A 57,671-nucleotide genomic window follows, 5' to 3' on the forward strand; every position below is an offset into this window, starting at 1 on the left:
GCAGAATCTAATAAAGCGGGTCCATTGAACGTTAAACAACCCATTTTAATAGTTATTGCTACTGTTTTAGCTACGCTCATAGCGGCTTTAATGCTTGGACTTGTAAGCTTTAACCCAAAAGTGCCCGACTTTTGGTTAGCCTTTATTGCTATTAATCTTTTATTTACCTGTGTTGCCGAGGAAGCTTTATTTCGAGGTTTACTGCAAACTAAGCTTAGCCAAATTATTACACCAACCCGTTTAGCGCTACTTGCTCCTTTAATTACGGCTGGTATTTTTGCTTTGGCACATTTTGCAGGGGGCATTAACTATGTGCTGGTCTCGTTTATAGCAGGCTTAGGATACGGCTATATTTTTTATAAAACGCAGCGTTTAGAATGGGCTATTTTATGCCATTGGTTAGTGAACGTTTGCCACTTCTTTTTGTTTACTTACCCTATGCTCAGTGATGTTTAAGTTACTTACAAAAACAAACAATTTATTAACCTACAAGCCTTGCGCGTATTAAATTAAATAAGTATCTTTATTCCCTAACAAAATTAATAAATTGATGGATCAATTAGATATGCTACGAATCATAATAACCTTAAGCTTACTCATTATTTTAGCGGGCTGTTCTGGAGCTCGCTTTCACACCAATATAACTAAAGATATTTTAGCAGATCAAGTCAGTACTCGTGTTGCTAGAGGAGATCTTCAACAGTTTTATAGTGATCAAGAAGCGCACGAGAGCGGCGCTAAACTTTTAGGTAGAGTTGAAGGGCAGTTCTGTATTAACAAAAATCATGATACTAAGCCTAATATTAGCTATAACCGTGCTAAGTCTCACGCCATTGACGCGCTTAAAAATGATACTATGAATAGAGGCGGGAATGCTTTTACTATTAACTCTTGTAGCGAAACGTCTGTATCGTATTGCGACTTATCTGTTTTATGTAGCGGACAAGCCTACGACTATTAATAAGTTATATATTAAGCGCAAAGCTAAGTAGCACACGCTTTCCTGACTCAATTTTAGATACGCTGTGCTCGTATTTATCGGGTCTAAACAAATACACGCGATTAAATAAATTTATAATGCATTTTGAGCATTTAAATACCCCACCCGCTTTAGGTTTTTCTAATACAAAGTTGAGCTTGTAATAGCGCCCTTGCTGCACAGGGTCAATATGGTTCATTACGCTGTGATTAGTTGGGTAAGTAACAAGGTTTATCGAAAATGTATTACTGCTAAAAATAGCTTTGTTTTTAACGGTTGCAATCATACTGCCTCCTATGAGTTTATATGCCGCATTGTAGCATTTAGTAAATTATGAATGCTTAGGCTAAACAATATCAAAATACGATGTCATATAGCTAAACAGCCTGAAACAAAAAAGCCGAGCTTAGTAAAGCTCGGCTTTTAAAAGTACATTGTTTAGCAATTATGCACTTGGGTATTCGCGGTACGCACGCTCTATATTTTTAGCCTGCTTTTTAGAAATACCTAAATGAGCAAGGGCTACACGTAAACGAGCACGTGATAAGTCAGACCCCAATATTTCCATTGCATCAAGCACTGACGTACTTGATGTTTTGCCTGTAATTGCGACAAAAATTGGCTCTAAAAAGTCTTTAATTTTAAGCTCGTGGAATGTTGCAACTTCTTTTGCAATTGCAAAAATAGCTGGCTTTTCAAAGCTACGTAAGCCTTCAAGCTGCCATACAAAAAATTGTAGCGCTTGGCGAATCACGTTTTCGTCTGCTTTGCCGGCTGTTAATAGCGCAGGATCGTAAGTTGGAATCCCCCCTACAAAGTGCCCTGCAAGCTCAACCATATCCGACAGCGTATTAATACGTGTTTTAACTTCTGGTAATATTTTAGCGAGCATTTCGCCGTTAAACTTCCAATCAACAAAGCGCTGAATTAACTGCTCGTCGGTTAGGTTTTCGCGGATCCACATGCCGTTTAACCAGCTTAATTTATCTACGTCGAATACTGGGCCACCAAGCGATACACGCTTCATGTCGAAGTTTTCAATCATTTCATTAAGTGTGAACTTTTCACGCTCATCTGGCATTGACCAACCCATACGGCCTAAGTAGTTAAGCACGGCTTCTGGCAGGTAACCCATTTCTTTATAGTAATTAATAGATGTTGGGTTTTTACGCTTAGACAGCTTTGATTTATCTGGGTTACGTAGTAATGGTAAGTGACCAAGTACTGGCGCTTCCCAACCAAAATCTTCATACAGTTTTAATAATTTAGGTGCTGAGTTAATCCACTCTTCGCCACGGAAAATATGGCTAATTTCCATATGGTGGTCGTCAACTACGTTCGCTAAAAAGTACGTAGGGAAGCCATCAGCTTTTAAAAGCACTTGCATGTCTACGTTTTCCCACGGGATCTCAATTTCATCACGTAGGTAGTCGTTAAACTTAAATGTGCCTTCGCTTGGGATTTTCATACGTATAACGTAGGGTTTGCCTGCCGCTAAGTTTGCTTTAATTTCTTCATCTGTATGGTTTAAACCACGACCGTCATATTTAGGGCGTAGACCTTCTGCCATTTGCTCTTCACGCATTTGATCAAGCTCTTCGCTTGTTGCAAAGCAGTAAAACGCTTTGCCATCGTCAACTAACTGATGCGCGTATTTTTTATATAAATCGCTACGCTCAGATTGACGGTAAGGACCAAATTCGCCACCCACATCAGGACCATGATCCCACTCAAGCCCTAACCAACGTAGGCTATCCATAATCGCAAGTTCAGACTCTGGCGTGCTACGTACTTGGTCTGTATCTTCTATACGAAGTACAAATTCACCGCCTTGTTGTTTAGCAAAACAGTAGTTAAATAAGGCGATATAAGCGGTGCCAAGATGCGGGTCACCAGTTGGCGACGGGGCAACACGGGTGCGAATTGTCATGGTATATTCTCTTTAAATAAGTGAGATAATAAAAGTGGTTTATGCAGCTACTTTGTTTAAGTAAGCAATAATATCGTTTGATTCATACAGCCATTGTACTTGGCCGTTTTGCTCTATACGCAGGCAAGGCACTTTAACTTTGCCGCCTTGCTCTAGTAGCTCTTGACGATATTGCTCATTGTCTTTTGCATCACGCGTATCTATGTTTAAGCCTTCGCGCTTAATAGCGCGACGTACTTTTACACAAAACGGGCATGCTTTAAATTGATACAGTTTAAATTGTGAGGTTTGCAGATCAAGCTGTGCTTGCTCGTCGCTTGCGCGCTTTTTACTGCGAGGAGTAAATACAAAATTAAAGAATAAGATTATACAACCTAAAAACCAACGAACTAATTTCATGTTCTGTGCTCTGCTTACAACAATTTAAGGAGCCAGATTTTAGCACAAATTTACAATCAAAAAAGTGTAATACTGCGAGAATTACACCCAAGTAATTTAATTTACTAAAAGTGCTTCTATAGCAATACCATATCATCCCTATGAAGTACTTCTGCGCCACTATCGTAATCGAGTAATTGGCCTATTTGACTAGAATGCGCACCCTTTATTTTATTTACCTCGGTACTACTAAAGCGCGTTAAGCCCCGTGCAATCACTTGATTTTTATTATCTATTAAATCAATTAAATCACCGCGTTCAAAACGTCCAAATGCATTAGTAACGCCTTTAGCAAGTAAGCTTGCGCCTTTATTTTGCAGCGCGGCAATAGCACCTGTATCTATAACAATTTGGCCGGTACTTTTAGGCCCAGCTAGTAACCATTTTTTACGGCCATCTTTTGGGGCGGTGAGTTTTAAAAAACGCGTGCCTGGTAACTCGTCACTCATGCATTTTAAAATAACGTTTTTACCTGCGCCTTTAGCAATAATAACTTCAACGCCTGCACGCCTTGCGATGTCGGCTGCTTGTAATTTGGTTGCCATGCCGCCAGTACCTAAGTTTGTACCACTGCCACCAGCAAGTTGGCGCAGCTCATCGTTTATATGTGTTACTTCGCCAATGAGGGTGGCATTGGCATTAGTGCGCGGATCGCTGGTAAATAACCCTTCTTGATCGGTAAGTAGCAGTAACTTATTAGCATTAGCCAAAATAGCGACAAGTGCCGATAAATTATCGTTGTCGCCTACTTTTATTTCGCTGGTAGCGACTGCGTCATTTTCGTTAATGATGGGTACAACGTCGTAATTTAATAATGCATTGAGTGTATCGCGGGCATTAAGGTAGCGCTCTCTGTCGTCTACATCAGCGCGAGTAAGCAGCATTTGCCCCACATTTACCACATATAAAGCAAACAAACTCTGCCAAATATGAATAAGTTGACCTTGTCCAATTGCAGCAAGCATTTGTTTATCAATTAAGCTTCTGCCACAGGGTTTTAATAGTTGTTCGCGCCCAGCAGCAACCGCGCCGCTCGATACTAAAATAACCTGGTGGCCTTGTTTTTTAAGCTCGCAGCATTGGCGTACTAATTCAACCATATGTGCTTTGTCTAGCTTATCGGTGCCGCCAGTTAGTACGCTTGTACCAAGCTTTACAACTATTACCTGTTCCCTTTGCATGTGCTTTTTACTACTGATTAATTAAAGATGAATTAATTTATACCAGCTCGGTATTTTTGAACAAGTTAAAAATATTCATGCTAGGATCTGATTTTATTAAATTATGTAAATTACTCTCTATGCCTGCCAGTTTATGTTTAATTATTGCCACCTTTTTATGGGGCAGCTCTTTTATTGCGCTCAAATACGCCATTGCCATTTACGACCCTGCATTGGTGATATTTTTACGCATGCTCACCACGTTAGTTTTGTCGCTTTGTTTATGGCGCTACGTTATTCGGTTTGAGTATTTAAAAGGTGACTGGAAGTATTTAGTGGGTATGTCGCTTGCTGAGCCTTGCTTATACTTTTTATTTGAAGGCCATGCAATGGAATACACATCGGCCTCGCAGGCCGGTGTTATTGTCTCTTGCTTGCCTATTATTATTGCGCTGCTTGCCTTTGTATTACTTAAAGAGCATATAAGCAAAGCCATTGTTGTCGGCTTTACGCTGTGTATTGGCGGCAGTATTTTACTTACGCTTCTTTCACCAAGTACCGACCAAGCACCTAATCCGTTACTAGGTAACTTTTTAGAGCTTATGGCTATGGTGTGCGCTGCATTTTATACCGTAAGTATTAAACATTTAGCTAATCGCTACTCGCCCCTGACTTTAATTGCGTTGCAAGGTATTAGCGGCAGCTTGTTTTTTGCGCCGTTTTTATTTTTTATCGACCTACCAAGCGAAAATCAACACGACTTAACTGCGCTCATGAGCATTTTGTATTTAGGTTCGTGTGTAACCCTTGGCGGCTACGGCATGTACAACTATGCAATTAGCAAAGTATCGGTATTAACCGCTGCTGCGTACTCTAATTTAATTCCTATTTTTACACTTATTTTGTCAGCTATTATTTTGGGCGAAGTGCTCAACGTTTGGCAATGGCTGAGCATATTTGTGGTATTTATTGGCGTAATGATAAGCCAGCGCCATCAAGAGCTCGTGGTTGATATACCGCTTAGCGAATCGGGCGAAGGCATTTGCGCAGATACAAGCAACCTTAAATCAGTACCAGAGGCAAGCGAATCAAAAGGGTAACAGGTAAGCAAATACAGCCCAGGTGTTTGTAAAAATGAGTTTTGGGATTGATGAATAACCTCAATCCCCGTTACCTTATAATTTTGAATCACCCCACTTTGCAGTTGCAAAGTAAACGCCTCTCCCACTTGTGCGTTTTGTAAAAATGCAAAGTGGGTGTCGTTATGCCCTGCTATTAGCGCGCCTTTTTCGTTTCCAAATTCTTTGCCGCCAAGCTCCCCTGCGGGTAAAAATTGGCTAGGCGCAAACGCTAAATTACGACCACTCGCTCCAGCTAATACACTTAATGTTTTATTATGACTTGGCCAATCAAGCTTTGCAGTCACGTAGCTGTCGGCGTAATACCACGGTTTTACTTTAGTGTCTGGTGATTTAAGTGCCTCTCGCCATGCTTGCTCAATTAATACTTGAGCAAGCCACGCTTTTGCCTGCATATAAGCGCCGTGACCAAATAATCCAAGCCCAGCTATTAGTAAGCCCACGCTTAGCCACTTTTTCATTTACGTGCCCTGCTTAACTTAAATGATCGGTTTATTTTAAGGGCGCCAAATCCCAATAATAAAATACAGCCTAGTAATATATGTAACCTGCTTTGCCCATCGGTTTGCGGTAAACGCATCGCCATACCTTGTGGTACTGCATTAGTAGCTTGCGCCGTTTGCTCTGCCACTTCTTTTATTTGAGTTTGTTCAATCGCTATAAAAGCAGTAAACGGGCTAAGTAATTGATGAGTAAGCGCAAGCTCCTGTACTTCATCTTTAACCACACTTTGCTCGTTGTATAAAAGTAATGACTTGATTTTTTGGCGCGCCCATAGTTTTGCAATACCTTGAGCGTTTGAGCTATTTTGTGTGCTTAATTTAATACTTAAAGGACCTTGTGCTGTTTGCCCAGCAAGTACCACATTTTTAGCATTATTAAGTTTTATAGCGACCATAATAGGCTCGCCAAAGTATAAATCAGGTAGTGGTGATGGCCAAAAATCTAAGCTGTTACCGCTTTCATCGCTTAGCGCCAAATTAGTAATAGCCGGATGTGCAAGCTTATCAAACAACTGCTGCATTTTAGGTTGCACCTCGCTTGTGCTGCCTATAAACGTAAATGAGCCTTTACCTATATCTGCTGCTCGGCGCATAAAAAAGCTGTTAGGTGCGCTGCCAATACCCACTGTAAATAAGCGGCTATCGCCTAATTTACTTTGAATGTTTTTAAACAATACGTCTTCGTTGCTTACGCTGCCATCAGTTAAAAATACAACTTGGCGTACAAAACCATCAAACTCGCTGCCATCAAGTACGGCATTAAGCGCACCTTGTATTTCTGTGCCGCCGTCGGCCTCTAGGCTATAAATAAATCGCTCTGCACGGCGTAAATTAAAGTCACTGGCTATAAGTGGTTTATCGCTCATTGGAGTTACTAAGTTGTCAAAACCAATAATGTTAAAGCTGTCGTCGCTATCAAGTAATGACAGCGCATAAAACAAGGCTTTTTTAGCTTGCTCCATAGATTGCCCGTGCATAGAGCCTGACGTATCAACTACAAATACCATTTCGCGAGGTAAGCGCTGAGTTTGTGTAAAGTGATCCCCCGGTGGCATTAGCATAGCAAGCCCGTATCGATCACCATTTTCAAACTGCTCAGTAAAAAAAGCGGCTTGAGCCTGCTCTTTTTGCAGCGGTTTAAACTCAAGTACAAAATCGCGATTAACTGCATTTGTCTCATTTAAGGCTATTTTATATTGTCCAAACGCAGTGTTTTGTACATCAACATTATGAAATTTAGAATTGATATCCACCAGCTCTAAGCCTACGTCTATATCTATGTTTAAGCTAAATTGGCTGCTTGGTACGTTATCATTTTGAGTACTATTTTGAGTGATGTTTTGAGTGCTGTAAACAGGGCTCAACCACCCAGTTGGTAAAGGATTAGTATGTGCTTGGTTTTGAGTATTAACCTCAACCTCACCACTAATCGCGTGATAACGCGGTGTAATGGTAGTCGGAAATCTAATAGCGAATGTACCGCTGCTATAATCAATTATTTCTTGATACTCAAGCTCAATAATTACCTGCTCACCAGGGCCAATATTCGCCACATTAGTAATAAACATATTGGCGCGTTGCTGGCGTACAAGGGCCGCTTGCTTACCTGCTTTTTTAGCCTCCTCGTATTTTTTTTCGGCTTCCACTTTTTTATCAATTTGGCCTTTAATGACTCGCTCACCTATACGCATCGTCATGGCATGTACGGCGCTTTCATCAGGCAATGGAAAAACGTAGCGCGCGTTGACTGCAAACGGGTTTTCGTTTTGGTAGGTTTGCGTTACTACAACATGATTAATTAGGCCAGTTAAGGTCATATTGGCGTCGCTTTTTAATATTATTGCTGGGCCTGCTGGCGCACCATTGCTATCAAAAAGTTCTAACTTGGGTGATTGCGCATGGCTTTTGAAGCTCGCTAACAGCACAATCGCTATGAATATAAAAATGCTTACTTTAGTAAGCATTTTGGTCGGTTTACTCAACATAAAATCACTCCATCGAACGCTTTGTTTTACTTAGATTCAGTTAGATTTAGTTACTCGCCGTTTGGCCATTTACTGGGTTCATTGAGCGAGTGATAAGCGTTACGCGTCTATCAAAAAAGTTGTCTTCTACCGTGTTGCTATTAGCCAATGTTTGCTGCTCGCCAAATGCCTGCGTGCTTAAACGTTTATGGCTCACGCCGTGTTTTATTAAATAGCTTTGCACTGCATTTACACGCGCTTTAGAAAGTAAAAGGTTAGCTTGCTCATCGCCGCGCTGATCGGCAAAGCCACTTAAATCAAGTGCGAGTTGTGGTTGGTTGTTTAACAAGGTAACGAGTTGGTCTAACTGCAGCGCAAAATGCGGGGCAATAACACTTGAACCTGTTTTAAATTGCACCGTCATCGCCAATAAGTTATTAATTTGAACTTGAGTTAACTGCTCATTTTGATTGGCAAGCACTTCTAGCTGTTGCTCTAACATATTATTGTGGTTAAGCACGTGTTGGTAATCGCTGGTTTTTTCTTTCATAACCGTAATTGCACGCTCTTGCTCTGCAATTTTGTTATCAGCTACTTTTGAATCACCTATTAAACCACCGGCAAATGCCCCAATAAACGCACCAATTGGCCCGCCCACTACGCCGCCAATAATAGCGCCTGCACCTAGCCCAATAGCCGTTTCTTTATGGGCTTCTTTTGATGGCGTGTTAGATGTTGAGGCAATTGCTGGAGTACAAAAACTAGCAACGAGTGTTAACGCAATTAATGTCTTCTTCATGATTTGATCCTTAAACTTACTTTTTAATTTGTGATGTTTTGTTTTGATGGGTGTATTAAAACAAGCTCAAGTGGCAGCAAAGGGGATCAAAAATGGCAAACTGCTGAGCAATTGTGGCAAAAAAATGGCAATTGCCTTTTTAACCTTACTTAGCTTAAAAACTTCGATATAGTGCACAACAGAGCCGATAGGATAATGATTAAAATGAAAAAAATAGCCATCGTTGAAGATGAACCCGCAATCCGTGAAAACTACATAGAAATGCTGAGCGCACAGGGCTACCAAGTAAGTGGCTTTGCAGATCGCGCCAGCGCTGAAGCTGCATTTAAAAATGCTCTACCCGATTTAGCCATTGTTGATATTGGCTTAGGCCATGAAATAGATGGTGGTTTTTTACTGTGCCAAACATTGCGATCGCTTTCTAAAACACTGCCTATTATTTTTTTAACCGCCCGCGATAGCGAAATAGATACCGTATGCGGCCTGCGCATGGGCGCCGACGACTACCTAACAAAAGACATAAGCTTGGCTCACTTGGCTGCACGTATTGGTGCGCTGTTTCGCCGAATGGAAGCACTTGAACAACCCGCTGATGCAAACGCCCTCATAACACGCGGGCAGTTAACGCTCGACACGCAACGTATGCAGGTATTTTGGCAGCAACAATTAGTTGATTTAACCGTAACCGAATTTTGGATGCTGCATTCACTCGCCCAGCGACCAGGCCATGTTAAAAGCCGTAACGATTTAATGAGCGATGCAAAAATTTATGTAGACGACAGCACTATTACTTCACACGTAAAACGTATTCGTAAAAAGTTTATAGCACTCGATAGCACCTTTGATTGTATAGATACCGTGTACGGTATGGGCTATCGGTGGGAACAACACTAATGCTACGATTTGGTCTGCGCAGTAAATTTATATTGCTTTCATGTTTTTTGTTTTTGCTGCCGTGGCTTGGCTACGAGTACGTATGGGAAATGGAAAAGTTTTTACGCCAAGGCCAAGAAAAAACCCTCGTAGGCACTACTCGCGCACTTGCCACTGCACTACATGAACGCCCTGCATTATTTGACGAGCAAACCAACTTTTTAGACCAAGTAGTAAAAGGCCGCGATTTATACGCTTATAATCTTAAAAACCCTATTCAGCTAGATGGTAAACTCACCGATTGGGAAAGCTACCAACCGCTGTTTTGGCATTACGATAAGCGCTACTTACAAAAAATAGACAACAAACATCAAGCCAGTGACTTATCGTTTGATCATATGGTGGGAAAATTTGATAACTACTTATATGCAGTATTTAAAGTCACCGACAATACTCTTATTTATCGCGCTAAAAATAGCTTAAGTATTACCAATAACGACTATTTACAAATTGGTTTAAAAACGCCTGACGGGCAGTTTAATTCTTACATTATTGCGCCGCGCCAAGACGGCTGGGTTAATGCGTTTGATGCAAATACCAAAGCCCCTTTTACAAAAATTCAGGGCTATTTTGAAAGTACCAAATCAGGTTATAACGTAGAGCTGCGCTTTCCAATTAGCATGCTGGGCAACAAACTTGGCTTTGCTATTGTTGACATAGATAGTAAAAGGGCACTGCTCGAGCCTAAAATAATGTCGACCTCAAACTTAAATAACCCAAACGATTTGGGCTCGGTATTAGTCCCTTCCCCAGAAATTAGCCGTATTTTAAAAGGTATGGGCCACAGTGGTAGCCGTATTTGGGTGGTTGATAACCATCATCGCGTACTTGCGCAATCGGGTACTATTCAAAATGCAGATGGCGTATGGGCTGATGGGCTTGCTAACCAAGTACCTGAAACTTGGTGGCAGCGCTTTGAGCAAAATTACTTACACCCAATTTACTATAAAATATTAACGCGCCCCGAAAATGAGTTTTTAGATACCCTGCACGATGTAGCCTCTATGCAGGGCACACATTTAGCGAAAGCATTAAAAGGACAACCAGCATCGTCTTGGCGCTTAACTCCCGACAGTAAAGCCGTTATTTTATCGGCCGCTTACCCTATTTGGATTCAAGACCAAGTAATTGGCGCGGTAATAGCAGAGGAAACCACAAACGGCGTACGTACGCTGCGTAACAAATCGCTCGAAAAACTCTTTAACGTTATTTTAGCTGTGATGCTAATTGGTACTGTCACCCTATTCTTTTTTGCCTCGCGTATATCAAGCCGTATTAGGCGGCTGCGCGATACAGCTGAGCAAGCAATTGATGCACAAGGGCGTGTTACCGGCAGTATTAATTACAGCGACGCTAACGATGAAATTGGCGATCTGTCTCGTAGTTTTTCAAACATTGTGAGCCGACTTGGTGGTTATACCGATTACTTAGAGAATATGTCGTCACGGTTGTCGCATGAGCTGCGCACGCCGGTTGCCGTAGTGCGCTCGTCACTCGAGAACTTACAAAGCTTGCCACAAAACGAGCTGAGTCAAAAATACCTCGATCGCGCCAGTGAAGGTGTTGAACGCTTAGGTAAAATAATAACCACCATGAGCGAAGCTACTCGCCTTGAGCAAAGTATTCAAAGCAACGAGCCTGAGCCTTTTGATTTACAAAAAGTAATAAATGGCTGCATGCAAGGCTATCAGCTTACTTACCCACACCAGTTATTTACGCTTGATGTATGCCAAAGCAAATTACCTATGCAAGGTGCACCGGAGTTTATAGCCCAGCTGCTTGATAAGCTTATCAATAACGCGATGGAGTTTAGTGAAGCCAATACGGCGATTAATGTGAGCCTTATGCAAACTGAAAATAAAGCAATATTAACTGTGAGAAACACAGGCCCTGCTTTACCCGAAGGATTAACTGAGCATATTTTTGATTCAATGGTGTCGGTACGTAGCCAGCAAATGCAGCAACAGCCACATTTGGGGTTAGGGCTTTATATTGTAAGGCTGGTGTGCGATTACCATAAAGGCAGCGTAACTGCGCAAAACAACGAACAAGCCGATGGTGTCGTATTTACCGTAACACTGCCGTTAGTAAATGGTTAAGGCTGTATTTATACCGTTATATTTGTACCGTTATATTTATAGCCACAGCATTATATGCAAATAGTAATTACGCAATAAATTAAATTCAGTCGTATATTTTTTGTTAAAAATAGTTGCTTTAATTCACCTTAACTCCATATAAATTAACAAATAAACCCCTCTCATCCTTCAAAACCTGCCGGTTACAATTTAGTACAACTTCAAATGTAACTATTCACTTTTAATTCAGTCGAATGACCATACCCTACATCATATTAAAGTATTAAATTGAAGGAATACTCATGAAACCATCACTAGAGCGTGAAGAACTAGACTTTATTTTTGACTTATACAGGCCCTCTAAAAAACCTGAGTCTGAAAATGTAAAACCAAAAAGTACAAACTACAAAGAGCTAAGAAAGCACGACGCGACTAAAAACCAAGGCGTATCGCACTACTTAGTCTAATTTTATTACGCTTGGGACTTCTCATGTTCTAAAAATGCTTTAATGCAGTTTATTTCTGCTAGTTTTACTTCTTCGCCTATTTCAGGGCCTTTTTTGCCATTTTTAAGCGCATCTTGCACTACTTGCTTCTTATCCATTTTTTGCAGCTCAGTATGAATTGCTCGCAGTTTAGCTGCTTGCGGGTATGGCTTATCAACCAATGTTTCACCACGGCCTTGCGCATCACATTGGCACGCTTGAGTAAACGCTATAAAACGATTCGGATGCACCAAAGCATTTAAGTTAGTCACTATTAGCTTGTGAACGGTTTGCGGCCTTAACTGATCAATTGTGTGGCAAAGGGTGTGATTATCACTGGTGAGTACACCAACATCGCGAAAGCGATTAGGCACTTTTAAGCGCTCACAAAACGCCTCAATAATTGCAACACCTTCGCGTTCGTGCCCACGTAAATTTCCATACTTTTTAAAACTAAGCGCCTTACCAAAGTCATGAGTCAGCGCTGCAAAACGAGTTTCCAAATCAAAATTTAAATCTGCGGCGCGTCTAAGTACCAACATAGTATGCACAAATACATCCCCTTCAGGATGATGGTTTGCTGGCTGCGGTACATTAACCATGCGCTCAAGCTCTGGGAAAATACCCAAGCCTTGCAATGCTTCAAAATAAAGCTCAGGGTGCTTTTCACCCAGTGCTTTTTCTGTTTCAAGCCACACGCGCTCAGGTACTAAATGATTTAGCTCACCTTTATTTTTAAGCTCGCGCATCAATGCATACGTACTTGGGTGAATACGCCAATCGCTGCCATAGCGCGCTAAAAAACGGGCAATACGCAGTACCCGTACAGGGTCTTCTACAAATGCAGCGGTGGTATGGCGCAGTATTTTATTTTGTAAGTCTGTTTGGCCATTAAACGGGTCAATAATATTACCGTGTTCGTCAAGCGCCATTGAATTTATAGTTAAATCGCGTCTTGCTAAATCTTCTTCGAGCGTAACGGTTGGGCTGGCATCAACCACAAAGCCAGTATAGCCTTTGCCACTTTTGCGCTCTGTGCGCCCTAGTGCATATTCTTCTTTTGTTTTTGGGTGTAAATAAACCGGAAAGTCGCTACCTATTGGTACAAAACCGAGCGACTGCATTGTATCAGGCGTTTCACCAATCACTACATAGTCGTTATCTTTTGATTTTATATTTAGCAGTTTGTCGCGCACTGCACCGCCAACGAGGTAAACTTGTTTTAAGTTACTTTTCACTTTATTCCCAATAACACTTGCCCAATTGTTTGACGCTAATCATATCATTAATTAAAAAATTCTGCGGTATTTGCCAAGCCTAAACAAGCTCATTACAATGGCGCATTATTTTTAGCTATAGCCTCATAATTAATGAAAAGCCATTCATCAAAAAAAGAACTCATGTTACTACCCATTTTATTAGTGGTTATTTTAATGTGCGTAGCAGGTCACTTTTTACTACAAGCAAACTTTCAAGACAGTAATGTGGTTGAATACATGTTGGCAGCACTGCCGTTTGCTATGTTTGGATTGGTTATTGTGGCGTTTAAAATGGCGGCTAAGAGTGAAAAAGAAGAACAAGAGGAATAACTGATTTTTCGTGGCGTAATTAGCGAAGGTATAGTTACCAATAGGTCATGCCTTATCCTTCGGTGTAAAAACGAGATTCCAATCCAACCTAACACTTCATTATTTATGAGCCATGGGGATATATTGCAATGTCAAAAGAGTACTTAAAAGAGCATCGGCTAGGCGAAGTCATCGCACTAATTCAGGTCTTAGCATTCCATCGAAATACAAGTCGTAGTGAAGAAGGCTTAATTGAAGAACTAAAACTAATTCCAAGGTCTGCGAATTCTTGGGTGGAGCTATCAAAATCCCACCCTGAGCTATTTCGTGTTAGAGATGAGGAAGATAAAATAAATAGGGTCTCTTTAGTATCTCGTTACGTAGCATCTTACGAAACCAAAAATGGTAAGAAAATACGTGAGCGATTAGAGCCGAGTTTAGTGCAAAAATTAATAGAAGTTGCTATTGAAATTCATGATAGGCAGGTTTCAAACTTTGAGCGATGGAAGGTTATAGTCCCACTACTAGTAGCATGTATTAGTGCAACGGCTGTCATAACTGCAACTCTAATGAAGATAGCTAATTAACAGATAACAACACACGCTGATGAGCACTAAAACTTATTTTCCACCGCAGATTTTAGTAGCGTTGTTCCGTTATTTTTCAATGCAGCAAGGAAGCTGATTCATCATAGGGCGTATGTAATTTCAAGCACCTAAATAATATTCACTTAAATGCCAATGTTTTGAAAGTAAAAAAGATACACAGCCTAAAAAAACACACAAAGAAAGTAAAGCCACTCCCTCTCAACCTAGCCACTCAAACACCAGTAACAGCCTTTAAACGGCAGTTAAAATAGCACCAAACCTCCTTTTAATATTTCACCTGAAATTGAAGTAACCGATTGAACCAAAACAGGAACTCAGCTATGGTTTGTTTATCAATAACAAATAAATTTGAAACTTATTGATATGCTTTTTCTGCTACGGTCACTTTTTCTAAGTAATGTCTCGATTCAGCTCTAGAGTGCTTAGTTGTGAGTATTTTATAAAACTGGCTCGACGTTAGTTGGTTAATTTTTGAAAATGCGATTGTTCTATTTGAATTAAATATTTTTAGTACATTGCCTGCGCCACCGTTATATGAAGAAATCATGGCGTAATGTTGGTTTTGTTTGGTTTGTATTTTATTTAAATAGCTATTTTTTAGTACACTTAAATACGCACTGCCAATATCTATATTTCTTTTAGGATCAAACAATACTTCTTTACTGGGCTCCCCTGGTATTTTCTTTATTTTTTGATAGACGTCTCTTCCTGCGCGCGATGGAATTATTTGCATTAAACCATACGCATTTGAAGAACTTACTGCGTAAGGGTTAAAGTGACTCTCTGTTTCAATTATACCGTAGATAAGCGACGCAGATATTTGGTATTTCTTTGCCGCAGCCAAAACATACTCACTGTATTTTTGCTTTCGTAAGTGAGCGTTTTGTTCTACCAGAGGAAAAGATACCGATGTAATTGAATGACCATCACTACGTTTTTTTTGTACCTTAGTGTCTACTAAGTAACGAGCAAAACGATTTGCCCGCCATTCATATTTTATGGGGAGCCCGTCTTCATCAAGCACTTGTTGATACAAAAAAGGTTCATCCCCTAAAATAGGCGATTCACTGGTAAAAATGTCTGTTTTATGTGGATCACTTGAGGTTAATAATGTCATTACAATTGCTTGAGTTAGAAGCGAATTGGTATTTTTAGTGGCTATGGTTTCGACCTGTACCATATTACGGTCAAAATCAATAACAGCACGTGCTTGGTAATCATTGCTGTATTTTACATACTTTCTGCGTGTTGGTTGCTGAGTATTTTTTTTACCCCATTTACGACTAACTACACTTTCTAACGTTGCTAATAGCTGACTAACGCTAACCACTTGCTGCTTAATTGAGCGCTGCGTTTTTTTTACTTGTTTTTCAATTGCTTTAACATCGGTGGGATTGTTTTTTACTTGTTTTGCAAGTTTATTGAGATCCCTTACTGGCGCTAAGTGCGATATTGACTCGCAACCGGTCAATAATAGAATAAACACTAAGAAGCCATACTTTTTCACAACTTATCCCTATCTGTTTTTTAAGTAACACTATAAAATATTTAGCTAAAACTAATTTATGGCAGCCTACTTAGGGCCAACTTTATATTCAATTAGCTATTGTTCAAACTAATAGCAAAGCATTTATGTTACTCATTCGTTGAAAATCAATTAAATAATGGGTGATGTAATTGATTAATATTAGATTGTTCCGATAGACTTTTAGTAAATAACAGTTTTTTATGTAAAGGGATCATAGAAAAAGGCTCTGAATCTAAAATAGAGATTGTTGGGACATACAAAATATCGGTCAATAGTTTTTTCCCAATATTAAAACGTTTTATTGAATCCCCTGCTTTATCACCACTTTTAAAATAAACTTCATGGTTATGTATACTCCAGCCATAGCGGGTACCAAACTGTTTTCTATCGAGCAGTTTTACAGGCATATGAGGTTCATTTATATCAACCTTATATAACTCCTTTTTATTATCTACATATACGAGTATTTTATCACTATCCATATAGCCAAAACGTCCATTATTATCTGTTACTTTTTTTGTCATAAGCGTATTAGTATCTAATAAATAGAGTTCACGTTTTCCAGCTACATTTAACCTTATTACAAGATCTTTGTTATTAGGATGCCAAGTAGGGCGACCAAACTTATCTAATGTAATATTTAAGCGATTGATTTTTTTTGTTACTGAATTATAAACATAAATTTCATTTTCACTCTTACTAATTGCACTCGCAAATACTAATTTCTTACCATTATTAGACCAAAGGGGATATTTAGCATTCTTTTTTAAATTAGTAAGCTGCCTGCGATTACTGCCATAAATATCAGATAGCCACACTTCGTAATAACCACTTTCATTTGATAGATAGGCTAGCTCTTGGGATACCTCTGAATAAGTAGGGTATTTATTGCTAAACTCAGATTCAATAACGGGATAAATACTAGTACCAACCGATGTAGAAAGATCGTAACCCGCTATATAGTAAGTTTCTCGGCGCTTTTGGTAAAATAGACTGCCGTCTGCAGAAAAGCTAGGAAAGCCAAACCCAGATATATTTAAAGGTGTTTGCTTCAAGGTTTTTAAATTAAGTATAAACCCTGAATGCTTATCTGCTTTTTGACTTCCAAAGACAAGCAAATCGTTACTTTTATGCCAGGTCATCCCCTCAATATCATTATGCTTAAATGTAACTTGCTGAGCAGCTTTGGTTTTTAAGTTTACTATAAATATATTTTCGCTAGTATTACTGGCACGCCTTGCTACGGCAACGTATTCACCATTAGGAGAAAAAGCAATATCACGTTCTCTGTATGCGCAATTGTCTTGACAACTAAACCGCTCAGGCTTTGCTTGATTGTTATTTAAATTTAAAAAGTAAATGCCGTCTTCTATATCTCCTGTCACTTTAGAATTAAAAGCGAGCGTCCTTCCATCTGATGACATTGCAATATATTTAACTCCAGTTGTAACTGGACAAGTAGCTAGTTTAGTTTCCTTCTTACTAATTAGTTCAAACTTTATAACAAAGCACTTAGAGGCAGTTGTAGATAAAAAATAAATATATTGTTGATCAAGGCTCCAAACAGCTCGACTATAGGATGCATTAGTAATAGTAAGCTGTATAGGTGGCACTTGAGGTGCAGCTAACTCTTTTAAATATAAGTGACGCCCTGCATTATTAGCCCATATATAAATCACTTTTTTACCATCCGGTGAAGGTGAAACAAATAATTCACTACCAGGATCTTTAGTTATTTGCGTAACAGTGGCATTAGCTGCCTTTTTAGGAGCTAAGTAAAAAGAAAGTAAGCCTATGATTATAGTTATTAAAAATAGTGTGGTTAACCAAGGTATAGCATTAGATTTGTCGTTTTTACTTGAAAGGGAAGGAGCTTGTTCTACGTTAACGGCTTGTGGTTTAACTAATAACTTATAACCTCTCTTGCGTATTGTTTCTATTACACAAATTTCATTATTGGGATATTTAAAACATTGCCTTATTTGCCAGATGGTATTAGTAAGTGCTTTTTCCCCTACGAGTTCATTATTCCCCCAAACATGCTCAATTAATTCAGCGCGAGAAACAACACGAGGGTAATGTAAAACCAAATAGCAAAGTACCTCTGTTACTTTTGGTTGAATTGATTGCTTATTTTTAGTGTTGATTAAAATAGCATCTTCTTGAGGCAGCACAGTATAGGGACCCAGAAAAAAAGGCTGTTCAACATTCATAATGAAATACTTACCTTACTATTTTATTTAAAATACAAACAATTACATCTAAAAACAATATTTCACTGTTTACGAGTTATTATTTTATTCTACATGAGTTAAGTAATTAAAACACAAATGTTGGATAGGTGAATGCTGGTTTTTAATTTAGTCACGATGAATTATTGACTATTCCAATAAAAATAAAAAAAGAGCAAGTAATCCTCCCCTTATATTAAGCTTAATTTAATGCTAAACGTTTGCCTGATAAAGTGCCTCGACTAAATAGACCATTTTCTATAAATAAAATTTCTCCGTACTCACCATTTTTAATACTGCTATCGATTGCGATCACCTTACCTTGGTAGCGCGACTCTATTCGTTTTTGAGAGGTGTGTCCCACCACTATATTTTTAATTTCAAAATGTTGTAGCAACAAATCGATTTCTATATCTGTTGCACCATCATCTTTAAAATATCCGCGATACCAAATAGGCCCGTTCTTTTTGTGTAATTCTTTAGCAAAGCCCTCTCTAGGGTTACCTAGCTCAACTTTAACTAAATTTTGTTTAAAAACTGTGTTTATCGATTGCAATGACACTGCACTTTTAGCAAAGTCGGGGTGAAACCCCCCATGAGCAAATAAATAATCATCTATTTTTACTAACACCGCTTTGCTCCGTAACCAACGACCAAGAATAGTGTGCTTATTAAATAGACTAACAAATTCTACATCAAGTAACTTTGCCGTGCGGACATATTTAGCATGCAGGTAACGTAAGTCGTTATTCAGTACCATAACCTCATGATTACCTAATAATAAATGCAAAGAGCCACCAGCTTGCTTAGCTTGTTGCTCAAGTTCAAAAATAAACCATAGAATTTCAGTTACTTTATCACCTCGATCAAATATATCTCCGGTAATCACAAAATGGCCATCCCCATAGCTCCACTTGCCCTCATTATTTATAATTTTGTTATTGGTTAATAATTGCTTCATTAAATCAAACTGTCCGTGCAAATCACTTAGAGCCGCTATTTTAGAAACTCCAGTAAATTCAATTATATCTTCAGTAAACTCAAGGGTGTTTACCTCTGCGGTTAAACCACACTGAGAAAAATAAATTGGTATGCTTTTAAATTCTGTTGCTTGGTGTTTCGCCTTATCGTTACAAATCCAAGCTATATCTAATACAGAGTTACTTTCAGCAATATAAGGCCCGTCTTTTAGTACAAAAAACTCATTAATTGTTGTTTGTTGATTTTTTGTGTACAAGTCATATTCAAAAAATGCATATAACCCAGAACATACTAATAAAGGCAGTAGTAAAAAAAATATATGTTTCATATTTAACCTTATGAAACCACATCCTTGTGGCAAAAACTTAAATAAAGCTATCGTCGATTAAAATGAATATTCAGCTTTTATAAAACCAAATCGACCAACACCACCACCGTAACCACTGTAGTAGTTACCAGTGCTTTTGTGGAACAAACCGTTATTATCAAATATATTATTGATACCGCCTGATATTTTCAAACGAGAGTTTTTATCCATTTTCATTGAATACGAGGCTGAAATATCGTGTCTTAGGTAGGTTCCGTAATTTTGGAAGTACAATGGCTCTGGGTTTTCAATACACCCGCTATCACCCGTATTACAAAGGACCTTATTATCAGCTACAGCATCCAGATAATCGCTAACATCTTCATCAGTCTCTAGCTCATCTTTGAATCCCCCCAAGTATTTAACTTTCCAGCGTACACTTAACTCATCAAGCTTCCATCGAAGTGAAACCGAACCTTTATCTTGAGATGTATAATAACCTGCATAATTTAAGGTCTCTAAACCATCGTTACCTTCATAAGTCGTTGATTGCTCAATAACGTGATTAAAATCACCTTTTAGTGTTAAAGAACCGTAATCATTTAGATCAATTTTTTGTGAAAATGTTATATCAACCCCACGCGCACTTTCTTCGTTTAAGTTATATACACGTTGGATAATTTTAGTTATCTGGCCTTCACTGTTTCGTGTAATATCGTTACAAAATGCATTGTCGGTGCCATAACTTAGGCTTGAGTTATAGCATTGCTCTAATATTTCTTCGTTAGGGATTTCTCCAAGCGCATCTTCAATTGAAATGTCGTAGTAATCTATCGCGAGGTTGAAGCCTATTAAAAAGTCAGGCGCCATTGTGATTCCAAACGTGTAAGAATCTGATGTCTCAACATTTACATTTGAATTACCTGCATTTGGAGAGTAACTATTGTTCTCATCTGCCAACTCAAATGCTTCATCCTCAGAGATTAAAGTAGCAAGAGTTGGATCTAATCGACAATTTGCATGGCCAACTTCTGTTGAGGTAGCTGTTACACCTTCGCATATGTCATCAAAGCTATCAAAGTCACCTCGAGGAGGTGAATAAAGATCACTGATACTTGGCGCACGCTGTGAACGTGAATAGTTAGCTCTAATGCCATAACCTTCAACGGGTATCCACATAAAACCAAGCTTATAACTGGCTACGTTGTCTAAACTATCGACGCTGTATTGTGCTAACCGTAATGACGTTTCGACTGAAAGTGACTTAGCAAAAGTTACTTCTTTGAGTAGCGGTATACTAAATTCACTAAATATTTCAAACACATCCATTGATTCATTAAACTCAGGAATTGTATTCCAAGTGATCCCCCCCACTTTTAGCTCTTCGCTGGTTTGTAAATCAACAGTGTCTTTGCGGTACTCACCTCCAAATACAGCTGATACATTACCCGCTGGTAGCTTAAATAAATCCCCTGTCATGTAACCTAAAAGATTATATTGCTCAATATAGGTATTAATTGTTGGACTACTGCGTATCCAATCGGCCATTTCTGGTGTAATTGAACCTTCGCCAAATATATTTAATGCAACACAACCATCTGCACGTGCTTGCTCATCTTTACATTGAATAGTACCATCTTCGAGTTGCTCTGCTTGCAAAGCTTGGTTTACTTTGACTATATTTAGTTCGTTATTACGATGCTGTTCTTGATGAAATTTACCAAAGCCTACCGACATATCCCATTCCCACTCATCATTAAAAGCGGTTCCCTGTAAACCAGCCCAAGTACGAAGGGTTGTACGATTATTTTCGGTTGTAATATTACCTACTTCACCAAAACGTCTATCCCAATAAATACGATCTTTATATGGGTTAGTATCAATCATCTCCTGGGGAACATAAGGGTTATCTATTGGAATATATCCAGGTCGAATATCATCTAAAGCATCGCCAGTTTCTGCATCAAAAGTTGGTACATAGGCACTTTCATAATCGTCTTCTGGTGACTTATTATTGAAAGAACTAGTAAGGCTTAACTGAACTTGAGCATATGCTGTTAGTGAGTCGTTAATATCGTAATTAAGTTTTACGGCAGTGCTAAATTTATCATTTGGTATTTTGAGCGCAACATACTCATTTGAATTAATACCGTAACGCTCTTCGTTACCTTTCCAATCATCACGTAACGTTTGCCCATCGTACCAAAATTGAGTGTCATTATTACTAGACTCTAAAAATACGCCTCCTAGAGTTCCATCACTTTTGCTTGCCCAATCGGCGGGTGTTTGATCACGCATACATACATCATCGCCATCTGCATTTTGCATTGTGTTACACATAAGCGAGCTGTCGTAGCCATGAACATCTTCTAATTGGGCACGTTTTCTATCTGAGTAACTTAATCCAAATTCACGGTCCCAACTAGAGCTAACAAAGACGTAACCTTTATCATCATCAAATGAAGTACCGTAATCCATATCAATCGTGAATTCTTTTGCACCGCCTTCAAACGACTCCCCTGTTCGACCGCTTAAACTAAAGCCTTCTTTATCAGTTTGCGTAATTATATTAACCACACCTGATACCGCATCTGCACCATAAGTTGCAGATGCGCCACCGGTAATAACTTCAACGCGCTGCACCATACCACTAGGGATCGTACTTAAACTTACTTTATTACCACTGTAACTATTTGAAACAACACGACGCCCATCAATCAATGTTAACGTCCTACTAGCACCCAAACCGCGTAAATTAACGGTAGAAAGCCCGGTACCCGAAACTAATGACTGACTATTAGTATTACTAATATCTTCAGTTAATGAAGGAATACCATCAACTAAAATATCAGCTAACGATCCCACACCTGTATCAGCAATATCTTCACGAGTCATAACAACTAGTGGTGTAGGAACACTAAAACTATCACGTCTTAAACGAGATCCTGTTATAACAATTTTTTCTACTTTTTCTTTGGTTTTGGCCACTTTTTTAGCTAACGTTGTATTTGTTTGTGGTCCAACATCAATATTTTCTTGTGCTATCACTTGCTGAGAAAAACTTGCAGTGATCGCGATTACTAATAGGCATTTTCTTGTTGATAAAGTGTTCACACGCTTCCCTTTATGAATGTTTTTAATATTTATGTCATTATTTTTAAGTTAAAACAGTTCAATTTATTAATTATTTTATTTGTTACTTATAATTAAATAAATGTTAATTAAATAGCAATCACCTTAATCTCCTTTATGTCACTTCTTTATATCTTTTTAAAGTCTATTCATTTAAAAACAATAACTTAAAATATTACATAAAGCATGCAATCACATACCGTAGTTAGCTTTCATTGAAACACACTGTTTTCTAACCGTATGTATGGCGCGCTTTATTAGGTGGCACGCTTTTTACTTTGCCACAGATTATTGGCATCTAATTAGGTGAGGTTGATGATGAACTTTAAGAGTGATTGCACTTTTTCTATGTATTTTTACAACTTGGATCATGCAAAAATAAAAGAGTACCCACATCAGGCAGATACAATTAATTATTAGCTTTTGAAAGATATAAATATCGTGCGGAAGGAGAAATGTTGCAATATAGGTGTCATTAAAAGTTAGTTTCATTGCTTTGCTTTTAGCAAAACATGTCTTTATGTCGCTTTAATCTCACAAAAAAAGCAGCGTTAATAACAAGCTGCTCCGATACTCATAAGTCATTACAATATATGGTAGCCAAACCAATCTGGCTTTATGGTTTGTGCTTCACCGCTGGGGGTTAACTTTATATTCAATTGGCTGTCGAGTAAATCAATGGCAAAGCAATCGTCTACATCATGTAAATCATCTTTATGAATATGGCTAAGCCCTGCAAGTAAATCGTTTTTAGCACGCTCTTTAGCTTCATGGCTACTGCTTGCAACATACAGTGCAAAGTCGTGTTGCTCAGCCATAGAATCACTTCGGTAAGCGCCTAAATTTACAAAATAGAGTTGTTTATTTTGCTCCACATAGCTCTCGACTACTTCTACTTTAAAACCATCTATATGATTAATTGCCATGTAGCTATCCATGTGAACATTACTTCTGTCGCCTACCCACTGGCTTTTTAACTTTGAGTAGGTTTGTTCTATATTCTCCCCTACAACAAAACGAATATCATGCATTTCTATATGGCAACCCTGAATTCGCCCCCCTAAATACACCATAAATAACTGCATTTGCTTCTCTTTATAAATTATCTACATCAATATTATGTTTTTTAATCAGTTTATAAAAGTCTGAACGGTTACGTTTGGCAAACTTAGCGCCTTCAGCTACGTTACCACCAGCCATTTTTAAAGTGTTAATTACATAGTCGCGCTCAAACTCTTTTTTAGCGTCGTTTAGTGATAATGGTTCTACGTTTTTTTCATTACTATTTAGCGCAGCTAACACTAAGTGCTCTGAAATAACATCGCTTGGCGTTAATGCTACAACCTGCTCTACTACGTTTTGCAATTGGCGGATATTACCTGGCCAATCGTAACGTACAAGTGCATGCATAGCATCGCTTGCAAAGTGTTTTTCATTTTGGTTCATGCGCTTAGCAATGCTTGCACTAAAATGTTGTGCTAATAAGCTTATATCTTCGCGGCGTTCACACAGTGGCGGTAATTTTAAATTAACTACGTTTAAACGATAGTATAAATCTTCCCTAAATTGCTGGTTTAAAATAGCTTCAGGAAGATTTTTGTGTGTTGCCGATACAATACGCACATCTATTGCTATCTCTTCTTGAAAACCTACTGGGCGAATTGTTTTTTCTTGTAATACGCGCAGTAACTTAACCTGCAAGTTAAGCGGCATATCGCCTATTTCGTCTAAAAATAACGTGCCACCCTGTGCTTGTTGAAACAAGCCTTGGTGATCTTTAATTGCCCCCGTAAACGAGCCTTTTTTATGACCAAATAATTCGGACTCTAAAAGCTCCCCTGGTACAGCGCCACAGTTAATTGCAACAAAAGGGCCACCGCTTACATGACTATGCTGATGAATCGCCTGTGCGAGTAACTCTTTACCAGTACCACTAGCCCCCGAAATAAGTACATTAACTTGCGTTGGCCCAAGTAATTTTACTTGCTCTAACAAGTGCAGCATTGCACCACTGCGCGTAACTATATTACTTTTAGGTGCAGCTTCATCAGCGTTAACACCGTGAATTTCAATTGCTTTAGCAAGGCTGTCAAATAGCTCATCTTTATCTACAGGTTTAGTTATGAATGCAAAAATGCCCTGCTTAGTTGCCTCTACTGCATCAGGAATTGAGCCATGCGCTGTCATCATAATGACAGGTAATGCTGGGTAGCGGTTTTGCAGCTGACGATGCAGTGCCATACCATCCATTTCATCCATGCGTAAGTCGGTTATTACGGCATCAAACACTTGGCTTTTAAGTATTTGTAGTGCGGTTAAGCCGTTTTCACAGGTTGTCACTTCGTATCCTTTTGATTCAATACGAATAGCGAGCAGTTTTAATAAGCTAGCGTCGTCGTCAACGAGTAATACTTTTGCACTTTGCACTTTAGTTGCTGCCATCGTTACTGCTCCTTCGTTTCTTCTCGTAGTAAAAGTTGCTGCTCAATCGTAGCTAACGATGAGAGGGTTTCTTGCATTTTATTATTAAGTGCTTGCTGCTCTTTTTTAGCATTTATTTGCATAGTTACTTGCTGCTTTTGAAGCCATAAATATTGCTTTATGTCATCAGGCCAAAAGTAAGCAAGATCGAGTTTTAGCAACTTAGTCATTACCGTATTTGGATCATCATTTATGTTTAAGCACATAAATTTAAAAAAGCGTTTAAGCTCGTTTTCACCTGTAAAAACATCTTTGTTAGGTACCAATTTAAATCCGCCACACTGATTAGCGTGCCATGCAATAACTTGCTCTGCAGGAGGATAGCTTGGTTCAATTTTTGGTCTAGGTTTTGGACTAGGGTTACTGTTTTTGTCGTTCGTTTTTTTTGTATCGACCACAGGTGCAGGTGTAATTGACACACGCTCTTTTTGCCCATTATTAATTTCACAACCTGATATAACCATGCTACTAAGCACACATAAAATAGCGATTAAACGCAAGCGCATGTTAATTAACTCCTAGACTTTTTGTTATGGGAATTTTAATTGAAAACCGGCAACCATGTGGCTCGTTATGCTCAACAGTAAGTGTACCTCTTAGCTGTTCAACAGACTCTTTTACAATAGTTAAGCCCAGCCCACTGCCTTGCAGCGTAACATTTTTACTGTGTTTACCTTGATAAAATGCGCTGAAAATTTGAGTTTTTTCTTGCTCTTTAATACCGCACCCTTTATCAAGTACAACGATACAAAGCTGGTTTTGCTCAAGCGCTAAATTAATAGTAACGCTTTGCTTATTATCTGAAAATTTTAAGCCATTTGAAATAAGCTGAATTAAAATCATCTCAATAAGCTCACTAGGTAAAGCAAGCGGTTTGTTAGGTAAAGTGTTTTGCCACTGCAGAGCTTGCTCACGCGCACTTAAGCGATGCTCAAAATGGCTATTAATTTTATTAATAAGAAGACTAAATTCAACTTCGCTTAAGCTGTCTTTACTGGTGCGAATCGCATTATAACTCAGCAGGCTGTCAATCATTGTGCGAAGGCGCACCATAGATTGGCTAATAAGCTCAAGCACTGCTTTTTGCTCAGCGGTAATTGGGCCTACTATTTCATCAGTTAATAAGTCAGTGCCTTCAACCATTGAAGCAAGCGGCGTTTTTAGCTCATGGGTAACATGGCGTAAAAAAGTATCTTTTTGCTGCTCAAGCATATGAAGTTGCTCTTGCACCCATTGGAGCTTTTCTCCTAGCTCAACAAGCTCAGCTGAACCTTTCACAGATATTTTTTGCTGCCAATGCCCCTGCCCTAGCTTATCAATAACCGTAGTTAACCCTTTTAGTCGCCCACTTATACGCCATAAAAAACCACCACCAACAATTAAAGTAAGCGGAATAAGTGCCACCAGCCAGTTTATAAATGAAGTTTGTAAGCTTGTAAGCTCATTTTGGTTATTGGTAATTTGCGCTTCGTTTTTATCACGTAACCATAAAGTAAGCTCAGCAACTAAATCGCTCACTGGCACAAATAGCTCAGCTTGTTGTTGTTTTTGCTCAACGAGTTTTACATGCGCGGTTTGTAAGGTGGTATATAAGCGTTGCCATTGGTGAATATACTCTTTATTCGTGTTTACAAATTTGAGTTCATCAATGCTTTGTAGGGATGATTGCCATTTATCGACAATGAGCTTATCAAGCGATTCACTTTTTAATACCCAGTTTTGCCTAGTGGCGCGCTCAAGGCTGTTGAGCTCTTGTTTTAGAGTATTAAACGATTTGGTAACTTGATAGTTGTTACTCACGATACTTTGAGTAACCGCTAATTGCTTGTTAAGCGCATTTAAAAATACAATCACCACTATAGAAAGCGGGAGTAACGAAAGCAGCATACTCATTGCAAATTGCCCAATTAAATTAGGCCGCCAGTTAAGCATTGCTTGGTATTTTTTAGCTATGGTTGCTGGCATTTCGTTTAGTCCTTTTAAGTTAAGCGTTCTATTATTAAGTGCTTACCTTATACACTAGCTGAACCAGCAATTATATTTAATACGATTAACAGCCAGCGCTACAAAAACAATGTGTCGCCAAATAGAGACAACGTAACTCGTTGATTTTAATAAACTCCCTTTCACCCCCACCAAATAATGTTGCAAAAGGCGCACAAAAATTACAATAAACCCAGTAAAAACTTCTCACTGGCTTAAAGCAAAAATAATAACCAATTGAAAAATAACAATAATTATTATTGGCACCATTTTTGTAATAGGAGGAATAACTTTAATCAATAAGGAAATAATTATGAACAAACGCATTTTAGTAATTTCATCATTACTGGCTTTAGGCTTTTTCGGCGCTAATGCACACGCAATGGACGTTCAAGCGACTTTTAACGAACTTGATAAAGACAGCAACGGGACATTAAGTGAAGCCGAAGCAGGTGAAGATGCTGTGTTACACGAGAATTTTTCTCAAATTGATACAAATCAAGATGGGCAATTGTCGCTAGATGAATTCAAAAAATTTATTCAATAAACTCATTTAATAAGGAACGTGATTATGAAACAACTTATCGCCGCTTTTTCATTAATGTTTTTAGCAATTAGTGCCACCGTAATTGCATCGCCAACAAATGTGCGTTTTGCCCACCTAGATAAAGACATGGACGGACAAATATCAATTATTGAAGCCAAGCAAGACAAAGAAGTAATGAAGCAATTTACCGATTTAGACGAAAACGATGATGAAGTGATTTCTAAGACAGAGTTTAAAAGCTTTAAGCCTTAACAAGTTAAGTTTTGCTTAAGCTTTTATCTAGTAGAGTGAACTAAAGCATTTGCCATAATCCCTGAGGGAGTGTGTAAAAGGATTTAATGTTGGGATTTAAATTATGGCAAGTGCTTTCCCCGCTTCTACTAAATTGTTTATAACCTAAATAACCTGAACTCTGGTTAATAAATCTATCTCAAGCAGCTATTCCCAGCGCTGACTGCGTTGAATTTACTCGTAATAGGCCAGATGTGTTAGCTAACTTCTCAACCAGATTACAGGTTAAATAATCTTTTGGAAGAAATACCATGAAGATACTTTCCTTTGTTACAAGCACCTTAATACTATCAAGCTTTGACGCCCTAGCACTTGATGTTAAGCAATGCTTTTCCCATCTCGATACTAACAAAAATGGTTATTTAACCCACGACGAACTTGAACCTCAACCACAATTATTGAGCACATTTTTGATATGGGATAAAGATCAAGATAACCAAATTTCATTAATCGAATTTAAAAATTATCTAACCAATAACCTCTACTGAGTATTTCCTATGAAAAAAATACGCTATATGGCACTTTTTGCATTCAGCACTTTTTGCACTCTAAGTTTTGCCGCAAGCAATAATATTGTTGAACAATTTAATAAATTTGATAGAAACCAAGATGGCTTTTTAACACGTGGCGAAGCATCAATAGACCCTGCTCTTTGGTCTCGATTTTCAAGCTATGATCAAGATAAAGATGGTAAGCTAACATTAAATGAATACGGTTTATACGCGAGTAAATAATTGTTAACTCTTAAGCTATGTAGGTATCACTAACTAGCTTTAGTTTACTTCGTCCCCCAACCATCTCATCATATTGGTATTATAAAAATGATTTTGTTAGTGTTGATTCACTAACAATAAAAAAATAATGCCTTATGCTACTCAAAAAACTAATCAAACCACTCATACTAGCCAGCCTTTGCGCAAGTTCTAGCTACACTCTTGCACAAACAAAAGTAATTTATAACGCCAATGGTTACACCCCTTTATACAAAGGCGAAGTACAGCAGTTTTCTACCCTTGTCATTAAAGATGGCAAGGTAGTAAAACTAGGTAGCGATACACTTAAAGATAGCTACCCAGACGCCAAGCTCATTGATGTACAAGGTAGCACCTTATTACCAGGCTTAATTGATGCTCATGGCCATGTTATTGGCCTGGGAGATAACTTATCGCAGCTTGATGTACGTGGTGCAAAATCGGTTGATGAAGTCACAAATAAACTAAAAATATTTGCCAATAACAAACAAGGTTGGATTATAGGGCGAGGTTGGAACCAAGAGCTTTGGGCTGATACCCGCTTCCCAACAGCTAAAGATTTAGACAAAGTAGTTAATGATCGTCCAGTTGTGCTTTCACGTGTAGATAGCCACGCTATTTGGGCAAATTCAAAAGCGCTCGAACTTGCAGGTATTACCGCCCAAACAAAAGCACCTGAAGGCGGTGAAATAATTAAAGACGAATTTGGCAACCCTACCGGCATATTTGTAGATAAAGCAGAATCGCTAATTACCCAGCATATGCCAGAAGCTTCCAAGCAAGATATAAGCGACTCACTAGATGCAGCAGGTAAACATTTATTAAGTTTAGGTATTACCTCTACCCATGATGCTGGCATTGATAAAGCAACGTGGGAAGTTTACAAAGAACGCAGTGAACTAGGAAATTTACCTGTGCGTATTGTGGCCATGTTAAGTGGTGCTAGCCCCGACTTAAACACAATGCTTAAAGCAGGGCGATACCAAGACGCAAACAGTTTCATGTCAATCCGCAGTGTTAAAGTATACGCCGATGGTGCACTTGGATCTCGTGGCGCAGCTCTTATTGAAGATTATGCAGACCGTACAGGCCATCATGGATTAATGCTAGAGACACAAGAAAAACTCGAAGCACTCTTTACGCAAAGCTTTAAGCGCGGTTTTAGCGCTCACACCCATGCTATTGGCGATAAAGCAAATAAAGTGGTACTTGATGCTTATGAGAAGGTGTTTAAAAAAACGGGAGGGATATTGCTTCGTAACCGTATAGAACATGCGCAAATTGTAACGCTTGAAGACATTCCTCGCTTTAAAAAGTTAAAGATAATCCCATCAATGCAACCAGTGCATGCTACATCAGATATGCATATGGCAGAGCAACGCTTAACTGAAAAACAACTAAGCGGTGCCTACGCTTGGCAATCTTTTTTACAGCAAGGATCTATTATTGCGGCTGGGTCGGACTACCCTGTAGAACTCGCTAATCCATTCTATGGGTTATATTCAGCCATTACACGCATGGACCACAATCAATTACCTAAAAATGGTTGGCGTGCAAGTGAAGTATTAAGTAGAGAAGATGCATTACGTGCATTTACTTTAGGCGGTGCGTATGCCGCACATCAAGAGTTTAAAATTGGTAGCTTAGAACAAGGTAAATGGGCTGACTTTATTTTAATAGACAAAGATTACTTTAAAATACCTGTTGATGAGATTTATGAAACGAATGTGTTGCAAACATGGATAGCAGGAATAAAACGGTACGAAAAAGAAAAAAATATTATCGATAAATAAAACCTATAAAGGGTTAACGCAAGTTAACCCTTTATAGTTACAGCGTAGTATTTTAGCTTTTAGGCGCTTCAACTTTTGGCTGACGATATATTTTTATAATGTGATATAAATTTACGAGCGACAATAAGCCGTTGGTAAAAATCACAGGTACTGCACCAATGGCAACACCATATGCAGTAAATACAATACAACCAAACATGTTGTACCAGCGTAGTTTTACTACATCAGTCATTGTTAACGATGCAACCAATAAAGCTGACGCAATATAACCTAAATATTCCCAACTCAATTGTTCTCTCCCAGCCTTTAGGTTAGCATTACACTACTGCTAGCTTATGACATTTATAAGTATTGCAAAGTAACAACAAAATAAAAAAGCTAACTTGCTTAAAAAACCTGAAAAAGTTTGCCGGAAAATACCAGCAACTTCTTAAATCATTACACGGGAAATGAAGGTAAAATAATACTCTTAGCAAAGCTAATAGTATTAGTAGCAAGTTAGCGTAAATTCTTAGTGTCTTAATGCTATCGTCATTAAGATGTAATAAATAGGACAAATGTCCGAAGAGCACATTGATGTTTCAATACCATTTTTCTAGTTACCTTGTTGATCAGCTTTTAACCTTTGCCGGTAGTAGCTATCAACAATCAAAAAAAGAAGTTCTGATCCATCAAGATCAGCCTTTAAGCAAGCTTGTGCTTGTACGCAGTGGCACTGTGTCGTTTAGTTACGATGTAGGAAATGGACGACGCCTGCTGTTAGGACAATTGGATTGTAACAACACCCTTATTGGTGAAATAGAAGCGCTAAATAATAATCCGTGTATTTATACGGTCACGTGTTTTAGTGATGTAACCTATAACCTTATTGAATTAAGGCATTGGCGCGCACTGCTGCTTGAAAAACCAGAACTGAGTTTATACACAGCGCAGACTATAGCGGCTAAATTTCAAGAAAATCAAAAAATCAATCTAGATAAGCTATTACTACCGCTAAGCTACAACATAGCTAAAGATTGTTTACTAAGAGCCGAAAACAACAACCCTACACTGCTTAGAGCTTACCCTACGGTAAATGCAGAAGCCGAACGTTTTGCAACAACTGAGAGAGCTTACAGACGGGTTGTTACAGAACTTGTAGAAAAAGGCTTAGTGCTTAGAAGTAACGATGGTTTGCAAGCGGTTGATATACCCAAACTAAGTGAATACGTAGACAGCTTTGCTCAGCTTTAAGGTTTTTGATTAATTGGCTTGGCTGGTTAAATAATTAGTAAAACGTTATCCATAAAAAAGCTATTTAAGACCTTACAACATTCAGTTAAAAATTTGATATGAGTCGCGATTATCAGATTTTTAATCTGACAATGTTAGAATGTACGTGCTTGTACAGCAAATAACCCCCCAATTCGCTTAATTAAGAGATCGATTTTGAGATAAGAAAATACTGTCGATAACTGGCCTATTACAAGTAAATTCAACGCAGTTAGCACTAAAAATTGCTGCTCGAGATGGATTTATTATCCAGAGTTCAGGTTATTTAAATATTTCAAAAAATTGCTCCACTGTATACCTTAAACAGCATTGCAATTAAATCGTGTTTTAATAGTCAACATTAATACCAATCCGTATAAACCTTTAAATAATCTAAACGGACTGGTATTACTTACTTTAGCTAAACATGTCTTTCACATCGTCAAGCATATCGTTGTATTCATCACTCGAGAACAGATCCATGGAAGGGATAACCCCTTTTTCTATATACACTTGTAAAGCAGCTGACTTATCAGAAACCTGGAGTGTTCCCTCTAAAATAGCGCCAATACGAATGAAATCGACATAACTTATTTGTTCTAACTTATAACTCGGATCAGCCCAACTTAAAGCGACATTAGAAAATTCTTCAGGAAACTCCCAAGCACGCATGATAGAAGAACCAATTTTCCCACTAAGCTTTTGAATTGCATGAGCTAAAAAGCTCGGGTTAGCAAATACTTCAGGATGACGCTCAGCTTCAGTTAAAATAGGTAACACACCAATGTTATAAACCAATGCAGCTAGAGTGATTGAATCGCGATTTAATGAAGTATGTTTATTATTTTTTAAGTAAAACTCCATGAGTGTTATCGAATGACTCGCAACCGTTAATGTTTTTTGCCAAGCTTTGCCCATGTAGCCTTTAATTATCTCGTTATTAGATACAAATAATTGCTCCATAGCCATTGCTGTTGCAATATTTTTAATTTGACGAAGTCCAATACGTGTCACTGCTTGTTGTAAATTGGATACTTTTACAGAGCGCCCCATAATCGCACTATTAGCTACTTTTATCATACGAGCAGAAAGCGCGGGGTCTTGTGATATCACATCTGCCATTTGCATCAAATTGACATCAGAGTTATCAGCAGCTTGGCGAACCTTTACAGCAACTTCAGGTAATGTAGGTAAAACGAGTGTATCGTTATTTATTCTATCGACTAAAATTGTTAATAATGCATTTTCTGTAGACATAGATCTTTCATCCTTTTGTTCTTCGATTGCAATGCAACTGCAAACTTCGACAATTAATTTTTGTAATTTTCATAGTACAATTAGTATTGTCTAACTTACCGTTAAAGTTAAGAAAATTATAGAAGTTTATTCCTTATTCTATGTCTTTTATCGCAAGGGCTTGTCTTACAACGCCTAACACTTGCTATTTACCATTTAGTTTTGCTTTAATGCAGTCACTATAAGCAAACGTTTATATGTATTTAGCTACTTAGCTGGTGCATAAAAATTATTAAACTTACTTTTCAAACAGGCAACATAATGATCTTAAATAAAATTAGCCAAGCAATTATGCTCTCTGGTGTCGTTTTTCTTAGTGCATGTTCTGAACAAGCGCCGTCTTCTACCGACAACACAGCCGTAGAGCTTGCTCAAAAAAGCAGTGCACAATCAGGTCCTAAGCTTATTAATGCAGATAAACAACGTTTAGATATTTACACCGACTTTAGTCTGCAAAGTGATTTATCACACCTGAGCGACAACCAACGAGCGATGGTAGCAAAGCTTATTGACGCTTCAAAAGTAATGGATGAGTTATTTTGGAAACAAGCATTTGGTGATAATAAAGATGCTTTTTTAGCAAAGCTAAGTGACGAAAAAGTACGTCAATTTGCCGATATAAACTATGGCCCATGGGATCGTTTAAATGGCGATAAAGCATTTTTATCCAGCTATAAAGAAAAGCCACTTGGTGCACAGTTTTACCCTGCTGACATAACCAAAGAAGAATTAAATAATGCAGACGTAAAAGACAAAACAGGGCTTTATTCTGTAATTAAGCGTGACGAGCAAGGTAAGCTTTATAGCGTACCCTACTCAAAAGAATACGCTGCAGAACTTGCAAAAGCAGCTGATCTTTTGCGCGAAGCCAGTAAGCTCGCCGATGACAAAGAATTTGCTAGTTACTTAAACCTACGCGCTGATGCTCTGCAAAAAGATGACTTCCAAGTCTCTGACTTTGCATGGATGGACATGAAAAATAACCCTATTGATGTGGTTATTGGTCCTATAGAAACTTATGAAGATCAGTTATTTGGTTACCGCGCTGCTTATGAATCTTACGTACTTATTAAAGATTTAAAATGGAGTGAACGCCTAGCTAAATTTGCAGCATTTTTACCTGAGCTTCAAAAAGACTTACCCGTTGATGCTAAGTACAAACAAGAAGTACCAGGCTCTGACGCCGACCTAAATGCATATGATGTTGTTTACTACGCTGGGCATTCAAATGCAGGCAGTAAAACAATCGCAATTAACTTACCAAACGATGAACAAGTGCAGCTAGAAAAAGGAACTCGTCGTCTACAACTTAAAAATGCGATGCGTGCTAAATTTGATAAAATTTTAGTGCCAATTTCAGAGCAGCTAATTGTACCAGAGCAGCGTAAACACATTACTTTTGATGCATTTTTTGCCAACACTATGTTCCATGAAGTGGCTCACGGTTTAGGTATTAAAAATACAATCACAGGTAAAGGTACTGTTCGTCAATCATTACAAGAACACGCAAGTGCACTTGAAGAAGGTAAAGCCGATATTTTAGGTCTATACATGATTGAACAGTTACTTAAAAAAGGCGAAATTACTGAAGGCACTATTGAAGATTATTACACGACCTTCATGGCAGGTATATTCCGCTCAGTTCGTTTTGGAGCATCAAGCGCGCATGGTAAAGCAAATATGATCCGCTTTAACTTTTTTGCTCAAGAAGGTGCTTTTTCTAAAAATGGAGCAGGCTTATACCGCGTTAATATGGAAAAAATGAGCATTGCAATGGCCAAGCTTTCTCGCTTAATTTTAACCTTACAAGGTGATGGCGATTATGAAAAAGTAGATCAACTAATTGCAACGCATGGCGACATTAAAGAAGAACTTGCTAAAGACTTAGAAAAACTAAGTAAAGCTAATATCCCTGTAGATGTAACATTTAAGCAAGGTAGGGAAGTACTAGGGCTTAAATAAGTTTAGTTAAACTTAGTTAAACCCTAAAAAAGCGTTGCAGCTTAAAACTGCAGCGCTTTTTTTAGCTCTGTGATTTGTAGATCTGTATAAGGCACTGCTGGGTGCTTACCCCAAATTGGCGCAGGCCATGCAGCATCACTCGTAAAACGCGCAATATGATGAATATGCAATTGCGGCACCATATTACCTAAAGCAGCTATGTTTAATTTATCAGGTTTAAATACATCCATTAATAATTTACTTAGCTTGGCTGACTCTTTTAAATAAACAATTTGATCATCCTCAGATAAATCAATTATCTCTTTTAAGTTAGCCTGCCTAGGCACTAATACAAACCACGGATACAAGCTGTCGTTCAATAAAAGTACTTTACACAACGGCCAATCGGCAAGTTCTATACAGTCGCGTTTAAGCTCTGGCGCTAATTTAAATTCAGGGTTAGTCATTGTTATGTCCTACTTTGTCTTTAATAATTGCCACTTTATAGCATTTAGTTGCAGTTGCACACGCTTGGCTTTACCATTCAAAGCAATATTTATAAAAGCGAAGGCAACCTTGTGCTAAAAAAAATAAAACATCTTTCACTGGCCCTGCCATTAATGGTTGGCACCCTTGCTGTTCAAGCAAAACCTTTATCGCTGGAGCGTATTTTTGACGATCCAAGCTTGTCGGGTAAGTCGCCTGTGCAACTTAAATTTTCGCCTGACGGAAGCCGTGTAACTTACCTACAAGGTAAAAGCGATGACTACAATCGCTACGACTTATGGGAATACAACCTAAAAGATAACACCAATCGTGTGCTAGTTGATTCGGCAAAGTTATTTTCAGGTCCAGAAAATCTATCAGATGAAGAAAAAGCACGCCGCGAACGCCAACGTATTTTTGGTAAAGGCATACTTGAATACAAATGGTCTAAAGATGGCAAAGCACTTTTATTCCCACTTAACGGCGACCTTTATTATTACGATTTAGCCTCTGCTAAAAGTAAAAAACTAACCGACACTGAAACATTTGAAACCGATGCACGCTTTTCACCTAAAGGTAACTACGTATCGTTTATTCGAGAGCAAAACCTATTCGCTTTAGAGCTTGAATCAGGTAAAGAAATTCAGCTTAGTAAAGATGGCGGCGGCGTAATTAAAAACGGCATGGCCGAATTTGTAGCTCAAGAAGAAATGAGCCGCATGACAGGTTACTGGTGGTCAGGTGATGAGTCTAAAATTGCCTATACCCGCGTTGACGAAACCCCTGTAAAAGAAGCTATCCGTAACGAAATTTACGCTGACGAAGTTAAATTATTTAACCAGCGCTACCCGTTTACAGGTACCGATAACGTAAAAATTCAACTCGGTGTGGTTAAACTAAATGATCAAAAAGTAGATTGGATTGATTTAGGTAAAGATGAAGACATTTATATCGCGCGTGCTAAATGGCTAAAAGACGGTAATACACTGTCGTACCAATGGCAAAATCGCTCGCAACATAAATTAGAGCTGCGTTTTTATAACAGCGAAACTAAAGTCCAAAAAGTAGCATTAACCGAAAACAGCGAAACGTGGATTAACCTACATTTTGATCTTGCGTTTTTAAAAGACAAAAAACATTTTGTATGGGCATCTGAGCGCGACGGTTTTAAACACTTATATCTGTATCGCACAAACGGTCAACTTGTTCGTCAAATCACCTCTGGTGATTGGGCTGTTGATAGTTTAAAAGGCATTGATGAGAAAAAAGGCATTGTTTACTTTGCCGGCCGAAAAGATACACCGCTTGAAAGCCACTTATACAGCGCGCCTTTATTTAAAAAAGGCGATGCCAAACGTATTACCGAAAAAGGTCAGTACCATAATGTTGTGCTAGCAAAAGACAATAAAACCTTTATCGATAATAGCTCGTCTGATAATAAACCAAACTCAGCAGCGCTTCGTAAAGTAAACGGCGAATTTATTACCTGGCTTGAAGAAAATAAGCTTGATAGTAACCATCCGCTTACTCCTTACTTAAGCGACTTAACAAAACCAGAATACGGCACAATTAAAGCACAAGATGGCCAAGTTATGCATTACCGTTTATTTAAGCCTAGCAACATTGCTGATGGCAAAAAGCACCCTGTTATTGTTAACGTATACGGCGGCCCGCATGCTCAACGAGTGACGAATAGCTGGCGCAGTAAAAACTTGTACTTTCAGTACATGGCGCAACAAGGTTACGTCATTTTTCAACTAGATAACCGTGGTTCGTACAACCGTGGTAAAAAGTTTGAAGATGCTATTTATAAACATTTAGGTGTGGTAGAAGTTGCCGATCAAATTAAAGGCGTAGAGTTTTTACGTACCCTTGATTACGTAGACCCACAACGCATTGGTGTTTATGGCCACAGCTACGGCGGCTACATGGCGCTTATGACTATGTTTAAAGCGGGCGATTACTTTCAAGCCGGCGTATCAGGTGCACCAGTAACCGATTGGGTTCTATACGATACACATTACACAGAGCGTTATTTAGGTCACCCCGATACAAATGCTAAAGGCTACGAAGACAGCGCTGTATTTCCATATGCAGATGGCTTAAAAGGCCCATTAATGATTTATCATGGTATGGCTGACGACAACGTATTGTTTACGCATTCCACTAAATTATTTAAACAGCTTCAAGATAACAAAAAACAGTTTGAAATGATGACCTACCCTGGCTCTAAACACAGCCTACGTGGGAAACAAGTGCAAACACACTTACATCAAACCATAACAAACTTCTTTAATCGTCATTTTGATGTTAAATAGATGAGTTAATATTAAAGGTAGACTAAAGGCTGATTGAAAAATCAGCCTTTTTTTGTTTTATTAGCGGCTAAGCCTAGATTAAATACACTTTTTAGCTACGCTTATTCTAAGCTCTTAATAGTGCAAACTCATAAAGGATAAATGTATGCTTAATCTTCGTCGTTTTAGTATTTTCCAGCGTTTTGCCATTTTAGTAGGTATTGTTATTTTTGGCTTAATTGTATTGAGTATTTCGAGCTTAACTCACCAATACAATGCCCTTAAGAACGAACAATACCTTAAAACACAAAATGTAGTAGAAACCGCGTATAGCATAATCGATCACTTTTATGAGCTTGAACAAAATAAAGCGCTTACGCAAAAACAAGCTCAATCCCAAGCGATACAAACTATTCGTGCACTTAGATACGATGAAACTAATTATTTTTGGATTAATAACTATCAACCAGAAATGGTAATGCACCCCATAAAACCAGCACTTGAAGGCAAAAGCCTAAGCAATAATAAAGATCCCGACGGGAAAGCATTATTTGTTGATATGGTAAATATAGTGAAAAAAGATGGCGAGGGTTTTATACCTTATAAATGGCCAAAACCAGGTAAAGATAAACCCGTTGAAAAAATTGCATTTGTTAAAGGATTTAATCAGTGGCAATGGATTGTTGGCTCTGGTGTTTACCTTGATTCAATTGATACCGCATTTTCAGAACAACGAAACCTAATTATTCTCAATGCTGTTGTAATGATATTAGCCATTATTTTACTTAGCTATTTTATTGGCAAAAGTATTCTTATCCCAACACGTCTTGCAGCCGATATGATGAAAGATATTTCTCAAGGCGAAGGCGATTTAACGCGCACTTTAAATGAAGAAGGCAACGATGAGATTTCTGAGCTTTCTAAATCATTTAATTCCTTTATATCAAAAATGCGTGAATCACTTACTAATGTTTCACAAAGTGTACGAGACGTTAATGAGCACGTTCATACTGTTGACGAATCAAGTAAAACAAGTCGATCGTTCATCGAATTACAAAACGACAGCTCTACTCAAGTTGCCGCCGCAATGGAGCAAATGACTCACCAAATACATGATGTAAGCCGTAATGCGGAAGCCGCAGAAGAGGCTGCTAATGATGCAGCTAAAAATGCATCTACTGGTAAAAATGTTGTAGCTAAAACAATCACTGCCATAGAAACCCTTTCTAGCAATATAGAAACAGTGAGCCGTGTAACGGAAGATCTAGCTAACGAAAGCCATAATATAGGTTCTGTACTCGATGTTATTAGAAGTATTTCGGAGCAGACCAACTTACTTGCACTTAACGCTGCAATTGAGGCCGCTCGAGCAGGTGAGCACGGCCGAGGCTTTGCCGTTGTTGCCGACGAAGTGCGTACACTAGCGAGTCGTACGGGGAAAAGTACTGATGAAATTCAATCAATGATCACCAAACTGCAAGAAGGTACTAAAGCAGCTGTTGAAGCCGTAAAAGCGAGCCAAACACTTTCCGTATCAACGGTTGATCAAGCATCATCTGCCAACACGTCACTTAACGAAATTGAAAGACTTGTATCAGTAATAACTGAAATGAACAGTCAAATAGCGCGTGCTACTGAACAGCAAACATCTGCAGCCGATGAAGTTAATTTACGTATTAATGACCTATCACATTCAACTGAACAGTCGTTAAGCAATACAAAACAACTTACCGATGCTAGTGATAAACTAAAACAAAGCAGCTCGGAGTTATCCAATGTTGTTAATCGCTTTAAGCTATAGTTTAAATATTGAACTCAGAATAAAAATCAGCCTCGAGTCACATTTTAAATAGTGTAAATTAAAAGCCCCAAATTATGGTTCATAATTTGGGGCTTTTATTTATATATTGAGGCCTGCTTATCTTTCCAGATTAAATTTTCAGCTGTATGTTTGGTAATTAAGTAAAGCAGTGCCTATTTATGGTATCTGGTTATTCTTCATAAATGACAAACATACTCTACCCTTTGGCCTCATCCTACGTTACATATATAAGTAACGCAGGAGCAACTACCTAGCCCACTAGGTTAAAAATTTCGAGTCGTGATCAAACCGCCATTGGGTATAACAAATTTTAATCCACAAAGGTCAACAGGCCTTAAATTTTATAAACAGTAACGAGCAAACAAGCTAGTTACTGATGCCGCAGTTGGCTTACCGTGCTGCCAATCACCACCTTCAACGCCACTACCCGCAATATCCATATGTACGTAAGGTAAAGGCTGTGTAGAGTCGTTACCGTGCTTATCTAGCCCACCAACAATAGCCATAAATGCCATTGGGAACTGATGCCCACGCGCAGTAACGGCAGATGCTGCGTTATTGCTAGATAAAACATCGTCAGCTAGCGTACGTGGTTTAATAAAGTCGTAGTCTTCACGTCGTGAGCGCGATACTTCAGCGCCATCGGCCCACAAATCTCCAAGGTCAGCGATTTGACGTGAAACACCAGCACTACGAGCTGGACCATTTTCAACATACGCACCGTATGGACCCATTGCGCGAGCTGCATGACCCGTTAATGTAGCTACAGTAAATAACGTTGGATTAACCTCAGTTTTAGCTAAATCTTTCATTTCGCTAAGCAGGTCGCCCATTGCTAAACGCCCTTCTGCATCGGTATTACCAATACGTACACGAACACCTTCACGGCTAGTAATAATTTCATCTGGCACAAAACAATCTGAGCCAATAGAGTTACGAACAACAGCTAAGTACGATACCACTTTAACGCCTTTAGGCTGATAATCAGCAACGGCTTTCATAAAGCCCGCAACAGATGCTGCGCCGCCTTTGTCACGACTCATGCCAGCCATATATCCGCCTACTTTTAAATCGGCCCCACCTGTATCGTATACAAGGCCTTTACCAACAAACATTAGGGTACGAGTAATTTCACCCTCTGGTACATATTCAAGCTTAACAACACGTGGGTGATGGCGCTCAACTGCATACGATGCGCGAGCAACAGTGCTTAACATTGGGTAATTTTTATCAATAGCTGCAATATCATCGATTATATCAACCGCAATGTTTGAGCCTTTAAATAAATCAACACAGTAATCTGCAAAGCGCGGTGGAGCCATACGTTCAGGTTCAGTACCGCATAAATCACGCGCAGCATATTGACCAGCAGCAATTGCATTAACGGCTTTAATTGTTTGCTCGCTAGCATCCACTAAACCAATACTTGTTATCGGTTCAATACCTTCACCATGAAACTCACGCGCTTCTAATGGCTGCCATAATGCTTGGCAAGCACCTAAATAAGCAACTTCCAGCGCATGTTGGTAACGGCTATCGCCATTTAAATTTGGTAAAAATAATGCAGGGTTGATACTACCCGATGCTTTCGCTTCGTTGATTGCAAGTTTAGCTGCATCAAAATAACGGCGCACATCGTCATAATCTCTGTTTAGCGGACCGGTTGGCGCAAGTACTACACGCTTATTTTCAATCACTAATAAAATAACTTGCTTACCAATGCGAGAATCTACTTTTGATTGTGCTAAAACAGCATCACGTAGCGAATTATTTGGTAATTGAGAAAAGTCATCACTAATAATGATTAATGCATCATGTGATGCGGATTCAAGGCTAGCACTTACTGGCTGAGCCAACACGGCTTTTGGATATGCCATAAATAAAGGTCCTGTTAAAAAACATAAGCCCCTATTATCGTCGATTTGAATATTGAAGACCAGCAAGCTGCGATAAGTGTTTAGTTTAATCCACTTTTTAGTGGCAACTTGCAATTACAGGCTTTACAGCTTAATCGAGAATACTAAGTTGGAAGTTTTGATCTGGTTGATTTTTAATACCCACCCCAATACCTAAAAGCCTGACCGGTTGCTGCACACCTCGCTGGAAAGCTTTAGTAAGTAGTTGTGTAAAAACCTCAGTATTTAATTGGTGATAAGCCTGATCCGCAGAGGTTACTATAAAATTCGCAAATTTAACCTTAACGCTCAGTTTATTAATCCGATTTTGTAATTGTTGTTTTTCCAAGCGCACCTTTAACTCATCTAACAACGTAGGCAACTGTTCGAGGCATTCTTGTAAGCTGGTTTTGTTATACTCATAGGTATGCTCAACACTTAGCGACTTTCTAATACGATTAGTAGATACCTTACCGACATACTCACCTGCACATTTTTGGTAAAGCGATACGCCAAAATTACCTACATGCTGTTGCATCCAATTTACGCCTTTTTCGCGTACATCTTTACCTGTATATAATCCTTTTAAATTGAGTTTTTCGAGCGTTACTTTACCGACACCCGGAATTTTACCCAGAGGTAACTGTGCTAAAAAATCATCCACCTCATCAGGTAATACAACAAACTGACCGTTAGGCTTGTTTTCATCACTCGCTATTTTGGCAATAAATTTAATAGGTGCAATACCAGCGGATGCAGTAAGCCCTGTAGCATTATAAATATCAGCTCTTATTTGCTGCGCAATAAGCGTAGCACTGCCTTTACAAACGCTACTATCAGTTACATCAAGATAAGCTTCGTCAAGAGAGAGTGGTTCAATTAAGTTGGTGTAACGATTAAATACTTCACGTATTTGATTTGAAGCTTCTTTATAAACAGCCATGCGCCCAGGTACAATAACTAAATCAGGGCATAATTGTTTTGCATGATAATTAGACATAGCTGAGCGCACGCCATACTCTCTGGCAATGTAGTTGGCTGTAGAAAGTACGCCTCTGCGACTATTGCCACCAATAGCAAGCGGCACATTGGCCAGCTTAGGATTATCGCGCATCTCAACTGCCGCATAGAAGCAGTCCATATCTATATGAATAAACTTTTTCATCACCATTACAATACTGTTTATTTATACAGCCATTATTGTTTAATCATTATTAATAAGCAAGCTCCTAAACTCTGATTAATCGATTTATTATAGTGGGTTCAAGTTTAATAAACTCGTCATACATAAAAACAGCGCACTAATTACCTTGAGGTCATATCGTCATATTGATAATCTAGTGCTTTAAAATAAAGAGTTAAAAGTGCATGCAAACGTTTAAAGATCAGCACCCTATTCATACTGACATTACTGTAGCGTGGGCCGATATGGATGCCCTTCAACACGTAAACAATGTGGTTTACCTGCGTTACTTTGAAATAGCCAGAATCGACTTTTTAAATAAAATAAACTTATTTGATACAATTAGCCCAAGCGGCATTGGCCCTGTTATAAGCGAAAATAATATTCGTTATAAGCGCCCTGTTACTTTTCCAGATACCCTTACTGTAGGCGTCACTATTTCTGACATTAAAACAGACCGATTTATGATGAATTATACAGTATTTAGTCACGCACAAAATGCCATAACCACAACCGGTAATTCGAAAGTGGTTATGTTTGATTTTGAAACAGGTCAAAAAGCCCCTATTTCAGAGCCTCTTTTATCGGCTTTAATTAGCTACGCTCAAGACGAGCAATAAGGAAATTTTATGCAATACAGTCCACTAGGAAGCAGTGGTGTTAATGTTTCAAGAGTATGTCTAGGTAGTATGACTTGGGGAATGCAAAATACCCAAAATGATGCTGATGAACAAATAGCCTACGCACTTGCTCAAGGCGTAAACTTTATTGATACAGCCGAAATGTACGCAGTTCCTCCATCACCCGATACCTATGGTAAAACTGAGCAAATTATTGGTAACTGGCTCTCTCGTAACCAACAAAAGCGCGATAAAATTGTACTTGCAACCAAAATTGCTGGTAACGGCTTAGCATGGGTTCGCGATGGCGGTAATATTACTCGCCAAACTGTTATAGAGGCGGTTGATGAATCACTAAAACGCTTACAAACTGACTACATAGATTTATACCAATTACATTGGCCAAACCGCTCTACCCCACACTTTGGTAGACAATGGCCAGGTATGCTTAAATTTACCGACGTAAACACACAAGAACATCAAGCTGGCATGCTGGATATTTTAGAAGGTTTAAACAATTGTGTTAAAGCAGGTAAAATCAAGCACTGTGGTTTATCTGACGACACACCTTGGGGAATAAGCCAATTTTTAAACCTGTCAAAAGAGCATAATTTGCCGCGCATAGTATCTATTCAAAACGAGTTTAGCTTAGCGCATACCAAAGATTGGCCGTATCTAATAGAGCAATGTGTTCACGAAGATATTGCCTACTTACCTTGGTCGCCTTTAGCGGCAGGTTTATTAACGGGTAAATACTTAAATGGTGCTCGGCCAGAAGGCTCTCGCTGGACCTTTATGCAACGTAACGGTATTTTTAGAGATACACCAAACGCAGAGCAAGCGACTAGACAATATGTTGAACTTGCGCATGATCACAATATTTCCCCTGCTCAACTAGCTCTTGCATGGTGTAATCAAGTAAACGGTGTAACGTCTTCAATTATTGGCGCAACAAATATGGCGCAATTAAAAGAAGATATTGATGCATTTGATATCACGCTAAGTGACGACGTACTTACAAGTATCGATGTTATTTTTAGAAACAATCCAATGCCCTATTAATACAAACCTAAACAGGTAACTAAATCACGTTTAATTACCTGTTTAATTGTCCAGTTAACTTACACTCCATTGCTGCTCAAGTAAGCATTGCTCATTAGCGTAAAGCCTTACTGTGAACACACTTTCGGCAATCACTTCACCTACGCCTGACGGCGTACCTGTCATAACCACATCACCATCTTCTAGGCTCATAAATTCACTAATTTCGTGTAAAATTGAGTCAGGGTTATGCAGCATAAAATGAGTATCGCCTTGCTGAATTACTTCATTATTAATTTTAAGTTCAAATGTAAAATGCTTCATCGCATCGGTTAGCTCTACAAAATCACTTAAAATAACCGAGCCATTAAATGCTTTAGCGCGCTCCCAAGGTAGCCCTTTATTTTTTAATTTACTTTGCACGGTACGCTTAGTTAAATCAAGGCCGAGTCCAACACCTGCAAATTTTTTATTTTTAATTACAAAACATAACTCGGTTTCGTAATGCAGCGTATCGCCGTTATGAGCTGCAAATAGCGTATTAGTAATCGCGCTATTTGGTTTGTTAAATAACACCATTTGATCTGGCGTTTCGTTGTTTAGCTCTGCAATGTGTGCGGTGTAGTTACGGCCAACACACACTATTTTTGTTGGCGTTAATTCTTCGGATACTAACTTTATTGAATGCATATGAGTAACGTCTCTGTTATGAGCTTATAAGCGTTTCTAACAAGCTCAAATTAATAGGTTTAAGTAAAACTCGGTCAATATTTAAATCTTTTATTTCTCTAGGATTAGGCTCTGCACCACTTACAATTACCAAGCGTAGCTCTGGGTAACGCTCGTTAATTTTCTGGCCTAAATCAATGCCACGCCCATCAGGTAAGTGCATATCTAACAATACTTTATTAAATTGCTGATCGTGATTGAGTATTTGTAAACATTGCGCGCAACTCGATGCAATCACGGTCTCTACGCCTAAACTTTCTAAGAGTAGTTGCGTAATTTGCGCAGCATCGTGGTCATCTTCAACAAGTAAAAAACGCTGTTTTTTCTCGGTTAAACTTTTACTACTATTTATATTTTTAGGTTGTGGTGCGCTTTCAGGCGCCACTAAGTAATCTTGTAAACACTGGTACAAAACTGCACTGTCAACCGGTTTGGGGATTACATCGTTAAAACCAAGGGCTGCCAATTCCTCTCGAATGCCTTTCATCGTTGCCGCTGTAAGCGCAATTATTGGGCCTTTATAGCCCATTTTTCTAAGCTCTATAGTCGCTTCCTTGCCACCCATTACAGGCATATGAATATCAATAAAAATAATATCATATGGAGCTTTGTAAGCATCCGCAATACGCACTTTTTCCAGCGCTTGTTGCCCATGCTCTGCATAATCAACCCTTGCACCACAAGTACTAATCATGTGGCCAACCAACATGCGTAAATCGCGTAAATCATCTACCACTAATACACGTCCATGCACCTTACAAGGTGCTGATTTACTTTGTAATTGTGGGGCACTGCTAAAATTAAGTACCTGTCGTTCTACTTCACTAATATCGCCCGGATACACAGAAATAGTAAATGTAGAGCCTTTGCCAATTTCGGAGTCTAAACTAATGCTTCCTTGCATACGCGCTAATAACTCAGCGCATATTGCCAAACCAAGACCAGCACCACCAACAGAGCGCGATTCTACATCGGCAATTTGCTCAAACGGTTTAAAAATCAGTTCTTGTTTTTCAGGGGCAATGCCCATACCTGAGTCTTTAATGCTAAAAAATAGCATTTCGCGCTCATCAACCCACTGTGTCCACGCATTAACAACTATTTCGCCTTTATCGGTAAATTTAACCGCATTATTTATCAAATTTATTAAAATTTGACGCACCCTTGTTGCATCTAGTTGCGCAACCAAAGGTAATGGCTGATTTGATTCAAAGCGAAGCGTAAGGCCTTTATCGAGCACAGACACACGCATTAATGTGTATACATCAGCAAGCATGCTATCGAGGTTAACTTCACTTAAGGTCAGCTCTAGCTTATCGGCTGCTATTTTAGATAAATCGAGTACATCGTTTAACAAGCTCAATAAGTGCTTACCGTTTCGATAAATAACACCTAGCTCATTTTCTGCTTGCTGACTAAAGTCGCTCTGCATTAGGAGTTCGGTGTACCCTAAAATGGACGATAGAGGGGTACGTAATTCGTGGCTCAAATGAGCTAAAAAGCGATCTTTTGAGCGATTTTCGGCTTCGGCTTTTAAACGCTCTACTCGCTCGCCTTCAACATCTTTACGAGCAAGTGCATAACGAATAGCGCGTGCAAAACGGCTCGAGCTCATTTCTGTTTTTATTAAGTAATCTACTGCACCAGCATCAAGCGCCGCTGAATCTAATTCGTCGTTTGACTGCCCAGTAAGCATAATAATTGGGCCGCTAAAGCCATTCGCAATGGCTTCTTTTAATACATCTAATCCATTAGATGCACCTAGGCGGTAATCAAGCAGGCAAATGTCATGCTCATTTTTACTAAGCGTTTCAATTGCCTGCTCTGGGGAGCTAATCCATTGAATGTTAAACGTGTGTGAATCCAATTGGTCTAAATAGTCGCAGGTGAGTATGTAATCATCTTCATCATCTTCTACAAGCAGCAACTGAGTCACTTTATCTAACATAAAATCTCCTTTAATCGTTAAAAGTTGTCGGCAGCTCTACAAACTCTACCCAATACTTTCCTAGCGTTTTCATTAGCTCAACCAAGCCATCAAACGTCACGGGTTTGGTTATATACGATGCAGCGCCTAAGTTGTAACCTTTAACCATGTCCTCTTCTTGTTTAGACGTAGTTAAAATAACAACCGGAATACCTTTCAAGTTGGGATTTGATTTAATGGCCTCAAGTGCCTCACGTCCATCCATTCTTGGCATATTTAAATCAAGCAATATAAGTCCTGGTCGTGGCGACACAGCTTTATCTTCAAATTTACCTCTGCGCTCTAAATATTCAAGTAGCTCAACACCATCTTCAACAAAGTGAAGCTCGTTAAGTACACGACTTTCAGCAAGGGCATCTTGTGTTAGCAAACGATCATCTTCATCATCATCAGCCATTAAAATAGTAATCGGTTTTACTTTTGAATAGGGCATTTAAGCCTCTCCTTGCAATGTGAAAAGCGCAGCTTCCACAGGTAGTTTTATAACGAAGGTAGCACCTTCACCGTCTTTACTTTGGGCTGTAATTGTTCCACCGTGACGCTCTACAATACGCCGACATACAGAAAGACCAATACCTGTCCCTTTGTATTGTGAACGACCATGTAAACGCTGAAATGGAACAAATATCTTGTCGGCATAGTCTTGTGAAAAACCAATGCCATTATCTTTTATAGTAATAACTTGGAAACTTAAATGCGTATTATGATCAGCACTAAAAATATCCTCATGCACATAACTAATCTTTATGTGTGGGCTTACATCCGGATGCCTAAATTTAACCGCATTCGACAATATATTTAAAAATAGCTGCTGCATTTGGCTTTTATCAGCCTGAATAACCGGCAAGTCTTCTACATCTACTCGTGCATTAGACTCTTTTATCGCAATTTCTAAATCACTTAATATATCGCTTACCACTTCGTTTAAATTTGTATCAGCGAAGTCTTTACCGCGCGTTGTAATGCGTGAAAACTCTAATAGATCGTTAATTAAGTTAGACATGCGTTGCGCCGCATTTTTCATACGGCCAATATAATCCATCCCTTTTTCACCCAGTTCATCTTTAAACATGGTTTCGAGGCGGTCGCTAAAGGCTTGAATTTTTCGAAGCGGCTCTTGTAAATCATGACTTGCCACAAAAGCAAACTCTTCAAGTTCTCGGTTACTTCGGCTTAGCTCATCTGAATACAGGGTTAACTCTTGCGTACGCTCAGACACTTTACCTGCTAATGTTTCATTTTGATTTTCAAGTTCTAGCCTATATTGCGCCGCGTTTCTTAAATTAAGTCTGGTCATAATAAACATACCAATAATAAGCAAAGCACTTGTTATGGCTGTAATGGCAAAGGTAATTTTTGCCTCATTTTTTATTTTTGCTAATTTCGAAAAGTGACTCACCTTAAAGAGTAATTCACGGTCTTGAATTTCATTAATATGTTCACGAATTTGCTTATATAGGTCTCTACCGCTATGTGTGTTAACTATATTTAACGCACGTCGTTCTTTATCATCTAATGCAAGATTAACTGTTTTCTTTAATTCACGTATTTTACGCTCAACAAGCAGTAACAACTCAGCAATTCGCTCAGCTTGACCATCAATTTCAGAACGAAGTGACTTTACATGATTAGTTTGTGCTTCTAACTGCCCAATAGCATCATAATACGGTGTTAAATAATCATCTTCTTCTGTTAATAAATAGCCACGCTGCCCAGACTCAGCTTGCACTATTGACAAATGCAGTTGCTCAATTGCCGTCGTTAGCATGCTAGTGTTGTCTAAACTCTTTTGGGTTTGCGTTAACCCCTGAATAGTATTTAACGCCAAAAAAGCATTACCCACAATAATACTTAGTACTACGACTATAAAAGCGGCCCATGTAACATTCGCTTTACCTTGCTGTTTTTGCTTGCTCATAGATGTTTAAATGCCTTAGTTGAATTTACTAACCGTTATTATGCTCTGTAATATTTTGTAAACTCTCACTGCACTGCTGACAGTTTAAAATTATTTTATCTAGGGCCTCGAGTGCCTTTTGTTTGGGCATATCGTTTTCCAACACTAATTTAATTAGCTCCGCATTCATTGAGATTCTATTTAACGGGGCTCTTGCATCATGAACTAATTTATTAAGCATTTTAGCTTCGTTATTTTCTTCAGACACTCTATTTCCTTTTATTTAACCTGAACTTAAATTACTTGTATTCACCAATCCCACCGTACGCATTAAGGCGGTTATAAAGTGTTTTTGTACTAATACCCAGCATTTGGGCTGCAAGCGTTTTATTACCTTGCACTTTATCAAGCGTGGCATGAATAAGTTCTTTTTCGACTTCTTCGATTGTTTGCCCTGCCGATACCTGCTTTTCAGCGGTTTTATTATTGACCCGAGAAAAAGGTGACTCTAAATTATCAGGCAGTGTAATTTCACTTGATTGCGGATCGCTCATAATAAATGCACGATGTATCGCATGGCGAATTTCACGAACGTTACCCGGCCATTCATAATTTTGCAGATCTTTTAACTGTTCACTCTTCCAACTAAATGAAGTGCCATTTTCATCATTCAGTTGCTCTAAAAAAGCTTTAGCTAAAAGGGGAATATCTTCTTTACGATCGCGAAGTGGCGGTATATCGATAGGAAAAACAGCCAGCCTAAAATAAATATCTTCACGAATTACATTATTTTGCGCTAAATCTATAAGCGAGCGATTCGTCGCCGAAATAACTCGGCAATTGGTGGGTATCTCTTTATTTCCACCAACACGCGTTACTTTTTTAGTTTCAAGTACACGCAATAAATTTGGCTGCATATCAATCGGCATTTCAGTTACTTCATCTAAAAATAAAGTACCGTCGTTAGATTGTTCAAACACACCTTCCTTGCGCGCTATAGCACCGGTAAATGCGCCTTTTTCATGGCCAAATAATTCGCTACCAATTAACTCTTTTGAAAGCGCACCACAGTTACTTGCAACTAATGGACCTTCGCACTGGCTAGCGTTATGGATAGCCTGAGCGACCACTTCTTTACCTGCGCCACTTTCTCCCATTAGCATCACGTTAGCATTTGTTTTAGCAACACGTTCAATCATAGTGTAGAGTTTTTGCATTGGCTCTGATTCACCGATTAAGCTACCAAAGTGGCGCGTAATACCACTGGGTTTTACTTTTTTAGCTGTTTTTTTAGGCCCATTTAAAACCAGCTCTAAGTCTTCTCGCTGTAATGGTTTTAATAAATGCCCAACATTAGGCTCACACATTTCAGCTAAAATTCCCTTAACTGAAGGATGGCCCGATATAAGTGTAATTTTTGGAGATTGACCAATCATTTTCAAATGATCAAGTAGGTGTAAACCGCTGCCGTCAGGTAACATAAAATCAAGCAGCACATGGTCAAAAGTATTATTTTCAAACCATTGGTGTGCTTCTTTTAAACTGGTTGCGGTGTTTATATTATGGCCGAGGAATTCGACTATGTGGCAAACAACGTCACTAAACTCAACGTCATCATCAACTAAAAGTATGTTTAACATGATAAATCCCTATGCTTTTTTTATTATTCTACGCACCTTAAATACAAATTTAAAGTCACGCCTAGAATCTAGTAACCCGAATTAACTTAAGTGATTCACTGCGTTTATATTACCAACTCAATATTTACGTATGCTTAAAAAAATCGATCACTAGGCGTAGTAATATTTCAAGATTGAATTTTTTTAATCTCGAAAAAGGAACACACCCTAAAAAATAATTAAAATCGTTTCTATTTATACAATGGTAGCAACTGTTATCATTACAAACTTAAAAAGGAGACGAAATGCAGCAATTAAAAACCTTGATTCACTCTGGTATTAATATTAATGAAGGCACTATTTTTACCCGCTTAACAGCCCGTGCCATTGTTACTAAAAATAATAAAATACTTTTAATGTATACAAATCGTTATGAAGACTACAGCCTGCCAGGCGGTGGCGTGGATGAAAGCGAAAGTATTGAACAAGGCTTAATTCGCGAACTAAGCGAGGAAACCGGTGCACAACAAATAAGTGTAGTTAAAGCTTTTGGACTCTATGAAGAGTATCGCCCTTGGTATAAAGAGGACTTTGATATTATCCATATCAAATCATATTGCTACGTCTGTAATATTGCCGACGAGCTGGGTAAAACACAACTAGAGCATTACGAACAGCAAAATGGAATGACCGCTAAATGGGTTAATATTAGCGATGCAATCGCACACAACGAACGCACGTTAGCAAATAGTGAAAAGCAAGGGTTATCGATCCTTCGTGAAACCTATCTACTCAAAAAGATTGCTAAACAACTTTTTTAATTACGACTCACGCTTAATTACTTATACGCCCTTTTACCTGCGTAGCTAACATGCGTTCAACTATTTACAGCTACGCATTTATACAGACCATTTTTGCATTAATATTTGTGTAATCTGAGCTGCGCTAATGTTCTCTCTTGGAATGTATTTTTGACCACACCACAAAGGTGAAAAGCCACTACCACCTAGCAATTCAGCTCTACTTCTTAAAGCCGTTATTGCAATACTTGCGTAAGGAAATGGTGGCACATGTGCAGGTATTGCACCAAGCTCTTGCATAACGCGATTACAAACGCCTCTCGCAGCACGACCTGAAAACAACGTAGTAAGCGCGGTACTATCTTTTTGTTGAGCTAAAATAGCATCACGATGAAGCTTTGACGTAGTTGCCTCATTACAGAGTAAATACGCACTGCCAACTTGTACCCCTGATGCGCCTAATGTTTGCATATGTGCTACATCATCCTCAGTTGCAATTCCACCAGCAGCAATTATAGGAACTGATACGTGCGCAACGCATTCTTGCACTAGTTCAGCCGTACTTTTATGCAAACTTAAATCCATAGATAAAAAATGACCACGGTGTCCGCCCGCTTCTAAGCCTTGGGCAATAACAGCATCAGCACCATTATCAGCAAGCCATTTAGCTTCCTCAACAGTTGTTGCGGTAGAAATGACTTTTGTTCCCCAGCTTTTAATTTGTTCAAGCAAAGAAGGCGCAGGTAAACCAAAATGAAAACTCACCACGGCAGGTTTATAAGGCGCAATAATATCGATAACACTTTGATTTATTGGCTGTCGAGAAGCTTCGTCCGTTAAACTACTTTCAGCAATCGCGTATTCATTAAAATAAGGAGCTAATAATGAATGCCATTGTTGTTTTTGCAGCTTGGTATATTGCAAGGTTGAATGGCAAAAAAAGTTAAGATTATAAGGTTTACTGGTTGAGCGGCTAAGCAACTCTAGCTGTTCGATAAGCTGCTGATTAGAAAGCATCGCACATGGTAATGAGCCAAGCCCACCAGCCTCACAAACACTCGCAGCTAAGTTGGCATCTTGCACACCTGCCATAGGCGCTTGTATTAGCGCAACTGAAATATCAAAAAGTGTCCGTATCATTTTATTCTCCATGTAATTTTTTCTGCAACTTGCATTATTTACAGAACATATCAGAAAACTAACTAAATAAAAAATAAGCACACTCACAAATAAAAACAAAAAACTACAAATAACAATAGGTTACACTTAATTTTATATCTTTAAATAGTTGGTGTTCGTTTTGCACTACTACCTATACATAATTAGTAAGGAGATATAAATGAGTAACACAGTTAAAACGATTAATCCCGCAACTGAGCAAACCATTGAAACCTATACACTGCTTTCTCAAAAAGAAGCGGAGCAGGAAATAGAAAAATCTCACGAAACATATTTAAAATGGCGCTTAACGTCATTCGCTGAACGCGCGAAATATTTAAATAACTTAGCATCACTTTTTGAAGAGCAAAAAGAAGCGATTGCAAAACTTATGACCGAAGAAATGGGCAAGGTGTACAAGCAAGGCTTACAAGAGGTTGAGCTGTGCGCAGGCATTTGTCGTTATACTGCTGAAAACGGCCCACAAGTACTTGCCGATGAAGATCGCGAGATGGATGGCGGCCGTGCAATCATTAGCTACCAACCAACGGGTGTACTACTGGGTATTCAACCGTGGAACTTCCCGCTTTATCAGGTAATTCGTTACAGCGCCGCTAACATCATGGCAGGTAACACAACCGTATTAAAGCATGCTGGTAACGTATTTGGCATGGCTGAAAAAATTGAAGCGCTATTTAAGCAAGCCGGTTTCCCAGAGTACTGCTTCAACAACTTACTCATCGATGGTAAAACCGCCAGCTCACTCATTGCTCACGAGGCAATTAGCGGCGTAACCTTTACGGGTAGTGATGCCACAGGTAAAAAAGTAGCTGAAGAAGCGGGTAAACACGCTAAAAAAACAGTGTTAGAACTGGGCAGCAACGACGCTTACTTAGTACTCGATGACGCCGATTTAGAGCTTGCAGTTAAAACCTGTGTAACCGGGCGCATGATCAACAATGGCGAAACATGTGTTTCAGCTAAACGCTATGTTGTTGTTGAGTCACTTTACGATGACTTTAAAGCGCAAATAAAAGAGCAGTTTGAAGCCATGAAAATGGGCGACCCAATGGCAGATGACACAGACTTAGGCCCAATGGCACGTGAAGATTTACGCGACGGCATTCACGACCAAGTAATGGAGTCAGTAAAAGCAGGTGCAAACATAGTAACGGGCGGCGAAATACCATCGCAAACGGGTTACTACTACCCACCAACGCTACTTGATAATTTATCGCCAGGTATGCCTGCTTACGACGACGAATTATTTGGTCCAGTTGCTTCGCTTATTAAAGCCAAAGACAACGACGACGCAATGCGCATTGCTAACGACTCTCGCTACGGTTTAGGCGGTGGTATTTTCTCAAAAGATGAGAAAAAAGCCATTGAGCTCGCTAAAAAGTACTTCGACACCGGCATGATCAACATTAACGGCTACGGTTTAGCACAACCTAACTTACCGTTTGGTGGCGTTAAAGGCAGTGGCTACGGCCGAGAACATGGCGGCTTTGGTATGCGTGAATTCGTAAATGTTAAAAGCATTATGATCGCCAGCTAATTTAGCTACATAAATGAAATGCGCGTTTTAAATAAAGATTTTTAATACGTGTTTAAAATACAAAAATTATCAAGCCTAAAAGTGGGTAACCACTTTAGGCTTTTTTATTTATAGCTTTTAGAAAGTAATTTTCAGGAAACAATACTTAGTTTTTAGTAAGAGACAGTACCGAGTTTTAGATATATTCGTAGGGGCGATTTTACATCGCGCTTTTAATCTGAGGAGTCAAAGACTGCAAACATAGCCTTTAATGGGGAATAAATATCGTGGTCTAATTTTATATTTAATCGTAGACACTTATATCACCTAAGTGTTTAGTCGTTTTTCAATGCTCTAGCTAAATCATTTACTGCGGCCTGAACAACTAACCAAGAAATATCACATGTATCTGCATCAGGGTACATTTTACTAGCCATTTGCTCATAAGGATGTATTAGATTACGAAAACCTCTAAGTGCATGAGAGAACTGTCTAACATCCATACCTAACCAACCTACGTTATGTGCCACATCAATCATTTCAGCTAGCTTCCAATGTGCGAAACTTTTTACTTTTCCTGACTTTGAATCTTTAGGCGCAGTAGTACACTGATTTGCTTTACCGGGGTTTCTTTGAAGAACTCCTAATAATAATCCTTCAAGCATACTACCCATGATTATTATTGCTGAAAGGTGGGCTTTAGAATCGACGCAACGCTGGGCTTCTTCCCAACGATCTACAAGTATCTTTCCTACTTCTGATTCAAGACCTAACGCCATAAAATCAGGTGCAGGCATTGGAGAAAGTGAAGAAGTTTTTACATTTTCATCTGAAAAGTTAATATCAAATTTTTCAAACTTAGGTTCAAGACCTTCTAATTTAATCCTGAAACCCTCTACATAGAGGATTTCATTCAGCATGACTAATGCACTTTTAATTTTATCTCTATCACCTTTGTATTCTTTTGGTGATGAAAGACGCTTGAGAACAGCAGCTAATTGTTCACGATTACATTCTTTAAGCTTTTCATGTACCCACCACTGTCGAGTTGAGCCATCATGGATAAATTGAGGCAATCCAGATCGCTCAAAAAAACTTGTGATCTTTGAGCTAGAACGATATTCAGGATGGTTTTCTCCATTACCACAAATAAATTCAGCAATTCTATCTAGTGTACTATCGTCCATGAGGTTCCTTAATGCATCAACAGCCAAATATCTATACATTACAATCTAACAAATCTGATAACTTATGTCTTCTTTCACTTTTAATTCAATTATCTGCTGAAATAAGTTAATTATTCATCAATACTTCAAGTTTAAATATTTGTAGATGAAACTGAAGATTAGCGCTTAAATATAATCAAGTTCTAAGCTTTGATTAGTATGACTGAGGCTATTATTGTTCCTCAAATCTTGGCACTTTTCGCTTATCTGCTTTACTCATGGCAAGCTCTTGAATTTCTTCTTGCTTAAGTTCATTGGATTTAGTTTCTAATGATTGCTGATTAGCGTTTTCGTAGATAAGCTCAGTGAGCAACGCAAAGTGATCAGACCCATATTTAGCTAGGCGCTTAATACGCTTTACTTTAAAACCTGGGCTGTGAAATAAGTGATCGAGTGGCCAGCGCATAAAAAAGTAACTTGCATGAAAAGTATTATAAAAACCTCGGCCTTTTCGAGGGTCTAAAAAGCCACTTATTTGCATAAACAAGCGGGTGCTGCGCGACCAAGCTACATCATTTAAATCACCGGCAACTATGGTAGGTCGTGTTGGGTTTTTAAGCGCTTTAGCGACCATTATTAGCTCCGAGTCGCGCGGGCGCGATGAGTCTTCCTCTGTCGGGCTTGGTGGTGCGGGGTGAATAAAGTGCCCTTGCATTTGCAGGCCTTCATCGTTTTCAAACAAAATATGAATTGAGGGAATATCTTTTTCTATTAGCTCACATACTTGTGCATCGAGTATTTTAAACTTGCTGTATAAGTGCATGCCGTAACGATTGTCTTTAGAGCATTCTATGTAATATGGGTAATTTTTTTTAATGACTGATAATTTATTTTCCCACCAGCTATCGCTCTCAAGCGTAATGAGTAGGTCGGGTTGATGCTCATCAACAAGGCTAATTAACTGCTCACTTTTATGGTTCGACATAAGTACATTTGCCGACATAATTCGTATGCTATGGTCGATGTGCTTAGGTGCGCTTTGCACTTCTTTTTTAGCAAGCCACGTATACGGGTAAATCCATTTACCTTGTAAAATCATTATAAGCAATGAGGTTAAGGCTATAAATACATAGCCTATTGCGCTACTTTGCCATAATAAAAATAACGAAGTAACAGTGACTAAACTGGCAATATAAAACACTTGTAAGCGCACAAAGTCGCAACTACGCACTAAATAGTGTTGGCTGTAAGACATAGGTAACAAGGTAACCAGTAAAAAAAAGCCGATGATGATAGCCAGCGCAATGAGCATTTTAATATCCTTATAAGTTAACTTAGTGAATTTAATAACTGGGATTAATCTATGAGTTTAACAAACGGGTATGAACAACGAATGAAATTGCCAGCCATTAAAATTTAAGCTAACTCATCGCTGTTTATATTGTGTTTTACAGTGACTACGCATAATAGCAGGGTCACGTAGTTTTAAGTGTTTTGTTTTGCGACCAGCATGGCGTTTACGCCAAACTTTAAAGCTACCATTTGAGATATTTTCACGCATAAAAACCACCAATTGCGGGTATTTTAATCCGTATAACTGTTCTATTGCCTCGTAAGGGGTTCTGTCTTCCCATGCCATTTCTATAATTCGTGATTGTTGCTCTGCGTTAAACATTTAGATTTGCTCAAATTGTGTTAATACGCTTTTTATATTTACTTAGATCAGTACAGTTAAACGCACCAGACTGGATAATCAAACATAATCTTCTACACTAATAAAAAAAACTGGGTTTTGGCTTAATGCGTGTAATTTTCTTTTTTATAATTTTATATTCAACACCGTTATTTGCATCGCAAAATAAAATCATACGCTGTGTTACTACTCACTACCCCCCTTTTACAATATATGACACTAACACCGAAACATTTACTGGTTTAGATATTGAATATTTAAGGTTTATTGAGCACAACCTAGAATTAAATATTGAACTAGTGCATTTACCTTGGGCACGTGTTCAAAAAGAAATGAAAAAAGATAACTTTGACTGTTATTTTTCATTAGGCAATAATCCAGAGCGTACTAAATACTTAGACTTTACAACGGTGCCGCTGCATATAACTAAATTTGGCTTGTTTACGATTAACGATCAAAACGTTATTAATAATAATTTATCTCAAGCTGCAATATCAATGCTCAGAGGCGTTGATTTACCAGTAGAAATTGCCAAAAAGTACGCAATAGATTCAAATAATATAATGCGTTCACTTTCTAGCGAAGACACGTTTAAGCTCCTTAAAAAAGGACGAGTGCAGTACGCTATTACAAATTACCAAGC

General features: G+C 38.7%; 53 protein-coding genes (2 of these 53 only partly in view). 22 read left to right on the forward strand and 31 right to left on the reverse strand.

Annotation, left to right across the window (positions count from 1 at the left end; translation table 11 throughout):
* Window positions 1-456: the 3' portion of a CPBP family intramembrane glutamic endopeptidase gene (locus AOR04_RS13365; protein WP_096793622.1), read on the forward strand. Its footprint begins 426 nt before the window's first position; the window shows 456 of its 882 coding nt (coding positions 427-882); the start codon falls outside the window, past its left edge; it ends in the stop codon at window positions 454-456.
* Between the two features lie 109 nt (window positions 457-565).
* Window positions 566-961, forward strand: coding sequence for a hypothetical protein (locus AOR04_RS13370; protein ID WP_096794134.1), 396 nt, complete (start codon window positions 566-568; stop codon window positions 959-961).
* 4 nt (window positions 962-965) lie between these two features.
* On the opposite strand, the gene AOR04_RS13375 is transcribed toward AOR04_RS13370, so the two are convergent.
* The 4 genes from AOR04_RS13375 to proB form a co-directional block, all read right to left on the reverse strand.
* A complete protein-coding gene (locus AOR04_RS13375) occupies window positions 966-1,265 on the reverse strand; it encodes a hypothetical protein (protein ID WP_021032137.1) in 300 nt (99 codons plus the stop codon).
* A 159-nt stretch (window positions 1,266-1,424) separates the two neighbouring features.
* On the reverse strand, window positions 1,425-2,909 hold the full coding sequence (gene gltX / locus AOR04_RS13380) for a glutamate--tRNA ligase (protein WP_096793623.1): 1,485 nt from the start codon (window positions 2,907-2,909) through the stop codon (window positions 1,425-1,427).
* A 39-nt stretch (window positions 2,910-2,948) separates the two neighbouring features.
* Complete coding sequence (locus AOR04_RS13385; RefSeq protein ID WP_096793624.1) at window positions 2,949-3,308, reverse strand: glutaredoxin family protein; 360 nt, start codon at window positions 3,306-3,308, stop codon at window positions 2,949-2,951.
* A 116-nt stretch (window positions 3,309-3,424) separates the two neighbouring features.
* On the reverse strand, window positions 3,425-4,528 hold the full coding sequence (gene proB, locus AOR04_RS13390) for a glutamate 5-kinase (RefSeq protein ID WP_096793625.1): 1,104 nt from the start codon (window positions 4,526-4,528) through the stop codon (window positions 3,425-3,427).
* A 119-nt stretch (window positions 4,529-4,647) separates the two neighbouring features.
* Here proB and AOR04_RS13395 point away from each other — a divergent pair, with 119 nt between their 5' ends.
* Window positions 4,648-5,607, forward strand: coding sequence for a DMT family transporter (locus tag AOR04_RS13395; RefSeq protein WP_096793626.1), 960 nt, complete (start codon window positions 4,648-4,650; stop codon window positions 5,605-5,607).
* On the opposite strand, the gene AOR04_RS13400 is transcribed toward AOR04_RS13395, so the two are convergent.
* From AOR04_RS13400 to pdsO, 3 genes are read right to left on the reverse strand one after another with little or no spacing between them, the layout of a single operon-like run.
* On the reverse strand, window positions 5,502-6,107 hold the full coding sequence (locus AOR04_RS13400; RefSeq protein WP_096793627.1) for a class GN sortase: 606 nt from the start codon (window positions 6,105-6,107) through the stop codon (window positions 5,502-5,504). The two genes, AOR04_RS13395 and AOR04_RS13400, sit on opposite strands and share 106 nt — an antisense overlap.
* Complete coding sequence (locus tag AOR04_RS13405; protein ID WP_096793628.1) at window positions 6,104-8,134, reverse strand: marine proteobacterial sortase target protein; 2,031 nt, start codon at window positions 8,132-8,134, stop codon at window positions 6,104-6,106. Before AOR04_RS13405 ends, AOR04_RS13400 begins: the two co-directional genes overlap by 4 nt.
* A gap of 46 nt (window positions 8,135-8,180) precedes the next feature.
* A complete protein-coding gene (pdsO, locus tag AOR04_RS13410; protein WP_096793629.1) occupies window positions 8,181-8,912 on the reverse strand; it encodes a sortase-associated OmpA-like protein PdsO in 732 nt (243 codons plus the stop codon).
* Between the two features lie 204 nt (window positions 8,913-9,116).
* Between pdsO and pdsR the strand changes: the two genes are divergently transcribed.
* The 3 genes from pdsR to AOR04_RS21715 all read left to right on the forward strand — a co-directional run bounded on the left by pdsR (window position 9,117) and on the right by AOR04_RS21715 (window position 12,390).
* The gene (gene pdsR / locus AOR04_RS13415) at window positions 9,117-9,806 is read left to right on the forward strand and encodes a proteobacterial dedicated sortase system response regulator (protein WP_096793630.1); all 690 of its coding nucleotides are present in this window, start codon (window positions 9,117-9,119) and stop codon (window positions 9,804-9,806) included.
* Complete coding sequence (pdsS, locus tag AOR04_RS13420; protein ID WP_096793631.1) at window positions 9,806-11,944, forward strand: proteobacterial dedicated sortase system histidine kinase; 2,139 nt, start codon at window positions 9,806-9,808, stop codon at window positions 11,942-11,944. The genes pdsR and pdsS overlap by 1 nt, the downstream gene beginning before the upstream one ends.
* A 281-nt stretch (window positions 11,945-12,225) precedes the next feature.
* Window positions 12,226-12,390, forward strand: coding sequence for a hypothetical protein (locus tag AOR04_RS21715; RefSeq protein ID WP_007581574.1), 165 nt, complete (start codon window positions 12,226-12,228; stop codon window positions 12,388-12,390).
* Between the two features lie 5 nt (window positions 12,391-12,395).
* Here AOR04_RS21715 and AOR04_RS13425 read toward each other — a convergent pair whose 3' ends face one another.
* Window positions 12,396-13,646: a multifunctional CCA addition/repair protein gene (locus AOR04_RS13425; protein ID WP_096793632.1), complete on the reverse strand. Its 1,251-nt coding sequence runs from the start codon at window positions 13,644-13,646 to the stop codon at window positions 12,396-12,398.
* A gap of 132 nt (window positions 13,647-13,778) precedes the next feature.
* Here AOR04_RS13425 and AOR04_RS13430 point away from each other — a divergent pair, with 132 nt between their 5' ends.
* Window positions 13,779-13,997 (forward strand): hypothetical protein, encoded by a 219-nt coding sequence (locus AOR04_RS13430; RefSeq protein WP_033016113.1) that lies wholly within the window; start codon window positions 13,779-13,781, stop codon window positions 13,995-13,997.
* A 128-nt stretch (window positions 13,998-14,125) separates the two neighbouring features.
* Entirely contained in the window at window positions 14,126-14,563 is a 438-nt protein-coding gene (locus AOR04_RS13435; RefSeq protein WP_033037986.1) for a hypothetical protein, read from the forward strand.
* A gap of 376 nt (window positions 14,564-14,939) precedes the next feature.
* Here AOR04_RS13435 and AOR04_RS13440 read toward each other — a convergent pair whose 3' ends face one another.
* From AOR04_RS13440 to AOR04_RS13475, 8 genes are all read right to left on the reverse strand, one after another.
* Entirely contained in the window at window positions 14,940-16,091 is a 1,152-nt protein-coding gene (locus AOR04_RS13440) for a murein transglycosylase domain-containing protein (protein ID WP_096793633.1), read from the reverse strand.
* 146 nt (window positions 16,092-16,237) lie between these two features.
* Window positions 16,238-18,325: a winged helix-turn-helix domain-containing protein gene (locus AOR04_RS13445; protein WP_008137513.1), complete on the reverse strand. Its 2,088-nt coding sequence runs from the start codon at window positions 18,323-18,325 to the stop codon at window positions 16,238-16,240.
* A gap of 220 nt (window positions 18,326-18,545) precedes the next feature.
* Window positions 18,546-19,652 carry a metallophosphoesterase gene (locus tag AOR04_RS13450; protein WP_096793634.1) on the reverse strand — a complete coding sequence of 369 codons (1,107 nt, stop codon included), beginning with the start codon at window positions 19,650-19,652 and terminating at the stop codon, window positions 18,546-18,548.
* A gap of 57 nt (window positions 19,653-19,709) precedes the next feature.
* Window positions 19,710-22,745, reverse strand: coding sequence for a TonB-dependent receptor domain-containing protein (locus AOR04_RS13455; RefSeq protein WP_096793635.1), 3,036 nt, complete (start codon window positions 22,743-22,745; stop codon window positions 19,710-19,712).
* A gap of 602 nt (window positions 22,746-23,347) precedes the next feature.
* Window positions 23,348-23,848 carry a DUF1543 domain-containing protein gene (locus AOR04_RS13460; RefSeq protein WP_007377016.1) on the reverse strand — a complete coding sequence of 167 codons (501 nt, stop codon included), beginning with the start codon at window positions 23,846-23,848 and terminating at the stop codon, window positions 23,348-23,350.
* 10 nt (window positions 23,849-23,858) lie between these two features.
* Window positions 23,859-25,205, reverse strand: a complete 1,347-nt coding sequence (locus tag AOR04_RS13465) for a sigma 54-interacting transcriptional regulator (protein ID WP_096793636.1) — start codon at window positions 25,203-25,205, stop codon at window positions 23,859-23,861.
* Between the two features lie 2 nt (window positions 25,206-25,207).
* The gene (locus AOR04_RS13470; RefSeq protein WP_007377018.1) at window positions 25,208-25,750 is read right to left on the reverse strand and encodes a hypothetical protein; all 543 of its coding nucleotides are present in this window, start codon (window positions 25,748-25,750) and stop codon (window positions 25,208-25,210) included.
* Between the two features lies 1 nt (window position 25,751).
* Window positions 25,752-27,209, reverse strand: coding sequence for a sensor histidine kinase (locus tag AOR04_RS13475; protein WP_096793637.1), 1,458 nt, complete (start codon window positions 27,207-27,209; stop codon window positions 25,752-25,754).
* A gap of 331 nt (window positions 27,210-27,540) precedes the next feature.
* On the opposite strand from AOR04_RS13475, the gene AOR04_RS13480 reads away from it, so the two are divergent.
* The 5 genes from AOR04_RS13480 to AOR04_RS13500 all read left to right on the forward strand — a co-directional run bounded on the left by AOR04_RS13480 (window position 27,541) and on the right by AOR04_RS13500 (window position 30,610).
* On the forward strand, window positions 27,541-27,774 hold the full coding sequence (locus AOR04_RS13480; RefSeq protein WP_096793638.1) for an EF-hand domain-containing protein: 234 nt from the start codon (window positions 27,541-27,543) through the stop codon (window positions 27,772-27,774).
* A gap of 24 nt (window positions 27,775-27,798) precedes the next feature.
* Complete coding sequence (locus AOR04_RS13485) at window positions 27,799-28,026, forward strand: hypothetical protein (protein ID WP_007377022.1); 228 nt, start codon at window positions 27,799-27,801, stop codon at window positions 28,024-28,026.
* 290 nt (window positions 28,027-28,316) lie between these two features.
* A complete protein-coding gene (locus AOR04_RS13490; RefSeq protein ID WP_096793639.1) occupies window positions 28,317-28,553 on the forward strand; it encodes an EF-hand domain-containing protein in 237 nt (78 codons plus the stop codon).
* Between the two features lie 9 nt (window positions 28,554-28,562).
* Window positions 28,563-28,799 (forward strand): calcium-binding protein, encoded by a 237-nt coding sequence (locus tag AOR04_RS13495; protein ID WP_007377023.1) that lies wholly within the window; start codon window positions 28,563-28,565, stop codon window positions 28,797-28,799.
* A gap of 134 nt (window positions 28,800-28,933) precedes the next feature.
* Complete coding sequence (locus AOR04_RS13500) at window positions 28,934-30,610, forward strand: amidohydrolase (protein WP_096793640.1); 1,677 nt, start codon at window positions 28,934-28,936, stop codon at window positions 30,608-30,610.
* A 52-nt stretch (window positions 30,611-30,662) separates the two neighbouring features.
* Here AOR04_RS13500 and AOR04_RS13505 read toward each other — a convergent pair whose 3' ends face one another.
* Window positions 30,663-30,899 (reverse strand): YgjV family protein, encoded by a 237-nt coding sequence (locus AOR04_RS13505; RefSeq protein ID WP_007377025.1) that lies wholly within the window; start codon window positions 30,897-30,899, stop codon window positions 30,663-30,665.
* 287 nt (window positions 30,900-31,186) lie between these two features.
* Between AOR04_RS13505 and AOR04_RS13510 the strand changes: the two genes are divergently transcribed.
* Window positions 31,187-31,843: a Crp/Fnr family transcriptional regulator gene (locus tag AOR04_RS13510; RefSeq protein ID WP_002962665.1), complete on the forward strand. Its 657-nt coding sequence runs from the start codon at window positions 31,187-31,189 to the stop codon at window positions 31,841-31,843.
* Between the two features lie 435 nt (window positions 31,844-32,278).
* Here the strand turns inward: AOR04_RS13510 and AOR04_RS13515 are convergent, their stop codons facing one another.
* Complete coding sequence (locus AOR04_RS13515) at window positions 32,279-33,118, reverse strand: HDOD domain-containing protein (protein WP_007377026.1); 840 nt, start codon at window positions 33,116-33,118, stop codon at window positions 32,279-32,281.
* Between the two features lie 300 nt (window positions 33,119-33,418).
* Between AOR04_RS13515 and AOR04_RS13520 the strand changes: the two genes are divergently transcribed.
* A complete protein-coding gene (locus AOR04_RS13520; protein WP_096793641.1) occupies window positions 33,419-35,119 on the forward strand; it encodes a dipeptidyl-peptidase 3 family protein in 1,701 nt (566 codons plus the stop codon).
* A gap of 41 nt (window positions 35,120-35,160) precedes the next feature.
* On the opposite strand, the gene AOR04_RS13525 is transcribed toward AOR04_RS13520, so the two are convergent.
* The gene (locus AOR04_RS13525) at window positions 35,161-35,565 is read right to left on the reverse strand and encodes an HIT domain-containing protein (RefSeq protein WP_007377028.1); all 405 of its coding nucleotides are present in this window, start codon (window positions 35,563-35,565) and stop codon (window positions 35,161-35,163) included.
* A 111-nt stretch (window positions 35,566-35,676) separates the two neighbouring features.
* Here AOR04_RS13525 and AOR04_RS13530 point away from each other — a divergent pair, with 111 nt between their 5' ends.
* Together AOR04_RS13530 and AOR04_RS13535 are read left to right on the forward strand one after the other, a co-directional pair.
* Window positions 35,677-37,902 (forward strand): S9 family peptidase, encoded by a 2,226-nt coding sequence (locus tag AOR04_RS13530; protein WP_096794135.1) that lies wholly within the window; start codon window positions 35,677-35,679, stop codon window positions 37,900-37,902.
* A 145-nt stretch (window positions 37,903-38,047) separates the two neighbouring features.
* Entirely contained in the window at window positions 38,048-39,682 is a 1,635-nt protein-coding gene (locus AOR04_RS13535; protein ID WP_096793642.1) for a methyl-accepting chemotaxis protein, read from the forward strand.
* A 362-nt stretch (window positions 39,683-40,044) separates the two neighbouring features.
* Here AOR04_RS13535 and AOR04_RS13540 read toward each other — a convergent pair whose 3' ends face one another.
* Together AOR04_RS13540 and dinB are read right to left on the reverse strand one after the other, a co-directional pair.
* A complete protein-coding gene (locus AOR04_RS13540; RefSeq protein ID WP_096793643.1) occupies window positions 40,045-41,580 on the reverse strand; it encodes a M17 family metallopeptidase in 1,536 nt (511 codons plus the stop codon).
* A gap of 130 nt (window positions 41,581-41,710) precedes the next feature.
* Window positions 41,711-42,763, reverse strand: a complete 1,053-nt coding sequence (gene dinB, locus AOR04_RS13545; protein WP_033016120.1) for a DNA polymerase IV — start codon at window positions 42,761-42,763, stop codon at window positions 41,711-41,713.
* Window positions 42,764-42,966: 203 nt separating this feature from the next.
* On the opposite strand from dinB, the gene AOR04_RS13550 reads away from it, so the two are divergent.
* Together AOR04_RS13550 and AOR04_RS13555 are read left to right on the forward strand one after the other, a co-directional pair.
* Window positions 42,967-43,401 carry an acyl-CoA thioesterase gene (locus tag AOR04_RS13550; RefSeq protein ID WP_008137540.1) on the forward strand — a complete coding sequence of 145 codons (435 nt, stop codon included), beginning with the start codon at window positions 42,967-42,969 and terminating at the stop codon, window positions 43,399-43,401.
* A 9-nt stretch (window positions 43,402-43,410) separates the two neighbouring features.
* Window positions 43,411-44,463, forward strand: coding sequence for an aldo/keto reductase (locus AOR04_RS13555; RefSeq protein ID WP_096793644.1), 1,053 nt, complete (start codon window positions 43,411-43,413; stop codon window positions 44,461-44,463).
* 54 nt (window positions 44,464-44,517) lie between these two features.
* Here the strand turns inward: AOR04_RS13555 and AOR04_RS13560 are convergent, their stop codons facing one another.
* Genes AOR04_RS13560 through AOR04_RS13585 form a run of 6 tightly spaced genes read right to left on the reverse strand, consistent with a single transcriptional unit; the run spans window position 44,518 to window position 50,695 of the window.
* A complete protein-coding gene (locus tag AOR04_RS13560; RefSeq protein WP_096793645.1) occupies window positions 44,518-45,132 on the reverse strand; it encodes a fumarylacetoacetate hydrolase family protein in 615 nt (204 codons plus the stop codon).
* Between the two features lie 16 nt (window positions 45,133-45,148).
* The gene (locus AOR04_RS13565) at window positions 45,149-47,119 is read right to left on the reverse strand and encodes a response regulator (RefSeq protein ID WP_096793646.1); all 1,971 of its coding nucleotides are present in this window, start codon (window positions 47,117-47,119) and stop codon (window positions 45,149-45,151) included.
* Between the two features lie 10 nt (window positions 47,120-47,129).
* The gene (locus AOR04_RS13570; protein ID WP_007377037.1) at window positions 47,130-47,591 is read right to left on the reverse strand and encodes a response regulator; all 462 of its coding nucleotides are present in this window, start codon (window positions 47,589-47,591) and stop codon (window positions 47,130-47,132) included.
* Complete coding sequence (locus AOR04_RS13575) at window positions 47,592-49,076, reverse strand: sensor histidine kinase (protein ID WP_096793647.1); 1,485 nt, start codon at window positions 49,074-49,076, stop codon at window positions 47,592-47,594. It lies immediately after the preceding gene.
* Between the two features lie 28 nt (window positions 49,077-49,104).
* The gene (locus AOR04_RS13580; RefSeq protein WP_033016122.1) at window positions 49,105-49,296 is read right to left on the reverse strand and encodes a histidine kinase; all 192 of its coding nucleotides are present in this window, start codon (window positions 49,294-49,296) and stop codon (window positions 49,105-49,107) included.
* A 58-nt stretch (window positions 49,297-49,354) separates the two neighbouring features.
* The gene (locus tag AOR04_RS13585; protein WP_096793648.1) at window positions 49,355-50,695 is read right to left on the reverse strand and encodes a sigma-54-dependent transcriptional regulator; all 1,341 of its coding nucleotides are present in this window, start codon (window positions 50,693-50,695) and stop codon (window positions 49,355-49,357) included.
* Window positions 50,696-50,979: 284 nt separating this feature from the next.
* On the opposite strand from AOR04_RS13585, the gene AOR04_RS13590 reads away from it, so the two are divergent.
* The gene (locus AOR04_RS13590; RefSeq protein WP_096793649.1) at window positions 50,980-51,495 is read left to right on the forward strand and encodes an NUDIX hydrolase; all 516 of its coding nucleotides are present in this window, start codon (window positions 50,980-50,982) and stop codon (window positions 51,493-51,495) included.
* A gap of 78 nt (window positions 51,496-51,573) precedes the next feature.
* Here the strand turns inward: AOR04_RS13590 and AOR04_RS13595 are convergent, their stop codons facing one another.
* A complete protein-coding gene (locus AOR04_RS13595) occupies window positions 51,574-52,614 on the reverse strand; it encodes an NAD(P)H-dependent flavin oxidoreductase (RefSeq protein ID WP_033038008.1) in 1,041 nt (346 codons plus the stop codon).
* A gap of 199 nt (window positions 52,615-52,813) precedes the next feature.
* On the opposite strand from AOR04_RS13595, the gene AOR04_RS13600 reads away from it, so the two are divergent.
* Window positions 52,814-54,190: an NAD-dependent succinate-semialdehyde dehydrogenase gene (locus AOR04_RS13600; RefSeq protein ID WP_096793650.1), complete on the forward strand. Its 1,377-nt coding sequence runs from the start codon at window positions 52,814-52,816 to the stop codon at window positions 54,188-54,190.
* 314 nt (window positions 54,191-54,504) lie between these two features.
* Here the strand turns inward: AOR04_RS13600 and AOR04_RS13605 are convergent, their stop codons facing one another.
* The 3 genes from AOR04_RS13605 to AOR04_RS13615 form a co-directional block, all read right to left on the reverse strand.
* Window positions 54,505-55,356, reverse strand: a complete 852-nt coding sequence (locus AOR04_RS13605) for a hypothetical protein (RefSeq protein ID WP_096793651.1) — start codon at window positions 55,354-55,356, stop codon at window positions 54,505-54,507.
* Between the two features lie 211 nt (window positions 55,357-55,567).
* Complete coding sequence (locus tag AOR04_RS13610; RefSeq protein WP_096793652.1) at window positions 55,568-56,647, reverse strand: endonuclease/exonuclease/phosphatase family protein; 1,080 nt, start codon at window positions 56,645-56,647, stop codon at window positions 55,568-55,570.
* Between the two features lie 114 nt (window positions 56,648-56,761).
* Window positions 56,762-57,010, reverse strand: a complete 249-nt coding sequence (locus AOR04_RS13615; protein ID WP_096793653.1) for a TIGR03643 family protein — start codon at window positions 57,008-57,010, stop codon at window positions 56,762-56,764.
* 125 nt (window positions 57,011-57,135) lie between these two features.
* Here AOR04_RS13615 and AOR04_RS13620 point away from each other — a divergent pair, with 125 nt between their 5' ends.
* Window positions 57,136-57,671 carry the 5' portion of a substrate-binding periplasmic protein gene (locus tag AOR04_RS13620; RefSeq protein ID WP_096793654.1) on the forward strand. 166 nt of this gene lie beyond the right edge of the window, so only the first 536 of its 702 coding nucleotides appear in the window; the start codon lies at window positions 57,136-57,138; its stop codon lies off the right edge, out of view.

The organism is Pseudoalteromonas sp. 1_2015MBL_MicDiv (assembly GCF_002407505.1).
Classification (GTDB): Bacteria; Pseudomonadota; Gammaproteobacteria; order Enterobacterales; family Alteromonadaceae; genus Pseudoalteromonas; species Pseudoalteromonas fuliginea.

Excerpts from the sequence above, each read along its gene's own strand:
- AOR04_RS13370 (WP_096794134.1), top strand. The coding sequence starts at position 566 with ATGCTACGAATCATAATAACCTTAAGCTTACTCATTATTTTAGCGGGC.
- AOR04_RS13375 (WP_021032137.1), bottom strand. The coding sequence starts at position 1,265 with ATGATTGCAACCGTTAAAAACAAAGCTATTTTTAGCAGTAATACATTT.
- gltX (WP_096793623.1), bottom strand. The coding sequence starts at position 2,909 with ATGACAATTCGCACCCGTGTTGCCCCGTCGCCAACTGGTGACCCGCAT.
- AOR04_RS13385 (WP_096793624.1), bottom strand. The coding sequence starts at position 3,308 with ATGAAATTAGTTCGTTGGTTTTTAGGTTGTATAATCTTATTCTTTAAT.
- proB (WP_096793625.1), bottom strand. The coding sequence starts at position 4,528 with ATGCAAAGGGAACAGGTAATAGTTGTAAAGCTTGGTACAAGCGTACTA.
- AOR04_RS13395 (WP_096793626.1), top strand. The coding sequence starts at position 4,648 with ATGCCTGCCAGTTTATGTTTAATTATTGCCACCTTTTTATGGGGCAGC.
- AOR04_RS13400 (WP_096793627.1), bottom strand. The coding sequence starts at position 6,107 with ATGAAAAAGTGGCTAAGCGTGGGCTTACTAATAGCTGGGCTTGGATTA.
- AOR04_RS13405 (WP_096793628.1), bottom strand. The coding sequence starts at position 8,134 with ATGTTGAGTAAACCGACCAAAATGCTTACTAAAGTAAGCATTTTTATA.
- pdsO (WP_096793629.1), bottom strand. The coding sequence starts at position 8,912 with ATGAAGAAGACATTAATTGCGTTAACACTCGTTGCTAGTTTTTGTACT.
- pdsR (WP_096793630.1), top strand. The coding sequence starts at position 9,117 with ATGAAAAAAATAGCCATCGTTGAAGATGAACCCGCAATCCGTGAAAAC.
- pdsS (WP_096793631.1), top strand. The coding sequence starts at position 9,806 with ATGCTACGATTTGGTCTGCGCAGTAAATTTATATTGCTTTCATGTTTT.
- AOR04_RS21715 (WP_007581574.1), top strand. The coding sequence starts at position 12,226 with ATGAAACCATCACTAGAGCGTGAAGAACTAGACTTTATTTTTGACTTA.
- AOR04_RS13430 (WP_033016113.1), top strand. The coding sequence starts at position 13,779 with ATGAAAAGCCATTCATCAAAAAAAGAACTCATGTTACTACCCATTTTA.
- AOR04_RS13435 (WP_033037986.1), top strand. The coding sequence starts at position 14,126 with ATGTCAAAAGAGTACTTAAAAGAGCATCGGCTAGGCGAAGTCATCGCA.
- AOR04_RS13445 (WP_008137513.1), bottom strand. The coding sequence starts at position 18,325 with ATGAATGTTGAACAGCCTTTTTTTCTGGGTCCCTATACTGTGCTGCCT.
- AOR04_RS13450 (WP_096793634.1), bottom strand. The coding sequence starts at position 19,652 with ATGAAACATATATTTTTTTTACTACTGCCTTTATTAGTATGTTCTGGG.
- AOR04_RS13460 (WP_007377016.1), bottom strand. The coding sequence starts at position 23,848 with ATGCAGTTATTTATGGTGTATTTAGGGGGGCGAATTCAGGGTTGCCAT.
- AOR04_RS13465 (WP_096793636.1), bottom strand. The coding sequence starts at position 25,205 with ATGGCAGCAACTAAAGTGCAAAGTGCAAAAGTATTACTCGTTGACGAC.
- AOR04_RS13470 (WP_007377018.1), bottom strand. The coding sequence starts at position 25,750 with ATGCGCTTGCGTTTAATCGCTATTTTATGTGTGCTTAGTAGCATGGTT.
- AOR04_RS13475 (WP_096793637.1), bottom strand. The coding sequence starts at position 27,209 with ATGCCAGCAACCATAGCTAAAAAATACCAAGCAATGCTTAACTGGCGG.
- AOR04_RS13480 (WP_096793638.1), top strand. The coding sequence starts at position 27,541 with ATGAACAAACGCATTTTAGTAATTTCATCATTACTGGCTTTAGGCTTT.
- AOR04_RS13485 (WP_007377022.1), top strand. The coding sequence starts at position 27,799 with ATGAAACAACTTATCGCCGCTTTTTCATTAATGTTTTTAGCAATTAGT.
- AOR04_RS13490 (WP_096793639.1), top strand. The coding sequence starts at position 28,317 with ATGAAGATACTTTCCTTTGTTACAAGCACCTTAATACTATCAAGCTTT.
- AOR04_RS13495 (WP_007377023.1), top strand. The coding sequence starts at position 28,563 with ATGAAAAAAATACGCTATATGGCACTTTTTGCATTCAGCACTTTTTGC.
- AOR04_RS13500 (WP_096793640.1), top strand. The coding sequence starts at position 28,934 with ATGCTACTCAAAAAACTAATCAAACCACTCATACTAGCCAGCCTTTGC.
- AOR04_RS13510 (WP_002962665.1), top strand. The coding sequence starts at position 31,187 with ATGTTTCAATACCATTTTTCTAGTTACCTTGTTGATCAGCTTTTAACC.
- AOR04_RS13515 (WP_007377026.1), bottom strand. The coding sequence starts at position 33,118 with ATGTCTACAGAAAATGCATTATTAACAATTTTAGTCGATAGAATAAAT.
- AOR04_RS13520 (WP_096793641.1), top strand. The coding sequence starts at position 33,419 with ATGATCTTAAATAAAATTAGCCAAGCAATTATGCTCTCTGGTGTCGTT.
- AOR04_RS13525 (WP_007377028.1), bottom strand. The coding sequence starts at position 35,565 with ATGACTAACCCTGAATTTAAATTAGCGCCAGAGCTTAAACGCGACTGT.
- AOR04_RS13535 (WP_096793642.1), top strand. The coding sequence starts at position 38,048 with ATGCTTAATCTTCGTCGTTTTAGTATTTTCCAGCGTTTTGCCATTTTA.
- AOR04_RS13540 (WP_096793643.1), bottom strand. The coding sequence starts at position 41,580 with ATGGCATATCCAAAAGCCGTGTTGGCTCAGCCAGTAAGTGCTAGCCTT.
- dinB (WP_033016120.1), bottom strand. The coding sequence starts at position 42,763 with ATGAAAAAGTTTATTCATATAGATATGGACTGCTTCTATGCGGCAGTT.
- AOR04_RS13550 (WP_008137540.1), top strand. The coding sequence starts at position 42,967 with ATGCAAACGTTTAAAGATCAGCACCCTATTCATACTGACATTACTGTA.
- AOR04_RS13555 (WP_096793644.1), top strand. The coding sequence starts at position 43,411 with ATGCAATACAGTCCACTAGGAAGCAGTGGTGTTAATGTTTCAAGAGTA.
- AOR04_RS13560 (WP_096793645.1), bottom strand. The coding sequence starts at position 45,132 with ATGCATTCAATAAAGTTAGTATCCGAAGAATTAACGCCAACAAAAATA.
- AOR04_RS13565 (WP_096793646.1), bottom strand. The coding sequence starts at position 47,119 with ATGTTAGATAAAGTGACTCAGTTGCTGCTTGTAGAAGATGATGAAGAT.
- AOR04_RS13570 (WP_007377037.1), bottom strand. The coding sequence starts at position 47,591 with ATGCCCTATTCAAAAGTAAAACCGATTACTATTTTAATGGCTGATGAT.
- AOR04_RS13575 (WP_096793647.1), bottom strand. The coding sequence starts at position 49,076 with ATGAGCAAGCAAAAACAGCAAGGTAAAGCGAATGTTACATGGGCCGCT.
- AOR04_RS13580 (WP_033016122.1), bottom strand. The coding sequence starts at position 49,296 with ATGCTTAATAAATTAGTTCATGATGCAAGAGCCCCGTTAAATAGAATC.
- AOR04_RS13585 (WP_096793648.1), bottom strand. The coding sequence starts at position 50,695 with ATGTTAAACATACTTTTAGTTGATGATGACGTTGAGTTTAGTGACGTT.
- AOR04_RS13590 (WP_096793649.1), top strand. The coding sequence starts at position 50,980 with ATGCAGCAATTAAAAACCTTGATTCACTCTGGTATTAATATTAATGAA.
- AOR04_RS13595 (WP_033038008.1), bottom strand. The coding sequence starts at position 52,614 with ATGATACGGACACTTTTTGATATTTCAGTTGCGCTAATACAAGCGCCT.
- AOR04_RS13600 (WP_096793650.1), top strand. The coding sequence starts at position 52,814 with ATGAGTAACACAGTTAAAACGATTAATCCCGCAACTGAGCAAACCATT.
- AOR04_RS13605 (WP_096793651.1), bottom strand. The coding sequence starts at position 55,356 with ATGGACGATAGTACACTAGATAGAATTGCTGAATTTATTTGTGGTAAT.
- AOR04_RS13610 (WP_096793652.1), bottom strand. The coding sequence starts at position 56,647 with ATGCTCATTGCGCTGGCTATCATCATCGGCTTTTTTTTACTGGTTACC.
- AOR04_RS13615 (WP_096793653.1), bottom strand. The coding sequence starts at position 57,010 with ATGTTTAACGCAGAGCAACAATCACGAATTATAGAAATGGCATGGGAA.